General features: G+C 66.6%; 55 protein-coding genes and 4 pseudogenes (2 of these 59 cut by a window edge). 27 read left to right on the top strand and 32 right to left on the bottom strand.

Annotated elements, in window-relative coordinates:
* Window positions 1-675 carry the start of a PPE family protein gene (locus tag A5645_RS26510; protein WP_065131617.1) on the bottom strand. The gene continues 699 nt to the left of window position 1, outside the view, so the window shows 675 of its 1374 coding nt (coding positions 1-675); the start codon lies at window positions 673-675; the stop codon falls past the left edge of the window.
* 108 nt (window positions 676-783) lie between these two features.
* On the opposite strand from A5645_RS26510, the gene A5645_RS26505 reads away from it, so the two are divergent.
* Together A5645_RS26505 and A5645_RS26500 are read left to right on the top strand one after the other, a co-directional pair.
* Window positions 784-1593, top strand: coding sequence for a class I SAM-dependent methyltransferase (locus tag A5645_RS26505; protein ID WP_065131616.1), 810 nt, complete (start codon window positions 784-786; stop codon window positions 1591-1593).
* 54 nt (window positions 1594-1647) lie between these two features.
* On the top strand, window positions 1648-2355 hold the full coding sequence (locus A5645_RS26500) for a zf-HC2 domain-containing protein (RefSeq protein ID WP_065131615.1): 708 nt from the start codon (window positions 1648-1650) through the stop codon (window positions 2353-2355).
* Here A5645_RS26500 and A5645_RS26495 read toward each other — a convergent pair.
* Window positions 2287-4595, bottom strand: a pseudogene (locus A5645_RS26495) (heavy metal translocating P-type ATPase). The gene A5645_RS26500 and the pseudogene A5645_RS26495 overlap by 69 nt on opposite strands.
* A gap of 92 nt (window positions 4596-4687) precedes the next feature.
* Here A5645_RS26495 and sigC point away from each other — a divergent pair.
* Window positions 4688-5236, top strand: coding sequence for an RNA polymerase sigma factor SigC (gene sigC / locus A5645_RS26490; RefSeq protein ID WP_065131613.1), 549 nt, complete (start codon window positions 4688-4690; stop codon window positions 5234-5236).
* Window positions 5237-5242: 6 nt separating this feature from the next.
* On the opposite strand, the gene A5645_RS26485 is transcribed toward sigC, so the two are convergent.
* The 3 genes and pseudogenes from A5645_RS26485 to A5645_RS26480 form a co-directional block, all read right to left on the bottom strand.
* Window positions 5243-6055 carry an SDR family NAD(P)-dependent oxidoreductase gene (locus A5645_RS26485; protein ID WP_065131612.1) on the bottom strand — a complete coding sequence of 271 codons (813 nt, stop codon included), beginning with the start codon at window positions 6053-6055 and terminating at the stop codon, window positions 5243-5245.
* A gap of 32 nt (window positions 6056-6087) precedes the next feature.
* A pseudogene (locus A5645_RS27455) lies at window positions 6088-6222 on the bottom strand (polyketide cyclase); the annotation flags it as partial.
* Between the two features lie 10 nt (window positions 6223-6232).
* On the bottom strand, window positions 6233-6925 hold the full coding sequence (locus tag A5645_RS26480; RefSeq protein WP_065034904.1) for an SDR family oxidoreductase: 693 nt from the start codon (window positions 6923-6925) through the stop codon (window positions 6233-6235).
* 85 nt (window positions 6926-7010) lie between these two features.
* On the opposite strand from A5645_RS26480, the gene A5645_RS26475 reads away from it, so the two are divergent.
* Window positions 7011-7598, top strand: a complete 588-nt coding sequence (locus A5645_RS26475; RefSeq protein ID WP_253867177.1) for a CGNR zinc finger domain-containing protein — start codon at window positions 7011-7013, stop codon at window positions 7596-7598.
* Window positions 7599-7618: 20 nt separating this feature from the next.
* Here A5645_RS26475 and A5645_RS27965 read toward each other — a convergent pair whose 3' ends face one another.
* From A5645_RS27965 to A5645_RS26455, 5 genes are all read right to left on the bottom strand, one after another.
* The gene (locus A5645_RS27965; protein ID WP_155768180.1) at window positions 7619-7783 is read right to left on the bottom strand and encodes a hypothetical protein; all 165 of its coding nucleotides are present in this window, start codon (window positions 7781-7783) and stop codon (window positions 7619-7621) included.
* A gap of 179 nt (window positions 7784-7962) precedes the next feature.
* Complete coding sequence (locus A5645_RS26470) at window positions 7963-8430, bottom strand: winged helix-turn-helix transcriptional regulator (RefSeq protein WP_065034906.1); 468 nt, start codon at window positions 8428-8430, stop codon at window positions 7963-7965.
* 31 nt (window positions 8431-8461) lie between these two features.
* Entirely contained in the window at window positions 8462-8974 is a 513-nt protein-coding gene (locus tag A5645_RS26465) for a PaaI family thioesterase (protein ID WP_065131611.1), read from the bottom strand.
* 98 nt (window positions 8975-9072) lie between these two features.
* A complete protein-coding gene (locus tag A5645_RS26460; RefSeq protein ID WP_065131610.1) occupies window positions 9073-9846 on the bottom strand; it encodes a DUF2127 domain-containing protein in 774 nt (257 codons plus the stop codon).
* A 75-nt stretch (window positions 9847-9921) separates the two neighbouring features.
* Entirely contained in the window at window positions 9922-11328 is a 1407-nt protein-coding gene (locus A5645_RS26455; RefSeq protein ID WP_065131609.1) for an MmgE/PrpD family protein, read from the bottom strand.
* Between the two features lie 169 nt (window positions 11329-11497).
* On the opposite strand from A5645_RS26455, the gene A5645_RS26450 reads away from it, so the two are divergent.
* Window positions 11498-11917, top strand: coding sequence for a DUF302 domain-containing protein (locus A5645_RS26450; RefSeq protein WP_065131608.1), 420 nt, complete (start codon window positions 11498-11500; stop codon window positions 11915-11917).
* Here A5645_RS26450 and A5645_RS26445 read toward each other — a convergent pair.
* Window positions 11914-12774, bottom strand: coding sequence for a helix-turn-helix domain-containing protein (locus A5645_RS26445; RefSeq protein ID WP_065131607.1), 861 nt, complete (start codon window positions 12772-12774; stop codon window positions 11914-11916). The genes A5645_RS26450 and A5645_RS26445 overlap by 4 nt on opposite strands.
* 85 nt (window positions 12775-12859) lie before the next feature.
* Here A5645_RS26445 and A5645_RS26440 point away from each other — a divergent pair, with 85 nt between their 5' ends.
* From A5645_RS26440 to A5645_RS26430, 3 genes are read left to right on the top strand one after another with little or no spacing between them, the layout of a single operon-like run.
* Entirely contained in the window at window positions 12860-13912 is a 1053-nt protein-coding gene (locus A5645_RS26440) for a zinc-binding dehydrogenase (protein WP_065131606.1), read from the top strand.
* Window positions 13909-14328: a nuclear transport factor 2 family protein gene (locus A5645_RS26435; protein WP_065036030.1), complete on the top strand. Its 420-nt coding sequence runs from the start codon at window positions 13909-13911 to the stop codon at window positions 14326-14328. Before A5645_RS26440 ends, A5645_RS26435 begins: the two co-directional genes overlap by 4 nt.
* The gene (locus tag A5645_RS26430) at window positions 14325-15143 is read left to right on the top strand and encodes an SDR family NAD(P)-dependent oxidoreductase (RefSeq protein ID WP_065131605.1); all 819 of its coding nucleotides are present in this window, start codon (window positions 14325-14327) and stop codon (window positions 15141-15143) included. The genes A5645_RS26435 and A5645_RS26430 overlap by 4 nt, the downstream gene beginning before the upstream one ends.
* A gap of 4 nt (window positions 15144-15147) precedes the next feature.
* Here the strand turns inward: A5645_RS26430 and A5645_RS26425 are convergent, their stop codons facing one another.
* Together A5645_RS26425 and A5645_RS26420 are read right to left on the bottom strand one after the other, a co-directional pair.
* Window positions 15148-15546, bottom strand: coding sequence for a hypothetical protein (locus A5645_RS26425; protein ID WP_065036033.1), 399 nt, complete (start codon window positions 15544-15546; stop codon window positions 15148-15150).
* 58 nt (window positions 15547-15604) lie between these two features.
* A complete protein-coding gene (locus tag A5645_RS26420) occupies window positions 15605-16198 on the bottom strand; it encodes a class I SAM-dependent methyltransferase (protein ID WP_065131604.1) in 594 nt (197 codons plus the stop codon).
* Window positions 16199-16236: 38 nt separating this feature from the next.
* Here A5645_RS26420 and A5645_RS26415 point away from each other — a divergent pair, with 38 nt between their 5' ends.
* Entirely contained in the window at window positions 16237-19392 is a 3156-nt protein-coding gene (locus A5645_RS26415) for an adenylate/guanylate cyclase domain-containing protein (RefSeq protein WP_065131603.1), read from the top strand.
* The gene (locus tag A5645_RS26410) at window positions 19389-20210 is read left to right on the top strand and encodes an SDR family oxidoreductase (protein ID WP_301337007.1); all 822 of its coding nucleotides are present in this window, start codon (window positions 19389-19391) and stop codon (window positions 20208-20210) included. Before A5645_RS26415 ends, A5645_RS26410 begins: the two co-directional genes overlap by 4 nt.
* A gap of 37 nt (window positions 20211-20247) precedes the next feature.
* On the opposite strand, the gene A5645_RS26405 is transcribed toward A5645_RS26410, so the two are convergent.
* The 4 genes from A5645_RS26405 to A5645_RS26390 all read right to left on the bottom strand — a co-directional run bounded on the left by A5645_RS26405 (window position 20248) and on the right by A5645_RS26390 (window position 26154).
* The gene (locus A5645_RS26405; protein ID WP_065131638.1) at window positions 20248-22041 is read right to left on the bottom strand and encodes a PE domain-containing protein; all 1794 of its coding nucleotides are present in this window, start codon (window positions 22039-22041) and stop codon (window positions 20248-20250) included.
* 79 nt (window positions 22042-22120) lie between these two features.
* The gene (locus A5645_RS26400) at window positions 22121-23644 is read right to left on the bottom strand and encodes a flavin-containing monooxygenase (protein WP_065131637.1); all 1524 of its coding nucleotides are present in this window, start codon (window positions 23642-23644) and stop codon (window positions 22121-22123) included.
* A gap of 17 nt (window positions 23645-23661) precedes the next feature.
* A complete protein-coding gene (locus A5645_RS26395) occupies window positions 23662-25470 on the bottom strand; it encodes a flavin-containing monooxygenase (protein ID WP_253867176.1) in 1809 nt (602 codons plus the stop codon).
* A 69-nt stretch (window positions 25471-25539) separates the two neighbouring features.
* The gene (locus tag A5645_RS26390) at window positions 25540-26154 is read right to left on the bottom strand and encodes a TetR/AcrR family transcriptional regulator (protein ID WP_065131601.1); all 615 of its coding nucleotides are present in this window, start codon (window positions 26152-26154) and stop codon (window positions 25540-25542) included.
* Window positions 26155-26237: 83 nt separating this feature from the next.
* On the opposite strand from A5645_RS26390, the gene A5645_RS26385 reads away from it, so the two are divergent.
* The 3 genes from A5645_RS26385 to A5645_RS26375 all read left to right on the top strand — a co-directional run bounded on the left by A5645_RS26385 (window position 26238) and on the right by A5645_RS26375 (window position 28724).
* Entirely contained in the window at window positions 26238-26861 is a 624-nt protein-coding gene (locus A5645_RS26385) for a TetR/AcrR family transcriptional regulator (RefSeq protein ID WP_065131600.1), read from the top strand.
* Window positions 26862-26863: 2 nt separating this feature from the next.
* A complete protein-coding gene (locus tag A5645_RS26380; RefSeq protein ID WP_065131636.1) occupies window positions 26864-27868 on the top strand; it encodes an LLM class flavin-dependent oxidoreductase in 1005 nt (334 codons plus the stop codon).
* A 112-nt stretch (window positions 27869-27980) separates the two neighbouring features.
* On the top strand, window positions 27981-28724 hold the full coding sequence (locus tag A5645_RS26375) for a cutinase family protein (RefSeq protein WP_065035838.1): 744 nt from the start codon (window positions 27981-27983) through the stop codon (window positions 28722-28724).
* Between the two features lie 29 nt (window positions 28725-28753).
* On the opposite strand, the gene A5645_RS26370 is transcribed toward A5645_RS26375, so the two are convergent.
* Entirely contained in the window at window positions 28754-29443 is a 690-nt protein-coding gene (locus tag A5645_RS26370; RefSeq protein ID WP_253867174.1) for a TetR/AcrR family transcriptional regulator, read from the bottom strand.
* A gap of 57 nt (window positions 29444-29500) precedes the next feature.
* Here A5645_RS26370 and A5645_RS26365 point away from each other — a divergent pair, with 57 nt between their 5' ends.
* On the top strand, window positions 29501-30055 hold the full coding sequence (locus A5645_RS26365; RefSeq protein WP_065035837.1) for a pyridoxamine 5'-phosphate oxidase family protein: 555 nt from the start codon (window positions 29501-29503) through the stop codon (window positions 30053-30055).
* 2 nt (window positions 30056-30057) lie between these two features.
* Here the strand turns inward: A5645_RS26365 and A5645_RS26360 are convergent, their stop codons facing one another.
* Entirely contained in the window at window positions 30058-30531 is a 474-nt protein-coding gene (locus tag A5645_RS26360; RefSeq protein ID WP_065035836.1) for an SRPBCC family protein, read from the bottom strand.
* Window positions 30532-30742: 211 nt separating this feature from the next.
* Here A5645_RS26360 and A5645_RS26355 point away from each other — a divergent pair, with 211 nt between their 5' ends.
* Window positions 30743-31552 carry a polysaccharide deacetylase family protein gene (locus tag A5645_RS26355; protein WP_065035856.1) on the top strand — a complete coding sequence of 270 codons (810 nt, stop codon included), beginning with the start codon at window positions 30743-30745 and terminating at the stop codon, window positions 31550-31552.
* On the opposite strand, the pseudogene A5645_RS29350 reads toward A5645_RS26355, so the two are convergent.
* Window positions 31524-32739 (bottom strand): annotated as a pseudogene (locus tag A5645_RS29350) (aromatic ring-hydroxylating oxygenase subunit alpha). The gene A5645_RS26355 and the pseudogene A5645_RS29350 overlap by 29 nt on opposite strands.
* Before the next feature lie 74 nt (window positions 32740-32813).
* Between A5645_RS29350 and A5645_RS26345 the strand changes: the two are divergent.
* On the top strand, window positions 32814-33611 hold the full coding sequence (locus A5645_RS26345; protein ID WP_065131599.1) for a PaaX family transcriptional regulator C-terminal domain-containing protein: 798 nt from the start codon (window positions 32814-32816) through the stop codon (window positions 33609-33611).
* Window positions 33612-33618: 7 nt separating this feature from the next.
* Entirely contained in the window at window positions 33619-34155 is a 537-nt protein-coding gene (locus tag A5645_RS26340; protein ID WP_065131598.1) for a DUF3558 domain-containing protein, read from the top strand.
* A 44-nt stretch (window positions 34156-34199) separates the two neighbouring features.
* Here the strand turns inward: A5645_RS26340 and A5645_RS26335 are convergent, their stop codons facing one another.
* A complete protein-coding gene (locus A5645_RS26335) occupies window positions 34200-34811 on the bottom strand; it encodes a TetR/AcrR family transcriptional regulator (protein WP_065035832.1) in 612 nt (203 codons plus the stop codon).
* Between the two features lie 65 nt (window positions 34812-34876).
* On the opposite strand from A5645_RS26335, the gene A5645_RS26330 reads away from it, so the two are divergent.
* Window positions 34877-35707, top strand: coding sequence for an alpha/beta fold hydrolase (locus A5645_RS26330; RefSeq protein ID WP_065131597.1), 831 nt, complete (start codon window positions 34877-34879; stop codon window positions 35705-35707).
* A 9-nt stretch (window positions 35708-35716) separates the two neighbouring features.
* Here the strand turns inward: A5645_RS26330 and A5645_RS26325 are convergent, their stop codons facing one another.
* Window positions 35717-36673 (bottom strand): dipeptidase, encoded by a 957-nt coding sequence (locus tag A5645_RS26325; protein ID WP_065131596.1) that lies wholly within the window; start codon window positions 36671-36673, stop codon window positions 35717-35719.
* A 40-nt stretch (window positions 36674-36713) separates the two neighbouring features.
* Here A5645_RS26325 and A5645_RS26320 point away from each other — a divergent pair, with 40 nt between their 5' ends.
* The gene (locus A5645_RS26320) at window positions 36714-37472 is read left to right on the top strand and encodes an SDR family NAD(P)-dependent oxidoreductase (protein ID WP_065131595.1); all 759 of its coding nucleotides are present in this window, start codon (window positions 36714-36716) and stop codon (window positions 37470-37472) included.
* 7 nt (window positions 37473-37479) lie between these two features.
* On the opposite strand, the gene A5645_RS26315 is transcribed toward A5645_RS26320, so the two are convergent.
* Genes A5645_RS26315 through A5645_RS26290 form a run of 6 tightly spaced genes read right to left on the bottom strand, consistent with a single transcriptional unit; the run spans window position 37480 to window position 43771 of the window.
* Window positions 37480-38124, bottom strand: coding sequence for a MarR family transcriptional regulator (locus A5645_RS26315; RefSeq protein WP_065035828.1), 645 nt, complete (start codon window positions 38122-38124; stop codon window positions 37480-37482).
* Window positions 38121-38546 carry a Zn-ribbon domain-containing OB-fold protein gene (locus A5645_RS26310; RefSeq protein ID WP_081288578.1) on the bottom strand — a complete coding sequence of 142 codons (426 nt, stop codon included), beginning with the start codon at window positions 38544-38546 and terminating at the stop codon, window positions 38121-38123. The genes A5645_RS26315 and A5645_RS26310 overlap by 4 nt, the downstream gene beginning before the upstream one ends.
* Window positions 38543-39706: a thiolase family protein gene (locus A5645_RS26305; protein WP_065131594.1), complete on the bottom strand. Its 1164-nt coding sequence runs from the start codon at window positions 39704-39706 to the stop codon at window positions 38543-38545. Before A5645_RS26305 ends, A5645_RS26310 begins: the two co-directional genes overlap by 4 nt.
* 15 nt (window positions 39707-39721) lie before the next feature.
* Window positions 39722-40051, bottom strand: coding sequence for a hypothetical protein (locus tag A5645_RS26300; RefSeq protein WP_065131593.1), 330 nt, complete (start codon window positions 40049-40051; stop codon window positions 39722-39724).
* 1 nt (window position 40052) lies between these two features.
* Window positions 40053-42395 (bottom strand): CaiB/BaiF CoA-transferase family protein, encoded by a 2343-nt coding sequence (locus A5645_RS26295; RefSeq protein WP_065131592.1) that lies wholly within the window; start codon window positions 42393-42395, stop codon window positions 40053-40055.
* A 26-nt stretch (window positions 42396-42421) separates the two neighbouring features.
* Window positions 42422-43771: an amidohydrolase family protein gene (locus tag A5645_RS26290; protein ID WP_065131634.1), complete on the bottom strand. Its 1350-nt coding sequence runs from the start codon at window positions 43769-43771 to the stop codon at window positions 42422-42424.
* A gap of 224 nt (window positions 43772-43995) precedes the next feature.
* Here A5645_RS26290 and A5645_RS26285 point away from each other — a divergent pair, with 224 nt between their 5' ends.
* Window positions 43996-44973: a LacI family DNA-binding transcriptional regulator gene (locus tag A5645_RS26285; RefSeq protein ID WP_065035853.1), complete on the top strand. Its 978-nt coding sequence runs from the start codon at window positions 43996-43998 to the stop codon at window positions 44971-44973.
* An 84-nt stretch (window positions 44974-45057) separates the two neighbouring features.
* The gene (locus A5645_RS26280) at window positions 45058-46512 is read left to right on the top strand and encodes an aldehyde dehydrogenase family protein (protein WP_065122534.1); all 1455 of its coding nucleotides are present in this window, start codon (window positions 45058-45060) and stop codon (window positions 46510-46512) included.
* Window positions 46513-46588: 76 nt separating this feature from the next.
* Here A5645_RS26280 and A5645_RS26275 read toward each other — a convergent pair whose 3' ends face one another.
* Genes A5645_RS26275 through A5645_RS26265 form a run of 3 tightly spaced genes read right to left on the bottom strand, consistent with a single transcriptional unit; the run spans window position 46589 to window position 50468 of the window.
* Window positions 46589-46996, bottom strand: a complete 408-nt coding sequence (locus tag A5645_RS26275) for a Zn-ribbon domain-containing OB-fold protein (protein ID WP_065035823.1) — start codon at window positions 46994-46996, stop codon at window positions 46589-46591.
* A 13-nt stretch (window positions 46997-47009) separates the two neighbouring features.
* Window positions 47010-48218, bottom strand: a complete 1209-nt coding sequence (locus A5645_RS26270; RefSeq protein WP_065131591.1) for a thiolase family protein — start codon at window positions 48216-48218, stop codon at window positions 47010-47012.
* A gap of 30 nt (window positions 48219-48248) precedes the next feature.
* Complete coding sequence (locus tag A5645_RS26265; protein ID WP_065131590.1) at window positions 48249-50468, bottom strand: acyl-CoA dehydrogenase family protein; 2220 nt, start codon at window positions 50466-50468, stop codon at window positions 48249-48251.
* 143 nt (window positions 50469-50611) lie between these two features.
* On the opposite strand from A5645_RS26265, the gene A5645_RS26260 reads away from it, so the two are divergent.
* Entirely contained in the window at window positions 50612-51199 is a 588-nt protein-coding gene (locus A5645_RS26260) for a TetR/AcrR family transcriptional regulator (protein ID WP_065131589.1), read from the top strand.
* Here A5645_RS26260 and A5645_RS26255 read toward each other — a convergent pair.
* Window positions 51183-51785 carry a TetR family transcriptional regulator gene (locus tag A5645_RS26255; RefSeq protein ID WP_065131588.1) on the bottom strand — a complete coding sequence of 201 codons (603 nt, stop codon included), beginning with the start codon at window positions 51783-51785 and terminating at the stop codon, window positions 51183-51185. The genes A5645_RS26260 and A5645_RS26255 overlap by 17 nt on opposite strands.
* Before the next feature lie 17 nt (window positions 51786-51802).
* On the opposite strand from A5645_RS26255, the gene A5645_RS26250 reads away from it, so the two are divergent.
* The 5 genes and pseudogenes from A5645_RS26250 to A5645_RS26230 all read left to right on the top strand — a co-directional run.
* Window positions 51803-52882, top strand: coding sequence for a DUF1214 domain-containing protein (locus tag A5645_RS26250; protein ID WP_065131587.1), 1080 nt, complete (start codon window positions 51803-51805; stop codon window positions 52880-52882).
* Entirely contained in the window at window positions 52879-54054 is a 1176-nt protein-coding gene (locus tag A5645_RS26245; protein ID WP_065131586.1) for a sulfotransferase family protein, read from the top strand. Before A5645_RS26250 ends, A5645_RS26245 begins: the two co-directional genes overlap by 4 nt.
* Window positions 54055-54129: 75 nt before the next feature.
* A complete protein-coding gene (locus A5645_RS26240) occupies window positions 54130-54504 on the top strand; it encodes a hypothetical protein (RefSeq protein WP_065122552.1) in 375 nt (124 codons plus the stop codon).
* A 41-nt stretch (window positions 54505-54545) separates the two neighbouring features.
* Window positions 54546-55613, top strand: a pseudogene (locus tag A5645_RS29195) (PE family protein); the annotation flags it as partial.
* A gap of 76 nt (window positions 55614-55689) precedes the next feature.
* Window positions 55690-56834: the 5' portion of an acyltransferase family protein gene (locus A5645_RS26230; RefSeq protein WP_065131584.1), read on the top strand. Its footprint extends 202 nt past the window's final position; only the first 1145 of its 1347 coding nucleotides appear in the window; it begins with the start codon at window positions 55690-55692; its stop codon lies off the right edge, out of view.

The following is a 56834-nucleotide window of genomic DNA, read 5'->3' as shown; positions in this document are numbered from 1 at the left end:
GTACCAGAGGATGTCGTAGAGGAGCAGCGCGATCACAGCCAGCGCAACGGTGCTGGCCGGGCTCAGTCCGAACTGCTGGAAGAACTCCAAGAAGTACTTGTACGGGTCGGCCAGGAAATCGGTCAGGTTGTCGACCAGCGGCGTGATCGAGTCGGACGCGAGGATGGGCGGCGCGGGTTGGAGCGCCGGCACCGCCGAGTTCGCCGCCGCCGCGGTGGCTTGGTAGCCGGCCATGGTGTCGGCGGCCTGCACCCACATCCGGGCGTAATCGCCTTCGTTGAGTGCGATCGCCATGGTGTTGAGGCCGAAGAAGTTCGTTGCGACCAGGACACCGTGCACCGCGTGGTTGGTGGCCAGCTCGATCAGCGTGGGCATGGCGGCCAGTGCGCTATCGTAGGCGGCCGCCGCCGCCTCATGCTGTGCTGCTGCAATGGCGCTGTCCAGCGCGGCTTGGTCCAGCCAGGCCAGATACGGGCCGTGTGCGGCAACATATTCCGCGGCACTGGCGCCCTGCCAGACGCCGGCTGCCACCTCGGTCAGCACCCGGCGCAACTCGGCGGCCGCGTGTCCATAGTGCTCGCTGAGTTCACGCCACTGGGCGCCGGCAGCAAGCAGTGACCCCGGCCCGGGCCCGGCGCTCAACAATGACGAATGCACCTCAGGGGGCATCGCCATCCATATCGGGCCGGTCAGGTTGCCACCTCCGGGGAATAGGTTTGCTCGGTCGTCTGAGATAGTCGTCCGGGGCTGGCCGAAAGTTCCCTGATCAGTACAGTCGGATCCATGCCGACCGTCGACGGCCGTCACCTGGACGGTGTTTCGGAGACCGCGTTGCTCACGCTGCATCAGCGGGCAACCGAGGCCGCCCGGCCCGACGGCATCATCGACGACCCGATGGCCATCAAACTTCGCGACAGCATCGACTACGACTACGCGCACTTCGGCCGCACCCATCAGGCAACGGCTCTGCGCGCCTTGGCTTTCGACAACGCCACCCGGGAGTTCCTGGCTGCTCATCCGCGCGCCACGGTGGTTGCCCTGGCCGAGGGCCTGCAAACCAGCTTCTGGCGCGTGGACAACGGGCAGCTGACGTGGTTATCGGTGGACCTCGAGCCGATCGTGCAATTGCGTCGGCAGTTGCTTCCGGCAACCGACCGCCTGCAGTACCGTGCTCAGTCCGCGCTCGACTACTCCTGGATGGAGGCGGTCGACAACAGTTGCGGTGTGTTGATCACGGCCGAGGGCCTCTTCCAGTATCTGCAGCGCGCGGAGGTGTTCGACCTGATCGAGCGGTGCGCCAGACGATTTCCGAACGGGCGGCTCGTGTTCGACAGCGTTCCTCGAATTCTCAGTGTGTATTCGCAGCGACGAGGCTTCAGGCTCAGTGAGCACTACACGGCGCCGCCGATGCCGTTCTGGTTCACCGCCGACCGTTATGCGGAACTGCGTGCCGTTCCCGGCGTCCGGGCGGTGCGCGAGTTGCCGGCTCCGCCGGGGCGTGGATTGCTGCTGCGCAGCGTTATTCCGCTGGCCTACCGAATTTCTGCGCTCAGGAAGTTCCGCGCGCCCACCAACCTCGTCGACTTCGGTTGAGCGGTGTGTCGGGTTGCCGGGAACATCGGGCCCCTTTTGCGCGACTATAGAGATATGGATTGTGAGGTGGCGCGCGAAGCGCTGTCGGCCCGGATCGACGGCGAGCGCGAGCCCGTGCCGTCGGTGCGGGTGGACGAACACCTCGCCGAATGCGGGGCGTGCCGAGACTGGTTCGGCCAGGTGAGTGATCAAGCCGACCTGCTGCGCCGCCTGGTGCGGTCCCGGCCGGTGATCACGCCGGTGGGCCCGTTCGGACCCGAGGCGCCGGCGCCGGGGCGGGCACGAGCTAGTTGGCAGCGCTGGGCGTTGCTGGGGGTTGGACTGGCCCAGTTGGCGCTGGCCGGCGCCCAGGGATTCGGTGTGAGCGTCGGACTGCCCGACCACCACGGTGTCGCACCGGGCGGCCACCTGCTCAACGAGTCGACCTCGTGGTCGATAGCGCTGGCGGTGGTGATGATCGTTGCGGCCGTGTGGCCGCGGGCCGCGGCCGGTCTGGCCGCGGTGTCGGCGGCGTACGTCGGGGTGCTGACGGTGTATGTGGTGCTTGATTCACTGTCCGGCGCCGTCACGGCCGCTCGGGTGCTGACCCATGTGCCGGTCGTGATCGGCGCAATCCTGGCAACCGTGGTGTGGCGAAGCGGCGACTCGCGCGGACCGACACCGTCCAGCGCCGCCTCGGAGCCCGATATTGTTTTACCGCAGAACGCATCTCGCGGGCGGCGGCGCGGTCACCTGTGGCCTACGGACGGTTCGGCCGCGTAGCTGGGCGTTACCGTATCGCTCCGGTCGGCAGCGAAGTTGCGCAGTCGCAGGCTGTTCGACACGACGAAGAACGACGAGAACGCCATCGCCGCGCCGGCAATCAACGGGTTGAGCAGCCCCGCAGCGGCGATCGGGATCGCGGCGATGTTGTAGCCGAACGCCCAGGCCATGTTGACCCTGATCGTGCGCATCGTCGCGGCGGCCAGGTCCAATGCCAGCGACACCACCTCGAGGTCGTCGCGGACCAGGATGACGTCGGCAGCACCGATCGCCACGTCGGTGCCGCGTCCGATGGCCATGCCGAGGTCGGCACAGGCCAGTGCCGGCCCATCGTTGATGCCGTCGCCGATCATGGCGACTACCCGGCCGCGTTCCCGCAGCTGCTCGATGACATCGACCTTGCCCTCGGGCAGGATGTCCGCGATCACCTCGTCGATCCCGACGCTCGCCGCCACCGCCGCCGCCGAGGCCGGGTTGTCACCAGTCAGCAGCACCGTCCGGAATCCCCGCTCGTGCAGTGCCGCAACGGCGCCCGTCGCCGACTCCTTCACCGCGTCACCGACCGCAATGACGCCACCCGGTTGCCCGTCCACCTCAACGAAAACAGCTGTCTCACCGCGGTATTCGGCGTCACGCCGGGCGGCCGCCAACGCCGCATCCTGGGGGGCGATCCAGGACGGCTTGCCTACTCGCACGGGTCGGCCGGCCACGGTGCCGGCGACGCCGCGACCCGGAACGGCACGGAAGTCGGCGAGCGGCCGTCGGGACGCGGTGGCCGCTGCGATCGCGAGCCCGACGGCATGCTCGGAGGCGGCTTCCACCGTCGCGGCCAGCTCGAGCACCTCGTCGGCGTCCCAGCCGGGCGCGGCGGTGACGGCGCTGATGGTGAGTTGACCCGTCGTCAGGGTCCCGGTCTTGTCGAACACGACGGTGTCGACCGCGCGGGTGGCCTCCAGCGAGTGATGACCCTTGAGGAAGATGCCGAGTTGTGCGCCACGACCCGACGCCACCATCATCGCCGTCGGGGTCGCCAGACCCAGCGCACAGGGGCAAGCGATGACCAGAACGGCCAGGGCGGCCGAGAAGGCCCGGTCAGGCCCGCCGCCGGCGGTCAGCCAGCCCAGGGCGGTCAGCCCCGCGATGGCGAAGACACACGGGACGAACACCGCCGCAATCCGGTCCGCGAGGCGCTGGGCGTCGGCGCGTTGCGCCTGCGCCTGCTCCACCAGCCGGACCATCCCCGCGAACTGGGTGTCGGCACCGACCGCCGCCGCCTCCACGATCAGCCTGCCGTCGAGAACGGCGGTGCCGCCGATCACGCTCGACCCGGGGTCCACCCGAACCGGTTTGGCCTCGCCGGTCATCGCGCTCATGTCGACCGCGGCCGACCCTTCCACGACCAGGCCGTCCGCGGCGATCGTCTGGCCCGGGCGCACCACGAAGCGCTGCTGCTCCTTGAGTTCATCGGCTGGGATCACCGTCTCGGAGCCGTCCGGCTCCAGGATGGCGACGCTTTTCGCACTCAACGCGGCCAGGGCGCGCAACGCGCTGCCCGCCTTGGACTTCGCCCGGGCCTCGAAATACCGCCCCACCAGGACGAAGACCGTGACCCCCGCGGCCACCTCGAAGTAAATGGCGTCGCTGCCCAGCAGCGCCTGCCAGACGCCCCGGCGCTCGGTCGACGGGGGAGAGCCGAAGGCGGTGCGCAGCGACCAGATGGTCGCCGCGGTGATTCCAACCGAGATCAGCGTCTCCATCGACGCGCCGCCATGCATGGCGTTGCGCAGCGCAACCCGGTGGAACGGCCACGCCGCCCACCCCACCACCGGCAGGGCGAGCAGGGTCAGCAGCCAGGCCCAACCGGTGAAACGCGACCCGGGCATAACCGCGAACAGCACCGAGAAGTGGGCGAGCGGCACGAAGAACACGGCGGCGACGGCAAGCCGGGTAAACAGGTACCGGGCATGATCGGCGTCGGGATCGTCGTCGTATGCGAGACCGGCGCGGCGCGGTTCGGCCTGGTAACCGGCCCGCCGGACCGCTTCGCACAGCTCGTCGACGGTAGTTCCCTCACCGGCTTCGATGGTCGCCGTCCGGGTAGCGAAGTTGACCGAGGCTCGGACCCCTGGCAGCTTGTTCAGCGTCGATTTCACCTTGTACGCACAGGCCGCGCAGGACATGCCGCCGATTTCGAGCTGAACGAGCTGGGGACGCTGCGCGTCGGTTACCGCGGTCAACATCCTGACTCCTCATCTCCCCTGACCATGTCTAGAGAACAGTCGTCGGAGCTCGCTCATTAGTTCCGACCGGATATGGCCTAGTCTCTACAAACGTGGGTGCCGACGAGGATCAAATTACCCACCTCGCCAAGTGCGCCGGACGAGGTGACCGGGCCGCGCTCACTCAATTCATCCAAGCCACCCAACGCGACGTGTGGCGGATGGTTGCCTATCTGGCCGACCCGGCAAGTGCCGACGACCTGACCCAGGAGACATTCCTGCGGGCAATCGGCGCGCTGCCCCGCTTCGCCGGACGCTCCAGTGCTCGCACCTGGCTGCTGTCCATAGCCCGACGGGTGGTTGTCGACCAGATCCGGCACAATTCCAGCCGGCCCCGAACCACGCATGTCACAGATTTCGATGCCGCGGCCGGGTCCGCCCGTCGTGGCAGCCGGATCGAGAACATGGTGGAGGTCCGCCTGCTGATCGACGGCTTGGACGCGCAGCGCCGCGAGGCGCTGATCTTGACGCAGATACTGGGCCTGTCCTACGCCGAGGCGGCCGAGATCAGCGGCTGCCCCATCGGCACCGTGCGATCACGGGTGGCGCGGGCCCGCGACGACCTGCTGCGGGCGGCCAACGAAGGCAACCAGGCAGGTTAAACCCGATTACGCCAGGGCGCGCTTGACGCCCGGATGGTTTTTCGCCAGGAACGGCAGCATCAGTTCCGGCGGCGCCACCCGGAACAGTCCCGCGGATATGCGGTTGGCCAGGCCGGGGACGACGACGGCCTTGCCGGCCGCGAGTCCGTCTATTCCGGCCTTCGCCACCCGATCGGCCGGAATCCACATCACCTTGGGCAACGCGGATTCGGCTTCCTCCTTGGTGAAACCGGCTGCCTCGCCGAACCCGGTGTCCACCGGCCCCGGGCACAATGCCGTCACGGACACGCCGGTGCCGCGCAGTTCCCCACGCAAGCTGTGCGAGTAGGACAGCACGAATGCCTTGGCCGCACCGTAGGCCGCCTGCCCGGGCAGCGGGCCGAATGCCGCCACGGATGCCACGTTGAGGATGGCGCCCCGGCGTCGGTCGACCATGCCCGGGAGGAATCTGCTACACAGATCGACCACGGCGGCCACATCTACCTCGACGAGGTTGAGTTCGTCCTCCGGAACGGATTTGGCGACGACGCCCAGCGTGGACAGCCCCGCATTGTTGATCAGGATCTCGGGAGTCAGGCCGAGATCAGCGATCCGGTCCAGCAGGCCGGCCCGGGCCGCCCGGTCCGAGAGATCCGCGGGCAGCGGCCGGGCTTTGGGACCCAACCGTTCGGCGATCTCGGCCAGCCGGCTGGCGCTGCGCGCCACCAGCACCACCTGATGGCCGCGCTCGGTCAGGATCCGGGCGAATTGTTCGCCGATGCCCGACGAGGCACCGGTGACGACGGCAACGCGATCATTTCCTGCTGGTGGGAGAGCCATGGCAGTGAACGTACTCGCACCTAACCCGCCTCCGCGATGGTTGCGAGGTTGTCGTTACCGTCCCAGGTCGGCTGACGGGCGGGATCGGCGATGAGCTCGAAGATCCGGTCCGCGCCGGCGGCGATCTGACGGGTAGCGGTCACGATCCGCTCGGCGCGTTGCGGCATGCAGCGAATGCTAGCGGGCTTGCAGGGCCTCGACCGGTCCGGACAGGGACGCTTTGACCCGGCGGGTGAGCTCGTCGGCCAGCACCTCGGCGTCGCCGCGCTCCACCGCATCGAGGATGTCGCGGGCGACCTGACCCGGGTCGTTCTTCGGCGCACGGACGTCGGCGATCATGTCGGTGTCGGTGAAGCCGAGGTGGACACCGGTGACCAGCGTCCCCTGCTTGTCCAGTTCCACGCGCAACGAATTGGTGACGGACCAGAAAGCGGCTTTGGAGGCGCCATAGGCGCCGTAGCCGCCCAACCAGGACAGCACCGAATGAATGTCCACCAGCGCACCGCCGCCGTTGTCGGCCAGGATCGGCGCGAAGGCCCGGGCAACCCGAAGCGCACCGAACAGGTTGGTCTCGAAGATCGCGCGGATCTCGTCGAAATCGTCGTCGAGCAGGCTGTGCCCGCCGGCGATGCCGGCATTGTTGATCACGATCTGTGCGTCCAGCGCCGAGTTCGCCAATGCCGCAACGGAATCCGCATCGGTGACGTCAAGGGGCACGCTTACCACCCGAGGATCGGTGCTGTCCTGCGGCACCCGGGCGGTGGCGTACACCTTCGCCGCACCTCGCTCCAGTAGTTCGTTCACGATCGCCTTGCCGAGTCCGCGCTGTCCGCCGGTCACCACTGCCGTCGAACCCTTGATGCTGAGCATGACCACTTCTTCCTGACGTAGGCATTAAGCTTTTACCTCTGTCAGGTTAGTTGACCCCTGCGACATAGGCAAGTAGGCTTTACATATGTCTCGGTGGTATGCGTCACAGCGCTATGGACTCGAGCCGGCCCCAGGCGGGCTGGGATTGGTGCAGGACTTTCTCAACACCACGGGCATCGGTGACTACGGCAAGGACTTGCTGGCCGATACCGCCCTGGCCAATCGTTGGACCACGAAGGCCATCAAGACCTGGTCGGCTTTGAGCGGCGTGGACGCCGGACCGCCCGAGTTGGGGGAAGCTGACCTGGCCAGGCTCAGGGCTTTGCGCACCAAGATCGCCGGAATGGTCGCAGGTGAGCCGGTCGCCCCGGGCGGCCCGCCGGCCTCGGCGTCGTTCGCTGTGTCCGAGGGCGGCGAGGTACGGCTGGAACCGGTCGGCAACGGCTGGCGCTGGCTTGCCTCCGTGCTGTGGTCAGAGGTGCTGCGCAGCCAAGTACTCGGCGAGTGGCGCCGCGTCAAGCGCTGCCGCAATCCCCATTGCCCGTCGACTTTCTACGACCGGTCGAAGAACAATAGCGGCGTGTGGCATGACGTGAAGATATGCGGAAACGCCGCAAACCTGCGGGCGTCCCGCGCGCGGCGTCGCGCCGCGGAAACGACTTCCTCGTCTTAGGTCAGCAGCTTCGTCTTAGCTCAGCAGCGCTCGAGGCCGCGCTGCATCAGGCGCGGGGTTCCGGCCGGCCGGCCGGATCCACATGTGCTGCGGTGGTGCACGTGCAGCACATGGCAGGTGCGCGGCCTGATGATGGGCACGGTGACTTCAGCGCCACCGTCTATCGAATCGGGTAAAACTGTCACGTCTGGTCCTTTGTCTATGCGACTCTCGGCCACTGTTCAGTGCACAGTCCGGTCGCTCGGCCCATATCTACCCAAGCCATGTGCGAGCCAACCGCACGCACGGTGAACAACAGCGAAACGACGTTGTGTATTCCGACACATCGCCGGGGGCGGGGCCGGACAGCTCACAGCTGGGGCAGTCAGCGCTTCGCGATCCGTATGGCGGTGTCCGCGAGCGAAACCTCGTGGCCGGCGGCGCACCGGATTTCCGCGACGACAGGAGCGCCGCAGCCGTCGTGAATCAGCTCGCTCGCGGTGGACTCGCCCTGCAGCAGCCTGCCGAATTCGATAAGGCTGATCAGGACGGGAAACAGGCCGCGCCCTCGCTGGGTGAGCACGTACTCGTACCGGGTGCGCTGCCCGGCCTGTTGGTACGGCTGTTTCTCCAGCAAACCGGCGTCCACGAGCTGCCGCAGGCGCTTGGCTGCGATCTGTTCGGTCACCCCCGCGCGGCGGGCCAGGTCGTCGAAACGACGTCCACCGAAGAAGGCTTCGCGCAGCAGCACCATCGCCGAATGCGTGCCGATCAGCTGCAGCGCCCGTTCCATCGGGCACCAGTCGGCCGCCGTCCAGCGGTCTCGGTCGGCGAGGCCGCCCGCCAGTTTCATCGCGTCCACCGAATCCACCTCCCGCAGCGGATCAGGTAATGATCAGACAGTTGCTGGTCGCCGACGCCAATAGCTTGCCGGTGCTGCTGGTCAATACCGCTTCGGCGAGCGCGGTCCGCCGACCCAGATGGGTGACGGTGCCGGTGCACCGGACCGGGCCGGTATCGACACTGATTGCGCCGATGAATCGCACCGCCAGGTCGAGGCTGGTGTATCCGACCCCCGCCGGCAGCTTGCTGTGGACCGCACAGGCCGCTGCCGAATCCAGCAGAGTGCAGTACATGCCACCGTGTACGGAGCCGATCGGGTTGTAGTGGAACTCGGCGGGCGTCATGGTGAACACCGCGGTTCCTGGCGAGACGGATTCCAGGCGGGCGCCGATGGTGTTCATGACGGGTGGGGGCGGTATCTCGCCGTCGACCATGGCCTGGAGAAACTCCAGACCGCTTCGGTTGCGGGCCGCCTCGGCTGCGCCCAGCGGGTCTGCCCACTCGATAGTTCGGGTACGCGTGACTTGCCTTGTGCCGCAGATCGTTTCACTCATGAGCAAATGCCTTTCGCGGGACGCCGGTACCCCAGTATTCGTTGCTGACTAAACTATAGTCAAGCCAGCTGTGGTATCGCCTGCGTCACAAGGTACGGTCAGGCGGTCGTCATGGCGGCGCGTTCGAGGTCGAGCAACTGCTCACCGTGCAGTTCCTCGTCGTAGGCTTTGCGGCCACCGCGCGCTCCGAAGAGGCGCTTGGAGATCACCAGGTACAGCACCGCGGCGATGTTGATGGTCAGGGTGACGACCCGGGTCGTGGTGACGCCCTTGAGCAGGTCGTGGATTTCCAGTGGCAGGAACACCGAGGTAGCCACCACCGCGAAGTACTCGCCCCACCGCTTCAACAGCCATAGGCCGACGCCCTCGACCACCTGAAGCACCGCGTAGGCGGCCAGCAGGCAGGTGATCAACGCCAGGGTGGAAGGCTTTGCGGCCAACGCCTTTTCCAGCTCGTGGATCGCCGACATCTGGTCGACCTTGAATCCGGCGGCGCGGAATATCGGCAGGTCGCGGTCCAGCGTGGCCTGGATGGCGCCGCGGGAACCACGGAACGTCCAGACGGCCCAGGCGGCGAGCCCGAGTACCACGGCTCGCCCAAGTCGTTCGACCGCCAGCGCCCGGATGATGATGGCCTGCCGTAACGCCTTGCCACGCATGATCAGCGGCGCATCCTCCGGCCGCCCGCGGCCATGCGGTTCGCCCAGGGCAAAGTCGCCGCACCGCAGGCAGCGCCATACCTCCCCGAGTTTCGTGTCCGCCCTGAGCCGGTCGGCCAGCGCCTCGTCGTCGGGTGCGTAGGTGGCGTGGCCGGCGACGGCGCAGGTGACCAATTCCCACCGGTTGACGGCGCGGTTCTTGTTCTTCGCCACGTGCGCTCCTTCAGGCGGATTTGACGCCGATCATCAACGCCAGCAGCAAACCATACAAGGGGACGCGCGCGGACATCAGAATCTGACCGCGCTACGCGCCCGTACGGCCACGGGGCTGACCCTGCCCAGCAATCCGGTCAGATCGGTGACGTGGATCTCGTCCAGGCGCTCGACGGCCTCGATGATTTCGCCGCGCAACCCGCCCTCACTGCACGGTTCGGCGAGCCAGTGAAACTTCTCCACGACCCGCTCCCACGACAGGGGCTGAGTCGGCGAACCCTCGTAGTCGGCCTGCCGATGATGGAGTTCTCGCCCGTCCTGCGTCCTCACCGACACACGGACACCGGTGCGCTCCGGATAGTCGGCGGTGAGGTCGGCGGCCGGCACGACGGTGATCCGGGTCAGCAGGGCCTGGACGTCGTCGCGCCGGACTCGTTCGGTCTCAAGCTGTTCGGGTCCCACGCCGCCGTCGAGCAAGGCGACCGCGCTGAGGTACTTCAGGTTGTAGTCGGCCTGTTCCTTGGTCCACGGACGGTTCTTGTCGCCAAATGCACCACCCCCAGCGATGTCGTAGGCGCTCTGAATCACTTCCAGTGTCACCGCCGCGACGTCATCACCGCGTAGCTGGTGGGCGGTGCGAATCGACAGCAGCGCGTCGATGATCACCTGGCCATGGATCAGGGCGCAGTACTGCTTCAGGTAGGTCTGCTCGGCGACGGCGAGTCGTCGGTTACCGGGTTCGAATTCGATTGTCTGGCCGAAGAGTTGGGCCAATCCGTGCGGTCCGTCGATCAGCGTGCGCGGGCCGGTGACGCCCCGGCCGGCCAGGATGGTCGCGTAGACGGCACGCATGCCGGTCAGCGCAGGAGAGATGCCCTTCCAATGGGAGACCGGTTCGGCATGTACGGCCGCCAGTGAGACATTGTCGGCCGCCGAGGCGGCGATGGCGTCGGCCGTCTGGCTCTCATCGAGTCCGAGCAACTTGGCCGATCCCGCCGCGACCGACATCGCCAGTTGCAGTGCATGATTCAGGCCGCGCGCCATCACCGGCACCTGGGCACTGAAGCGGCACTGCACCTCATAGGCCACCGCCAGAGCCAGCAGGAAGTCGTTTCCGGTGGCGTGAACGTGTTCGGCCACAGCAAGAATCGCGCCGAAATTGTCCGCGGGGTGACACAGCCCGCCCACGGTGAGGTAGGTATCCAGCAGGTCGGGGTAGCGCACCAGCACCGCATTGAAGAATGCGGCTTGGTCAACCGACGCCCGGCCGCCGCCGACCAGCGTGGTAGTGGGCCGGCCGCTGAATTCCTCCGCCTGAGCGCGAATCGCGGGGATGAGTTCGCCGTCCAGCGCGCCGACCGCACAGGCGATGCTGTCGAGCACGTTGCGCTTGAGCGCCCCTCTGGCTTGACCCGCCAAGTCCGGATGGTCGGCGCCGGTGACAAAGGCGGCAAGATCCTCGACGGCATACGTTTGCGCCATAGTTACTCGCCCTTCGATCGTCGCTACCAAAGCGGCAACGATGGGGGGTGCCGAACTATTTCTCCCGCTCGATGGATCCGGGTGCGGGGCGGTGATTGGCCACCTGGGCGTAAACTCGGCATCAGAACATAGGCGCAGTGCTGTTAGCGCCCGAAGGGATTGGTAGACAATGACTTTGCAAAGTGAAGGTCTCGCCACCACACTGCATGCCGCGTTCGACGATGCGGTTGACCAGACCACCGCGGCGCTTGCCGAGCAAGGTTTCGGGGTGCTCACCCGCATCGATGTGAAGGCGACGCTGAAGCAGAAGATCGGCGAAGACATGGAGGACTATCTGATCCTGGGCGCTTGCAACCCGTCGCTCGCGCACCGCGCGCTCGGTGTGGACCGCCAGATCGGGCAGTTGCTGCCCTGCAATGTCGTCCTGCGTTCCGACCCGTCGGCAGGGGGCGGTGCGGTGATCGTCGAGGCGATGGATCCACAACTCATGGTCAAGGTCATGGACGACCCGGGCCTGCAGGACGTCGCCGACGAAGCGGGTGCGAAATTACGCGCCGCCATCGCCGAACTGAGCCGGGCAGCGGGCTAGCCACTCGACACGAGCGTCGCCTCCTTGACCAAACGCTGACCGATCGACCGGATCTGGCGGGTGGTGAGAGAGCAAAGCGGGTGCACCCCAAGGATCAGCGCGATTTCGCCGCGGTGATTGAACACGGGAGCTGAGATGGTGACCACGGGTCGCTTGGCCCGACCGGTTTCGTCGTCGAAAAGGGCCCCACTGGAGATGAATTCGACCATCAGCTGATCCAGGATCTGCCGGACCGTGGCGGGGATTTCGTCGCTTTCCAGCGCACCCATCACCGCCTGCGCCAGCGCCGGCGTGGTGCAGTCGACATCGAAACCCCGCTCGCGGGTTCTGGCCAGCACTCCTTCCAACCGCCGGAAGCGGTCCGCATCGGTACCCGCGCCACGCCGAATCCACTCCCGTTGCCCATCGGCCGTATCCCATGCGGCGTAGGCGACACCGAACGGTGGCGCATACGGGATGCGGTCCCCGGGCAGCCCGGACGGCTCGGTGGCGTCCTTTCCCTCGAACGCGGTGATGACCAGGGAGTCCTCGAACCGCTCGACCACCGAACCGGCGTGGCCGACCGCTTCGGATATCCGAAGAGCCGCGGCGCGGGCGGCGTGGGCGAGTGGCCGCGCGGTGTCGGTCCGCGCTGCCACCAGCGAGAGCGCCGGGCCGAGGGTGAATGTTTTGGCGACGGGATCGCGACTGGCCCAGCCGCGGTCACACAGCGTCTTGAGGATCGCGTGCGCGGTCGCCTGGGTCAGTCCCAGTTCACGCACGACATCCGAGAAGCGCAACCGGGTGCCGTCACAGCGGGCAAGCAGCTCGATGACGTCGAGGACCCGGGCAGTCGGTGCCGATGTCGCTCCGCGAATGGGTTGACTCCTTCATGCCGACATTTCTACAGTGATTCCGAGGATTAGAGATCCTATCTCAATTATTCGAGAAACTGGGGCGAGGGTGCGCGCGGTCATATTGCGGGACGGCAAGCTGCAAGTTGGGGAAACACCCGATCCCGAACCCGGGCACGGCGAACTGTTGTTGCGAACGCTTAGCACCGCGATCTGCGCATCGGACGTGCATTTCATGGATCACCCGGAGCTCGCAGTCGACGACCCGACGGGCCGCTCACTGTACGACCCGAACCGGGACATCGTGCTCGGTCACGAATTCGTCGGCGAGGTCGTGGGTTTCGGCCCCGGTTGCTCGGATCAGTTCAACGTCGGTTCACGCGTGACCGCAATGCCGGTGCGTCTGGTGGACGGCGGCGCCGGCGGGATGCGGATCATCGGCCAGCACCCCGAGGCGCAGGGCAGCTTCGCCGAGTTGCTGGTGGTTTCCGAAGCCGCCGCCAACGCGGTCACCGGCGACGTCTCCTCCGATGCCATCTCGCTGACCGACGCGTTCGCCGTCGGGGAGTTCTATGTGCGCTCGGCCCAGCTTGCGCCCGGCGAGGTTCCGATCGTCATCGGCGCGGGCGCCATCGGGCTGTCCGCGGTCGCCGCCCTGGCCAGCCGGGGCATCGAACCGATCGTCGTCGCGGACTTCAAGGCTGAGCGTCGCGCACTGGCCCGGGACTTCTTCGGCGCCCACATCGAGGTGGACCCAGCGGAATCGTCGGCGTTCGATGCATTCCGGCAGGTCCGCGTCCAGCGCGGGTTACCCGGTCCCGCAGTGGTTTTCGAATGCGTAGGCGCTGCCGGGCTGATCCAGGAGATCGTCGAGTCCGCCGAATTTGGCACCCGCATCTATTGCGCCGGCGGCTGGTACAGCGGCGACACGCTCGACATCACGACAGCGACCCGCCAGGGCGTCACCATCCAATTCGGCGGCGGGCCACACCCACAAGACTGGTACGGCACGCTCGAGGCGATCGCGTCGGGACGACTGGATCCATTGCCCAGCGTGGGCAAGATCATCACCCTCGCCGAGGTGCCGGACGCGCTCGAACTCGCGCGCCGATCCGACGGTCCCCCGCGAATCATCGTCCACCCCAACGGAGAATCGACGTGACCGACCGCGAAGACCGGCAAGACATCTCCGACCTGCTGGTGCGCTATGCCACCGGAATCGACCGGCGTGACTGGCCGTTGTTCCGCACCGTTTTCACCGACGACTGCGAACTCGATTATGGCGAGATCGGTGCGTGGCACGGCATCGACGCTGTCACGGAGTTCATGCAATTGGCCCACGCGATGGCGGGCCACACGCTGCACCGGCTGAGCAATATCGCCATCACTCTGGACGGGGACCGCGCGGTGGCTCGCACCTACATCGACGGGCTCATCATGGCCGCCGACAACAGCGGCGGGGTGAACGCCGCCGGGTTCTACGATGACGACATCGTCCGCACCAGCGCAGGATGGCGAATCGCCAAGCGCCGCTTCACCTCGGTGCGCGTCGTCGCGGTCGGGCAGGAGGGCAAATGACCTTCGCCTCGAAGTACGGCCCTTGGGCGCTGGTTGCCGGCGCCTCCGATGGTGTGGGCGCGGGCTTCGCGCACGGACTCGCCGAGCGCGGGGTCAATGTCGTACTGCTCGCACGCCGGCAATCCGTGCTCGATCAGGTCGCCGCCGAGATAAGGTCAACGACGTCAGTCGAAACACTAACTCTGGCAATAGATCTCGCGGGTCCGAGAGCTGTCGAGAGTATCATTGCGGCCACCGATGATCTCGAAATCGGCTTCCTCGTCTACTGCGCCGGGGCCGATCCCAATTTCCAGCCATTCCTGGCCACTCCGGTCGAGGCCGCGGAGGCCATGGTGCAACGCAATTGCATGGTGCCGATGCAACTGTGCCACCACTTCGCGCCCGCGATGGTCGAGCGGCGGCGGGGCGGCATCGTGATCTTCGGATCGGGCGCCGGCTTCGCCGGCGGCCCCAACATGGTTGCGTACGCTGCCTCGAAGGCATTCGACATGGTGTTCGCCGAGGCACTGTGGGCCGAGCTGCACGGCGAGGGTGTCGACGTCCTTGGACTGATCCTGGGCAAGACCAACACCCCGGCCTTGCGTGAACTCGAGTACCGCCGCGGGCAGATCGCGTCGCCCGACGATGTTCCCCCCGGCGCGGTGTCCGTCGACGACGTCATCGCCGAGGCATTCGAAAACCTGGCCAACGGGCCGACCTGGATTGTCGGCGAAGACATGCGGGCCGCGATGCAAATGCTCGGCTCGCTGACCCGCAACCAGGCCGTCGAACTGATCAGTCAGGCCAGCGCCGCGGCGATGGGTTCCGCCGGCTGACCGGTTACGACGGTCGGCTCTCGTGGCCGGGTCGGCCGGCCGTCCGGCGCTTTTCCTTCATCCTGGCTTCGAGTACGTGTCGGGTGCCGCCCTGCAGTTCCTCTCGTACGCTGCGCTCGTGCTCGCGGAACGGCGTCCAGTAGTTGTCGTCGAACTCCTCGACGACCTGAAATGTCCACCGGCCTTTGAGCACATTGCGACCAACCATTTCGGTCTCCAAGCGGTCTGCGATGCCGTCGTGTCCCGCGTCGCGCAGCTTGTCGCACGCCTGGCCGAGCAGCAAGTCGGCGTGGCCCATCAGTTGATGAAACGAGTACAACTCGCCGCGGGCGCGTTCGACATACTCCAACGCCTCGGAGAGTTGACCGACCGCCTCGACAGTTGCGTCGTCCAGGTCCGGCATCTCCTTTGATTCGGTCACGAGGTCTCTATGCCCCGCTTTGCGGCGCTTCACGCCTGGCTCACGCCGGAGTCCGCCAGGTGATCAGCACCCGGCCGTACAGCAGACGACGGATACGTGCGTCGGGCAGGATCGCGCGCACGTGAGAGCGCAACTCCGCAAACGTGTCCGGCGGCGGCCATTTGATCGGGGCGGTGTGCTCCCACTTCCCTTTGACCCGATTGACGACGACACACGCCATTGCGGTGGCCAGGTGCCACCAGGCCGTCCGCATCGAAAATCTGACGAAGGTCACCACTGTCAGCGTGCCGCCGGGTGTCACCAGGCCGGCGAGCCGCGCCAGCGCGGCCCGGGTGTCGTCGATATGGTGCAGGGCGGCGTTGGAGACGACGGCATCGAAGCGGGGCAATTCGGCGGTCATGACGTCGCCGTGGGTCCATCGAATCCCGGCGTCCGGGAAGCGGGCCCCCGCTCGTTGCAGCACCGGCTCGTCCACATCCAGGGCGGTGACCCGCGGTATCCGCCGCGCGAGCCGGGCCGCCAGGAAGCCGTCGCCGCATCCGACGTCGAGCACACTTTGCGCACCGGTCGGGACCAGCGAGTCGACCAGGGCGTTGTAGTGGATGTTGATGTTCCAGGGTTGATCGGCCGGCACTTGATCCAAAGTAGCGGCAGAGCCCCTATTCTTCGATTGTGGTAACGCCAGGATTCGCCTGCGTGACCTGCGGTACGGTCCTGCGGCCGACCGCCAAATTCTGCGACGAATGCGGATCGCCCTGCGCCACCGCCGCACCGTCAGCGGAATACAAACAGGTGACGGTGCTTTTCGCCGACGTCGTGCATTCGATGGACATCGCCGCCGCGGTAGGAGCGGAACGGCTGCGCGAGATCATGGCCGATCTCGTGGCGGCCGCGGCAGCAGTGGTGCAGCGGTACGGCGGGACGGTGGACAAATTCACCGGCGACGGCATCATGGCGGTGTTCGGGGCACCGGTCACGATGGAGGACCACGCATTTCGCGGATGCCTTGCGGCGCTGGGGATCCAAGATGAAGCGCGCGGGTTGGCGCGTGAAGCGGCGAACCGGGACGGTATCGATCTGCGGTTGCGGGTGGGTCTGAACTCCGGTGAGGTCATCGCCGGCGAAATAGGCACCGCCGCACCGGGCTACACGGCAATCGGCGAGCAGGTCGGCATGGCCCAGCGGATGGAATCGGTCGCACCGGCTGGTGGAGTGCTGCTCAGCGAATCGACGGCGCGACTGGTCGAAGACATCACTACGCTCAGTGAGCCGGAACTGGTGTCCATCAAGGGTGCCGACGCTCCGGTGCCCGCTCGCCGTTTGATCGCGACCACTCGCCCTCACCGCCGGCGCAGTGACCTACCGCTGGTCGGGCGCACCTGGGAATTGAACACCCTCAGTGGAATTCTCGACGAGGCCATCGCCGGCGCCGGTTGCGTCATCGGTGTGCTGGGAGCTCCGGGGCTCGGCAAGAGCCGCATCGTGCGCGAAGCCGCCTCGCTGGCATCCCTGCGTGACGTGTCGGTGTTCACCACCTACTGCGAATCCCACACGAGTGACATCGCCTTCCACGCGGTCACGGGTCTGCTGCGTTCCGCACTCGGAGTCGACGGTCTCGATGACGCCACCGCACGTGCGCAAGTCCGGGTCCGCTTTGAGCAGGCTGATCCTGAGGACCTGTTGCTGCTGAATGATCTGCTTGGCATCGCCGATCCCGGTAGCGAATTGCCCAGCATCGAGGCCGATGCGCGACGTAGGCGATTAACCGCCTTGGTCAACTCTGCCTCGTTGGCGCGGCGTGAACCGGCGCTGTATGTGATCGAGGACGCGCACTGGATCGACGAAGTGAGCGAGTCGATGCTCGCCACCTTCCTGACCGTCATCCCGCAGACCCCGTCGATGGTGCTGATCACCTATCGACCTGAATACCGGGGCGCGCTGTCGACAATTCCAGGCACTCAGACCATTGCACTGCGCCCGCTCAACGCAGCGCAGGCGTCGTCATTGATCGGCGCGGTGCTGGGCACGGACTCCTCCGTGCGCCGATTGACGGGGGTCATCGCCGAACGCGCTTCGGGCAACCCGTTTTTCGCCGAGGAGATCGTGCGCGACCTGTCCGAACGCGGGATTATCCGGGGCGAACCTGGTTCGTACCTGCTCCAGGCGGAGGTGGCTGACATCACCGTGCCCGCAACGCTGCAGACGGTCATCGCGGCACGCGTGGACCGGCTCAGCCCGGCGGCCAAGCAGACGCTGTGCGCCGCGGCGGTGATCGGCTCGCGATTCGACCTACAGCTGCTGTCCGCTTTGGGAACCGATCCCGTCTTCGACGAACTGGTCGCCGCCGAGCTGATCGACCGGGTCGCGTTCACCCCCGACGCCGAATACGCGTTTCGCCATCCCCTGATTCGCGCGGTGGCCTACGAATCGCAGTTGAAGTCAATTCGCTCCGAATTGCATCGGCGGCTTGCCGACGCGATCCAACAAAGCGGCTCGCCCGACGAAAATGCTGCTCTTATCGCCGAGCATCTCAAGGCGGCTGGAGATTTGCCCGCCGCGTTCGCCTGGCACATGCGCGCGGGCACCTGGCTGACCCACCGCGACCTCGTCGCGGCGCGGGCAAGTTGGCAGAATGCGCGAAACGTCGCCGACCGATTGCCGGAGGGCCACCCACAACGCGTCTCCATGCGTATTGCACCACGAACGCTGTTGTGCGCCACCGCCTGGCTCATCGGCGGCAGCCCGGCCGAGACCGGGTTTGGCGAACTGCGCGATCTGGCCGGGGCCGCGGGCGACAAGGTGTCGCTGGCCATGGGCACGGCCGGGTGGATATCCAGCCTGACGGTGCACGCCGACTATCGCGAAGCCTCCCGCTGGGCATCCGAACTCGTCGACCTGCTGGACTCGATCGGGGATCCGAAATTGACGGTCGGGCTTCTTTACGCCGCTTACACCGCCAAGCTTCAGTGCAACGAGGCAGCCGAATGCCTGCGGCTGTGCCAACTGGTGATCGACCTGGCTGAAGACAACCCCACCATGGGCGATCTGGTCCTGGGGTCCCCGCTGGCCGGCGCCATCATGCTGCGCGGGTGCGCCCGCTGCAGCCTCGGTGACCGCCGCTGGCGAGACGACGTTGTGCAGTCCACTGCGATGGCCCGCGCGTTCGACGTGACATTGCTTGCGGTACTGCTGGTATTCAAATACTCCCTCGCTCTCAATGGGACGTGGCTGCCCGGCGATGAGGCCTTGCAGGAGACCGCCACTGTGCTGGAGTTGGCGGAGCGAGCCGGCGACGATTTCACGCTCAGTTGTGCCCGATACGTGCGCGGCATGACGTTGCTGACGCATGGCGGCCCGCACCGTGACGAAGGCATCGGATTGCTGTCGCAGGCTCGCGAAGCTGCTGTGTGTGAGCGCTTCACCATGGCGCTGATCGGGTTCATCGATATCCATCTCGTCAACGAAAAGATCCGCATGGGCGAACTCGACGAGGCAGTCGAGCTGGCTCGTCCCGCCGTAGCGGCGGATTACGACGCTGGCGGAACGATCATGCGCGCGGCAGCGGTCGCCGCTCTGGTGGAGGCGCTGCTGAACAGGCGGGCCCCCAACGACGTCGATGAAGCGCAGGCTGCCGTCGAACGCCTGGAGGCAGTGCCCACTGAGCCTGGATTCGTCTTCAATAAGATTTGGCTGCTCCGGATGCGGGCGCTGCTCGCAGGCGCGCTTGATGACACAGCCGCATATCGCGACTACCGGGATAGCTATCGTGCTATGGCGAATGCACTGGGTTTCGACGGGCATGTGGCGTGGGCGAGGGAGATGGAGTGACGGCGCATCGGGACGTGCTGACCGTGATCGGCGTGGGCGGCATGGGCCAGGCGATCGCGCGGCGACTGGGCTCCTCCAAGACCGTGCTGCTGGCCGACAACAACGACGCAGCACTCGCCTCGGTGGCCGGATCGCTTGCCGCCGACGGCTATGCCGTCGAGAGCCAACAGGTTGACGTCGCGTCGCGGGATTCGGTGCATGCGCTCGCCGAATTCGCCGCCTCCCTCGGCAACGTGACGCAATTGGCGCACACCGCCGGACTGTCCCCGGCGCAAGCATCCGCCGAGGCAATCCTGGCGGTCGACCTGCTCGGCGTCGCGCTGGTGCTGCAGGAGTTCGGCGAGGTCATCGCAACCGGCGGCGCGGGCGTGGTGATCGCCAGCATGGCCGGCCACCTGGTGCCGCCATTGACCGCCGAGCAGGAGAAGGCTTTTGCCCATGATCCGCCCGAAGCGCTGCTGACGCTGGACTTTGTGAGCAAGCTGGTTGACCCCCACTTCGCATATCCAGTCGCCAAGCAGGCCAACCACGTTCGGGTGCGGGCAGCCAGCACACACTGGGGCGCCCGGGGCGCCCGAATCAACTCCATCAGCCCCGGCATCATCTCGACGCCGATGGGACAACAGGAACTCGACTCCCCGGTCGGGGACGGGATGCGGGCGATGATCGCGATGTCCGGCACCGGTCGCATCGGCACTCCCGACGACATCGCCGCCGCGACCGCCTTTCTGCTCGGTCCGGACGCAACGTTCATCACCGGCACCGACCTGCTGGTCGACGGCGGAGTGACCGCCGCGCTGAAGGCCGGCAGCCGGTGAGTCAGACCAGTCGGTTCCGGCCACTTATTTACGCTGATTACATGTCGCCGCCGACGAACTCGTGCAACGTCTGGTCCGCCCCCTCACTGACCGTGACATAGCCCCGCCCGTCGGGGTGGAACGCGATCGCCTCGCCCTGGCTTTCGCTGGTCTCCAAGCCTTCCACCCATTGTTGGGTGAACGGCGACCAGGAGCTGCTGCCCGGCGCCCGGTCCCATAGCAGGACATCGTCGTAGGTGCGCACGGCCAACTGCGAGCCATCGGCCGAGAAGTCCGCGCTGGTGACGAGTTGCTCACTGGCATCCGAGAGATCGAGCGTGGCGACCTGGGTCAGCGTTCGGCTGGAGCTGCCGCTTCCGGCGCTGCTCCACCCACTGTCCGGCGTCGAGTACACCCTCGATACATCGTCACTGGTCTTCTCGACGAGCAGCATGTTGTGGTTCACCGGGTCGACCGCCAGCGCCTCCGAATTGAGCTTCTCCCCATTGGGATACGTGAGCCGGACCTGCTCGACGCCGGTCAATGTCCCGTTCGTCGGACTGCTCGCCGTGCCGGTGACGGTCGGCTCGGGAACGCGGTAGATGGTGATGTTGCTGCGTGAGTGGCCGTTGTCGCCGATGTCGCCGACATAGATGTAGGACTTGCCGTCGGCACCCCTGGCGACCTCGATGTCCTCCCAATCGTTGGCGGTCGCACCACTGAGTTTGTAAGTGGCCAGCGTCTGGCCGGTCTTCGCATCGACCGCGAAGATGCGTGCCGAATCGCCCGAATCGTTGTGCACCCAGTACACATTCGGGTTGTTGATGCCGGCGTCGATGCCGGAGATCTCGTTGAGATTGCCGTCGGTGATCTTGCCGCCGCTTGATGCGGTCAGTTCGCCCTCACGCGCTGCGTCAACGGCGTTCGGCCCGGACGGGTCGGTCGGGTCACCTGGGTCGGGGTTACCCGGGTCAGGGTCTCCCGGGTCCGTGGGATTGCCTGGGTCCGTGGGATTGCCTGGGCCGGTCGGGTTACCCGGGTTGCCCGGTTCGCTGAGTTTTGTCCCTGTCGCGCCGGCGGCGCCATCACTGCCGGCCAACTGGCCGCCCGTGCCACCGGCGCCGCCCTTGCCCGGGTTCAGGCCCGAACCGCCGGTGCCGCCGTTGCCGCCGTCGCCCACCAGGCCCGCACTGCCCCCCGCGCCGCCGACACCGCCGTCTCCCACCAGCCCGCCGCTGCCCCCCGCGCCGCCGTCGCCGCCGTTGCCATACAGCGCGCCACCGTTGCCGCCGCGCCCGCCAGCCGGTGCGGGCGCGGCGGCCGCACCGGCACCACCTTCTCCACCCGCGCCGCCGTTACCGATCAGGCCGGCGCTGCCGCCGCTGCCGCCGGCTCGGCCCGCAGCTCCGGATCCACCCCTCCCACCGTTGCCGTACAACAGGCCGCCGGCGCCGCCGTTCTGCCCGGTACCGGCAGCTCCGTCGGCGCCGTCGCCGATCAGGGGGCGACCCAACAGCGAGCGAGTGGGCGCATTGATCAGATCGAGCGCCGCCCGCTGCAATGGGTTTACATTCGCCGCCTCCGCCTCGGCGTAGCGGCCCGCTCCAGCGGCCACCAGCTGCGCAAACTGCTGGTGGAACGCCTGCATCCGCCCGCTCAATGCCTGATATTCGCGGGCGTGGCCGGCGAATAGTGCGGCGAGCGCCACCGAAATCTCATCATGCGCGGCGGCCGCGATTGCGGTCGTCGGAGCCGACGCCATGGTCCCGGCCGCCTGTAGCGCGCTGCCGATACCTTCCAACTGCGTCGCTGCGGACGACAACAAATCCGGACCGGTCATCAGATACGACACCGCGAACCTCCACTTCATATAATCAATCAATTGATCGTATGCACAGGACAACGACATATGGGCCGTTTCGGCCGAATAATCAATCGATTGATAGTTTTGTGGGGCTCGACGTGTGGTTGTGGAAATGCCCGGTGTGATGCACCCAGTCCCGGGGTCGAACGCGCCAGGTGCGCCTTGCGTAGTCCAATTCGGTGTAGGGCCACTGCGTCACGACCCGCCCGCTGGGTGAGCGGAAATAGCTGTCGCATTGGGTCCAGATGCTGCGTTCCAGATCCGCCGAGAGCCGCTCGTTGAAGTTGCGCTCGGCTTCCGGACGTACCGTCAGGTACCCCCCGCGCCGGGCGATACGCGAGACCGCGCTGGCGACCAGTCGCGCGCCCGCCTCGAGGATGTACACGATCGAGTTGCCGCCCTGGTTGGTGTTGGGGCCATAGAGCATGAAGAAGTTCGGGAACCCGGCGACGGCTACACCCAGGTAGGCGCTGGGGTCCACGCCCCAATGCTCGTGTAGCCGACGTCCCTCGGCACCGATCACCTCGATGCCGGACAAATACTGGGACGTCTCGAATCCCGTTGCCAGCACCACGGCGTCGACGTCCACGGCGCCGCCGGACGAGGTGACGACCGACGTCGTCGTGACGCGCGCGATGGGATCGGTGACCAGCGTGACGTTCTCGCGCTGCAACGCCCGGTAGAAATCGTCCCCCAGGAGCACCCGTTTGCACCGGAACGGATAGTCGGGCGTCAGAGCACGCCGCAATTCTTCGTCGGCCACACTGCGCTGCAGGAACGCGGTGGCGAATTGCGACCGCGCCGCGACCACCGGGTCGTCGGCCATCGTGGCGGTGTTGTCATGCTGGAACTTCCAGATCTTCCAGCGGGTGCGGCGCACCACCAGGGGGTTGCGCCGAAATTGCGCTAATTCTGTTGCGGTGTAAGGCCGGTCGTCCTTGGGCACCATCCAGGGTGGGGTCCGCTGGAAGACCGTCAGGTGGGTGGCGGTCCGGGCGAGTTCGGGCACGACCTGCACCCCGCTGGCCCCGGTTCCGACCACCGCCACCCGTGCGCCGGTGAGGTCCACGCCGTGGTCCCACTGCGCGGTATGCATCAGGGTGCCGTTGAAGTCCTTGAGCCCGGGAATGTCCGGAAGCCGTTGCGCGCCGAATAATCCGACGGCGCAGACCACGACATCGACAATGCGCGTCTCGCTGGTCGCCCCACGATCCAGCCGCAGCTCCCACTGGCAGGTATCGGCACACCAGCGGGCGGACCGCACCGCGGTACCCAGCATCAGGTGGCGGCCGAGGTCGAATTCGTCGGCCACTGATTCCAGGTAGGCAAGTATCTCGGGCTGCCGGGCGTAGGTGCGGCTCCAGGACTTGTTGGGCGCGAATGAGAATGAGTACAGGTGGCTCTGGATGTCGCACGCCGCCCCCGGGTACGTGTTCCGGCGCCAGGTGCCTCCCACGCCGTCGCCGGCTTCGATGATCAACAGGTCGTCGATGCCGGCACGGCGCAATGCGACAGCGGCGCCCAGGCCGCCGAAACCCGCACCGACGATCGCCACCTTGGGCGAGGGCCGGCCGCGGACCGCCGCCCGCATCCGGCCGAGCAGGTATTTCACGGACCGTTCCCGCGGTGGCGCACCTCGAGCCCGGCGAAGTCGCCGGCGGCCCGCCACGACTGCAGGATGTCGGCGTACTCGGTGGGGCCGCCGAAGAAAAAGCTGCCTTGCCGGGTTCTGCTGTCCGCCTTGCCTTCTCGGTTGTAATAGCCCGGAGTGCAGGTCATTGCCCGCTCCACGGTCGCCGCCGAGCGCTGCAAGACCGTCTCGACCCATGCGGCTTCGGCGGCCGCCGACGCCTCGAGTTCCTCGACACCGTGCTGCAGCGCCCAGGAGATGATCCACGCCGCATGGGTGGCCTGGACGTCTAGCAGATAGGGAAAATTCACCGTCAGTCCGGCTTGGGCGATGCTCTCGATGAAACAGTTCGGAAACCCGTTGGCGCACAGGCCCTGGAAGGTGCGCACGCCGTCGCGCCAGCGCTCTGTCAGCGTTACCCCGTCGCGCCCGATCAAGTCAAAACCGGTGCGCCGGCAATAGTCGGTGCCCACCTCGAAACCGGTTGCGAAGATCAGGCAATCCAGCTCGTAAGTCTGCCCGTCCACCACCACACCCGCCTCGGTGATCCGCTGCACCCCAAGTCCGCGGGTGTCCACCAGCGTCACGTTGTCGCGGTTGAAGGTTTGCAGATAGTCGTCGTGGAAGCAGGGCCGCTTGCAGAAATAGCCATACCAGGGCTTGAGCGCTTCGGCGGTCGCGCTATCCACCACGATGGCGTCCACGCGGGCGCGAATCTCTTCCATCTTCGCGAAGTCCGCCATCTCGACGTCCCGGGGCCCGTGACTGACGGAAGCGCCGGCGTCGTGGCGCATCACCGGGAGCTTGCGGGTGATGCTCGTCCACGCGTCGGCGACGAGGTCTTCTTCGGCCTGTCCGCCGGCCGTGAGGATCTGGAAGTTCTGGATGCGTTCCCGCTGCCAACCGGGCTGTAATGCGCTGGCCCACTGTGGATCTGTCGGACCGTTGGCGCGAATGTCCACCGAGGACGGGGTGCGCTGAAACACGAAGAGATGTTGCGCGGCCACGCCGAGATGTGGCACGCACTGCACCGCGGTGGCCCCGGTACCGATGATGCCGACCGGCTTGTCGGCCAGGTGCTCCAGCCGCTGCCCGGTATAGCCGTAGTCCCACCGGCTGGTGTGGAAGGTGTGTCCGCGAAACTCGGTGATACCCGGTATGCCGGGCAACTTCGGCTTGGCCTGATACCCGTTGGCCATGGTGACGAACTTCGCCCGCATCTCGTCGCCTCGGTTCGTCTTCAGAACCCAGCGGGAATCGCCTGCATCCCAACGAATTTCGTGCACGTCGGTGTGCAGGCATGCGTCGCGGTACAGGTCGTAGCGTTCGGCGATGTTACGGCAGTGCGCAAAGATCTCTGCCCCAGTGGCGTATTTGCGGCTGGGGATGTAGCCGAGTTCTTCGAGCAGCGGGATGTATACGTAGGATTCGACGTCGCAGGCAATGCCCGGGTATCGGTTCCAGTACCAGGTCCCGCCGACATCGGCCGCACGGTCGATCAGCCGAATGCTCTGCACGCCGAGTTCGCGGAGTCGCACACCGGTGAGCAATCCACCGAACCCGGCGCCGACAATCGCGACGTCCACCTCGTCGGTAAGCGGCGCCCGGGTGAATTCCTCGTCAGCCCAGGGGTCCTCGGCGAACCGGGCGAACTCCCCGGCGATCTCCACGTACTGCCCGATGCCGTCGGGACGCAGCCGCCGCGCTCGTTCCTCGGCATACCTGCGCCGCAACGCGTCCACGTCGAACGCGCGCTCGACGGTCTCGGTCCCCACAGCATCGGTCAAGTCTCGGCCCCACTCTCCGTGCGGCCGACTCTATAATCAATCGCTTGATCGTATCAAGGTGTGCGGTGTCTATCCGTTGCCGAACAGCGCGCCTCGTACCAGTACCTTCGACGCGCTCAACGCCGCCTGAAAGTCCTCCGGCGGCAGGGTGGCTGCCAGTTCGGTCAACCCGTAGATGAGGGCATAGATCGCCTCGGCTACGGCCCGCGCGTCCACCTCGGCGCCGAGATCGCCCGCCCGGCAGCCGTCGTCGACGATGCCGTCGATGATTTCGCGCATCGTCTCAAACGTGCTGTTGTCGTCGCCGCCGAAAGCGACGAGGTTCTCCGCCCGGATTGCCCATTCGAATGCGGCCAGGTCCGGATACTCCCGCAGCAATCGTCCGCATTCGTCGAGTACCGCTTCGATTCGGTCGACGATGTCGCCGGGGCCCTGGGCGGCCCGGCGCAACCGGGGCATGGCGGCTTCGTCCCGCGTCGCGATCGTGGCCTTGATCAGCTCGGCCTTGTTCGGAAAGTAGTTATAGAGGCTGGCGCTGGTGACATCGGCCGTGCGGGCGATTTCACGGATGGTGGCCCGGGAGTAGCCGGCATGTGCGACGCATCTCATGGTCGCGGCGATGATCCGTTCTCGAGTTTCGCCGCCGACGGCGCCGACGGGACGGCCCAACTGGCTACGCGTCATAAGGGTCCTGTCCTGTCCTGCCGCTCGACCATGGTCGAATATATTCGACCGATCAATTAGTTCCGCCGTTCGGAGGTACCCCGGTGACCGTCGGCTCCCAGCTCGGCCGGCCGGTCGGCGCCAGCGGTGAGCAGACCCGGCAACGCATCATCGCCGCAGCCATGCGCTGTGTGGCCGAGATGGGATATTCGCAGGCCTCGATCCGCGAGATCGCCAGGACGGCCGGCATGACCAGCGGCAGCCTGTACCACTACTTTCCGAACAAGGCCGAGCTGTTCAAGGCCACCGGCGACGAGATCGAGGCGATCGTCCTGCCCCGACTGCGGGCGGCCGCCGCCCGGTCCGACGACACCGCCACCCGTCTCGACGCGGTGCTGGACGAGTCCAAGCAGTTGATGCGCGACTTCCCTCATCTGGCCGCCTTCCTGCAGGCCACCCGGGTGCAGAGTACGGGACAGTCAGGACGCACCGGCCCGACCTACCCGGGCTCCAAGGCGCTACGCGACGTCGTCACCGAAATCGTCGAGGACGCTCGCCGCCGGGGCACGCTGTCCTGCGACACCACACCCGCCGTCGAATCGATCTGTGCTCTCACCCGAGGGCTCTCCGAACAGGCGGCCCGATTGCCGCGCGAGGGCTACGACGCCACGCTGAATTCGGTCAAACAGATGATCCGGGGCACGCTGTTCGCGCGGACCGGTGGGTGACGGTGGGCCTGCTCACCGCACTGCGGCTGAACATGACCAATGTCGTCGATCCGTCGGCGCGTCAAGGAGACCGGTATCACGCCGCGCTGGAGATGGCGGAATATGCGGACCGGAACGGATTCACTGCGGTCAGCGCTGAAGAGCACCACTTGTCCGACACCGGTTGGCTACCCGCACCCCTGCTGATGGCCGCCGCTGTGGCGGGACGGACCCGCACGGTGCGCATCAGCGTCAACGCCTTGATCGTGCCGCTCTACGACCCGGTCCGGCTCGCCGAGGACATCGCCGTCCTCGACAACCTCGCGCAGGGCCGGTTCAGCTTTGTGGCCGGAATGGGTTACCGCCCCGAGGAATACCGCGCGGCCGGCAAGGACTGGGCGCGACGTGGCGCCCTGATGGACCACTGCCTGTCGGTGCTCCTCAAGGCATGGGGCGACGACCCGTTCGAGTACAACGGCACCCTGATCAACGTCACGCCGAAGCCCCATACCCGGCCGCACCCCGTCTTCTTCGTCGGCGGAATGACGCCGGCGGCGGCCCGGCGTGCGGCACGCTTCGGGTTGCCGTTCTCACCACCGATGGCGATGCCGGAGCTGGCCGCGATCTACGCAGCGGAGGTGCGCAACCACGGCACCACGGGATTCGTCTACCACCCGGAGAACGGCAGTACTGTCACGTTACTTCACGCCGATCCGGACGAAGCCTGGTCGCGTTACGGCCCGTTCATCATGAACGAGGCGCGCGAGTACAGCGGCTGGAAGCGGCGCGGCGTACCGCGGCCCAATGAGGCGCCCGCCGCTTCAATCGAGGAACTCCGGCAACTCAACCACGTCGAGATCCTCACCCCCGAGCAGTTGATCGCGCAGATCCGCGCCGGGCGCCAGGACATCGTGATGAACCCGCTGGTCGGCGGGCTTCCCATCGACGACGGCTGGGCCAGCCTGCGGCTGCTGGTGGAGCGGGTGTTACCCGGCGTGGAATCTCCCAACATCCTTACAGCCGAATGACAGCCCGAACTCAGCACTGCAGCGGTGCTCACAAGGGGCGTCTAAGCTGGTCAAGGTCCTCTGTCAATGATTTCGCCCCACCGTCGAAAATGTTGTTTTAGGAGGTTGTTCCGTGGGCACATACTGCGGCATGAATGCACGTCGCCTTGCTCGTATCCTCGCCCCTGCGGCAGTCGCAGCATCGGGTCTCTGCGCTTCCGTGATTTCCGGCTCCCCGGTTCCCATCGCATCCGCTGCATGTCCGGATGTCGAGGTGGTCTTCGCGCGCGGCACCGGCGAGGAGCCCGGTGTCGGCCCGACGGGGCAGGCGTTCGTCGACAACCTGCGGCCCCGCCTCGGCGCGCAGTCGATGGACGTGTACCCCGTCAACTACCCGGCCAGCGACGAATGGGCGACCGGTGTCGACGGTGTCCGCGACGCGGGTGCGCACGTCAATGCCATGGCCGCCAGCTGCCCCAAGACCAAGATGGTTCTTGGTGGCTTCTCGCAGGGCGCAGCCGTGATGGGCTTCGTGACATCGGCCGCCGTGCCGGACGGCATCGACCCGACGACAGTTCCCAAGCCGCTCGATCCCGCAGTGGCCGACCACGTTTCCTCGGTCGTCCTGTTCGGCCTGCCAAACGTGCGCGCGATGGAATTCCTCGGCCAGCCGCCGGTGGCAATCGGGCCGCTGTACCAGGCGAAGACGATGAAGGTCTGCGCTACTGACGACCCGGTGTGCTCGGAGGGGCTCAACTTCGCCGCGCACAACACCTATGCGGATAACGGGGCGATGATCGACCAGGGCGCGGCGTTCGCGGCCAGTCGCCTCGGCGGGGGCTCGCCGGCGCCGGTGCCCTCCGGCTTCGGGGAATGAGCGGCTGCCGCTGAGTCCTGAGCGCTGACTCAGGCGTGCACCCGTTCCAGCCCCGCAACAATTAGCCGTAGTCCGAAGGTGAATTCCTCGGCCAACTCGACCGGAAGGCTGTCGGCGACCGCGTGCGTCGCCGGGTAGCGTTCCGGCTCGAGTTGCCGAAAGGCGGCCGAGGCGGTGAGGTCGCGCTCGTCGTCTTCGGGTTTGGCTGCCGGCTCGCGGACCTGCATCGCGAACCCCAGGATGTAGTGCCAAAGCGTGGCATAGCTGCGTGCGGCAACCTCGGGCGCGAAACCGTTGCGCAGCAGCAACGACAGGATGTACTCCCGGTGGGCCAGCGCGTTGGGCCCCATCGGGATGTGCCCGATCAACAACGGGGCAAGACTGCCGTGGCGGGCGAGCGCGTCAAACGCACGCTGCGCGAACGAGATACACGCCTGTTGCCAGGCCACACCCGAGGCCCCCGATTCCTCGAAGTCGATTTCGCCGAACATGCTGTCAACTACCGTCGCAATCAGTTCGGCCCGATTGGCGAAATGCCGGTACAGCGTGGCGGTGCCGGATCCCAGGCGCTGAGCGAGCGACCGCATCGACAGCGCATCGGCTCCCCGCTCGTCGACAAGTTCCAGGGCCGCCTCCACAATCCGGTCGAGCGGGAGCGCCGGCCGGCCCCGGGGACGGCCGCGTGCGGGCGGCTTGACATGGTCCTTATTTATGAGCACACTGTATCCATAAATACTCTTGAGGGTCAACACCCCTGCCATTGAGGACGATTCGCCATGCTGCTACCCCTGGCCACAGAGCCATTCGTGGCTCCCACCGACCGCGACATGCTGCCCTCCGAACGCCGCGAATTCGTCCGTAGCCACCGCACGGCGGTGTTCGGCTACCGGCGCCGCAATGACGGCCCGGCCATGTCGATCGTCTACTACATCCCCACCGACGATGACGAACTGCTGGTGTCCACGATGGCGGGGCGCGGTAAGGCAAGGATCATCGAACGCGATCGAAAGATCAGTCTGTGCGTGCTCGACGAGCGGTGGCCGTTCAGCTACTTGCAGGTCTATGCGGACGCGGTGCTGGACGACGACCGCGACCTGGCGGTCGACGTGATGATGGCGGTGGCGGGCCGGATGTCGGGGCAGCCACTCGGCGAGGAGGCCCGCCCGTCGGTCCGGGCGATGTGCGACCGGGAACACCGGGTGGTGATTCGCTGCCGTCCTTATTCCACGTTCGCCACCCCACCACGGCACCTGCACCGCAACGACGAGGTGGAACAGTTGTCACACTGGGTTTCCGGCGTGGTGCCCTGGGACGCCGCCGACCCGGCTTGAGGTCAACCGCCCGGGTAGCGGTCGCGCAGCTTGGCCAGTGTCGACTCGATGCCGCTGGCGTTGCCCTTAGCGAAACCCATTCGCTCGTAGTACTTCAGCTTGTTCTTGAGCGCGCCGGCGTCCGAATAGTCGAATGTCTCGGTGACTCGGGTCCGTGTCGGTGACAGCGACTCGAACTCCCAGCGCCAGCGGTGGCCGAGCGGATGCCGCCATTCGATCACCTCGTCCGGCTTGAATTCGGTCACCGTACTGGTGATGCGATACGGCACCCCGAACATGCGCATGTTGGTCGAGAACTTCGAACCTTCGGCCAGCTGGGACGGCGCCTTGACGTTGTCCCGGACCGTGCCCGAGCCGTCCAGCTCACTGTGGCGCCGCGGATCGGCGGCCATCGCGAACAGTTCGGCCGCCGGTGCGGCCACCTCAACTGACCGGCTCACCCTGCGGGGCCCGGCGTCGACAACGGTGACAGTCATTGACCACTCCTTTCCCTATTCAGCGTCGCAGCTTTGTGATCGCCGCAACAGGTGGGTAGCCCCGCGGCGTTCCGCACCGGAAAACGACGGAGCGCATGGTACGGTTCGCTGCTGTGGTGTCGTCGCAGGTCAACCGGGGTCGATGCGTGATTGTGGGCACGCCTGGTTCACGGTGCGCCGGGCTATTAATGGTGGCTGACGCATGTCCGAGCTGAGCCGACGCCGCTTCCTTGGTTCTCTCGCTGTCTCCACCGTTGCCAGCGTGGGTCTCGCGCGGTGCATGGTCGATCCGCAGCCGCGGACGTTCGCTCAGACACCGGCCGCCGAACTGGCACCCCCGGCTGGGCCCACCGTGGCGGGCCTGCTGCCGCCGCCGCCTCCGTCCGCACGGGTGCGACTGCCCGGCGGTGGCGTGCTGAGCCAGCTTCCGGGTAACGGCGACCTGCTGGCGCTTACGGTTGACGACGGCACCAACAGTGAGGTGGTGCGGGCCTACACGCAGTTCGCCAAGGACACCGGCATCCGGCTGACGTTCTTCGTCAACGGCACCTACGACTCCTGGACCGACAACCTGGCCATGCTCCGGCCATTGGTCGAATCCGGCCAGATCGAACTCGGCAACCACACCTGGTCGCATCCCGACCTCACCACGTTGCCCAAGGGCGAGATCGCCAAGCAGCTGATGCGCAACGACGAATTCCTCAAGAAGACGTACGGCGTTGGCGCCAGGCCTTATTGGCGGCCGCCCTATGCGAAGCACAACGCGGTGGTGGACTCGGTGGCCGCCGACCTTGGATACAGCGTCCCGGTGCTCTGGTCGGGGTCGCTGTCGGATTCGACACTTATCACCGAGGAATACATCGTCAAGATGGCCGACCAGTACTTCACGCCGCAGGCCATCGTGATCGGACACCTCAACCATCTGCCGGTCACCCACGTCTACCCGCAGCTCGTCGAGATCATCCGGGACCGGAAGCTGCGTACCGTCACATTCAACGATGTATTCCTGAAGACCCCGTAGGCGCCGACAACTGGCTTAGCCGCTCATCGAGCACCGCATGAAAGTGGCCTATCGCGCTCTCGTGGCGCCCGAACTCGACGAATTCATTTGCCCCCGAATGCAAACCACGCTGCACACCCTCGGACATCTCATTGTCTTCGACCGCACCGCGGGCAACGAGCGTGCCCGCGCCATCGCGGCTGTCGCCGGAGACCCGCTCGGCAATCTCGGATCTGGCGAGTGAGTAGATCACCACGGTGCTGTGACCGACGTCGACCGGGTCGATCACGACCACCAGCATCAGGTCCGGGAACGTCGCCAGCATCACGTTGGGGAACAGCTGATACAGATAGGTGACTCGGGCGTCCGTCGTCCAGCTGCTCTGCGGACGATCGCGCTGGCGCTCGATGTTGCGGTACGGGAACGTGATTCGGGAGTTCGGGCCGAACTGCTCCACCACGTTCAGGTCGTCGTACTGCAGCGGGAAGAAGGTGTTCTGGTGGGTCCAGCGGATGTGGTAACCCTCCAGGAACTGCTCGACGAGTACCTTCCAATTCATCGCCCGCAGCGTCGAATCCACCTGAACCAACTGCCGGGGCACCAGCTTGTCGCGCCAAGCCCTGCCGTCGGTCAGCCACGCCAGCGCCGCATCGCCGGCTGACTGCGGGAAGCCACCCGAGAGTCCGTCGATGACGATGAGCCCCGTCCGCCTCACGGCTGGGCACCTCGACCAGGCCGCGCGCCGCCATGTCGAGGTCGGGAAATGCGTCCTGGTGCGGCACATGCGCGAGCGAACCGTCCAGCCGGTAGGTCCAGCCGTGGTACCGGCACACCAGCGCCTTGGCGCATCCAGCACCTTCGACCAGTGTGAAACCGCGGTGGCGGCAGGCATTGCGGAACACCCGCGCCCGACGATCGCGACCCCGTACCGCGAACAGCGGCACACCGAATGCGGTTCGTTCGACGTGATCGCCTGGATCGGGAATAGCCGCCGAGGGAGCGAATACGCTTGGCGTCGCTCGCAACAGCCGCATTTCAGCAGCGAATCGTGTTGGATCCAAATAGTTTTCGACGGGTTCGCGCCAGGCGACACCCTCGTCGGTGGTGCCGGCATCGATGTGCGCCAAGACCCGGCGGACGATCTCGACGTCATCTGCAACCAAGCCGGCAACCGAGCCGGCATCCAACGGCTTCGTCGGCGTGGCCATGGCCAAGTATCACACTTTGCTAGTCACGTGTCAATTATTCAGTGATATGACGGTTCATCAGCGAAGATATAGGGATGGCGGCAGCAACTGCGGCTCGCGTCCGCGAGCTGATCGGTAATCGACCGCTCAGCGCGCGTTCCGTCCTCGCATCAGCACTGCTGGGTTCCGACGAGGGCCGCCTCACCGTGGCGGAGCTGGTCGCGATCGCCTCGCTGTTCGATATCAGCGATGGTGCGGCCCGAACGTGTTTGTGGCGAATGGTTTCCAACGGCGAACTGACTGGCGACGACGGCAGCTACGCCCTTGCCGGACGGTTGCTGGATCGGCGGCAGCGCGTCGACGAAGCGGCCCGGATCGCAGACGGAGGTGCATGGGACGGAACGTGGGAACTGGCGGTTGTCGCGCTGGAGCGCCGGTCGGCCGCCGACCGCCTCGAATTGCGCAAGGCCGCGACGGCACTGCATCTGGCCGAGCTTCGAGAGGGCGTTTGGATTCGGCCGGATAACCTTGACCCGCAGCGCCTTCCGGCATATCGCTCAGTGCTGGACCGGCAGTGCACCCACTTCCACCGCGCGGTGACCGCCATCGGTGCGGACAAGATGCGCGCACTCTTCGCCCTCGACGACTGGGCCAGCGACGCCAAGGCGCTCATCCAGGCAATGGATACCGCGCTCGACAACACCAACGGGTCGGCGCACAGCATCGCCGACAAGTTCGCGTTGTCGGTCGCGGCGATCCGGCATCTGCAGCGCGATCCCCAACTGCCCGCCGAATTCGTCGCGGATCACTGGCCAGGAGATGCCCTGCGGCACACCTACCGTCGCTTCGACGACGCCTTGAAACGGCGGATGAACAATGCCTTCAGTCGGTGAGCGCTGAATGTTCGGATGCCGCCGCTACCTGGTGCTGGCCCTGCTGCCGCTGCTGACCGCGTGCCCGAGCGGAGCGCACCCACCCACCAGCCCAACGTCATCGTCGTCGACCACCAGCAAGCAGGCCAGGCACGGCCCCTTCTTCCCCGAATGCGGCGGCGTGACCGACCAGACCATCGCCGAACTCACCGGTGTGGCCGGCCTTGTCTTGACCGCCCGCAATCCGCTGGGCTGTCAATGGCTGGTCAATGGCAGCATCGACGGACCCTGGTTCTCGTTCAGTTGGTTTCGCGGCAGCCCGATCGGGCGTGAACGCAAGAACGAGGACCTCAGTCGCTCGTCGGTCAGCGACATCATCGTCGACGGGCACAGCGGTTACATCGCGGTGGCCACTGATCGGCTCGGCACCCGCCTTTGCGACGTCGGCATTCAGTATCAGGACGACTTCTTCGAGTGGTCGATCCAGTTCGTCAGGAAGCCATTCCCCAACCCGTGCGACATCGCCACCGAGCTGTCCCGCAGGACGATCGCAACGGTGAAGTGACCGCAGCGATCGGGGCCGGGGCTTGGCGTTGTTGGCTGCCGCGCCTACTGGCGGTCCTCGAGCATCCCGTCGATCAACCGGTGCAGCACCTGTCCGACCTCCTTGCGGGCGCGCTTCTGGTCGTCGGCGGTCGCAATGGCCATGGCCGCCTCGTCGAGCGCGCCGATCAGCACGGTGGCCAGCGGGCGCACCGGCAACTTCCCGAGTTGGCCGGCCTTGATGGCTTCGGTGATCAGTTGTTCGGTCATCCCTAGGCTGTAGCGCTGGGCGACGTCCCGGAAGGCGGCCCAGCCCAGCACGGCGGGCGCGTCCAGCAGGATCAATTGCCGCACTTCGGGATCACCGGATACCTCCAGCCAGGCATCGACCGCCGCTCGGATCATGTCGGCCGGTGTCGCCGCACCGGACGCGGCCACCAAACCCGCCATCCGGGCCATCACGTCCTGCTCGACCGCCTCCACTACATCGCGGAAAAGCGTTGCCTTGTCGGTGAATTGGTGATACATCGCGCCGCGAGTGACGCCGGCCTCCTTCGCGATCTCCGGGGTCCCCACGTCCGCGTAGCCGCGCTGGCCGAAAAGTTTGCGCGCAGCCGTTATCAGCGCCTCGCGGGTTGCCGCGGAACGCTCCTCCTGCGTGCGCCTCTTGATTTCCATACACCCTGTTGGTAACTTACGGACAGACAGACTGTTTGTAAGTATATCTCTAGTGGGAGTGATCCATGCCAACGATCGACATTAGCGCCGGAACGATACATTTCGAAGCAACGGGACCCGATAACGGAAGGCCCGTCGTGTTCGTACACGGATACATGATGGGCGGGCAGTTGTGGCGTCCGGTCAGCGAACGGTTGGCCGCAGGCGGACTGCGCTGTATCGCCCCCACCTGGCCGCTCGGCGCACACCCGACACCGCTGCGCAGTGGCGCGGACCGAACCATCACCGGCGTGGCGGGCATCGTGGCCGAGGTACTCGCCGCTCTCGACCTCGAGGACGTCGTCCTGGTCGGCAACGATACCGGTGGGGTGGTGACCCAACTCGTCGCCGCACATCACCCGGACCGCCTCGGGGCGCTGGTGCTCACCAGTTGCGACGCGTTCGAACACTTCCCGCCGCCGATCCTCAAGCCGGTGATCCTGGCGGCCAAGTCGAAGTCGTTGTTCAAGACGGCGATTCAAGCGATGCGCCCGCCGGTCGCGCGCCGGCGCGCCTACGAAGGTCTGGCGTACACCGATATCGACGACCTGACCCAGATCTGGGTGCGTCCGGCTTTGTCGGACCCGGATGTGGCCGAAGACCTTCGCCAGCTGTCGCTTTCGCTGCGCACCGAGGTCACGCTGGACGTCGCGCGCCGACTGCCCGGGTTCGGCAAGCCCGCGCTGATCGCCTGGTCCTCGGATGACGCGTTCTTCGAACTCGAAGACGGACGTCGACTCGCCGCGACCATCCCGAATGCCCGGCTCGAGGTCATCGATGGCGCTCGGACCTTCTCGATGGTCGACCAACCGGACCGGCTCGCCGAACTTCTGTCGTCGGTCGCGGTGCGCACCTAGCTCTCGCGGTCAGTTGCGCCAAGCGCGCTCGGCCACGCGAAAGAAGTTCCCGCCGAGCACCGCCGCGATGTCCTCGGTGCGCCAGCCACGCCGGCCGAGATGCTCCGCGAGCATCAGCAGCGTCTCGGGCGGCATCCACTGGATGGTGCCCCAGCGGGTGTAGCTGTCGTCGAACAGGTGCGGATTTCGGGTGAATTCCTCGACGAAATCGGCATAGTCGAAGGAATAGTCACTGCTGATGCCGACGTGGTCGATGCCGACCAGGTTCACCGCATACTCCAGATGCCGCGTCATGGCCTCCAGGGTGGGGGTGTTGGGACCGAGGAAGATGCCGACACCCGTGATGCCGATGACGCCGCCGGTTGCCGCGCATGCCCGTGCCTGTTCATCGGTGATGTTGCGCGGGTGGTCCCAGACCGCCCGCATGCAGGAGTGGCTGTAAATGACCGGGCCAGCGGACACTTCGGACATATCGAGTCCGGTCCGGGCGCTGCAGTGCGAACCGTCCGGGACGATGCCCACGTTGTTCATCTCCGCGACGATGGAACGGCCCCACGCCGTCAGGCCGCCGTCCTCGGTATCCAGACAGCCGCTGCCGGCACGGTTGGCGTGGTTGTATGTGGGCAACAATGTCCGCACGCCGAGCGCGGCCAATACCGCAAGGTTGTCCAGGTCGTCGTCGACGGGGTGTGAGTCTTCCAGGTCGAAGACCACCGCGGTACGGTCCTCGCCCGCAATGGTTTTGACGTTTTCAGCCGTGGCCGCCAGCTCCAGGCCGGGATGAGCGTCCACCGCACCGCGGAAGTGGTTCAGCAGCGCCACTGTGTCTTCGAAACCGTGCGGGGAATATCCGGCATTGACCGAGAGTAATGCGCCGCCGCGCCGCCGATACCGGGCAAGCGGGTCGACTTCGGCATCGGCCCGCAGGGGCAGGCAAGTGTGCTGATCCCAGAGCAGTAACGCCATAACTACCGATATTGCCCGATCCCCGGTTAGCGTTCTCCACATGTCAGAGGCGACGACGTTGCGAGGCCGACGAATTCTGGTTACCGGTGGCGCCACCGGCATCGGCGCGGCCGCGGTCGCGGCGCTGACCGAGGCGGGCGCTGAGGTCGTGGCGACGTATCACCAGACACCCCCGCCGGACGGACTCGAAGCGACCTGGCTGCAGTGCGACGTGCGCGACGCCGGTGCGGTCGCGTCGATGGTGCAGGCCGCCGCCGAACACCTGGGCGCACTGGATGTGCTGGTGAACGCCGCCGGGCTGTGGCAGCCGGGCATTCCCGGTTACATCGGCCCCGACGAGATCTCGTTCCTGTTGGACACCAATGTGAAAGCCACCATCCTCACCAACCAGGCCGCCTACGGCGTCATGAAGGGTAAGGGCGGTCGGATCATCAATTTCGGGTCGTCCGAGGCGGTGCTGGGCAGCCCGATCTCAGCCGTCTACGCCGCGACCAAGGGCGCGGTACAAGCCTGGACACGATCGGCGGCTCAAGCCTGGGCGTCCGACAAGATCACCGTGAACGCGCTGGCGCCAGCCGTGCAGACGCCGGGGGCCGACCGGTTGCGGGATTTTCTCGGTCCGGAGGCGGGTCCCATGATCGACCAGCAACTCAAGACCAGGATTCCGCTCGGCGGCGCACTCGGCGACCCGCGGCGAGACCTGGCACCGGTGCTGGTATTCCTGGCCGGGTCCGGGTCGGGATTCATCACCGGCCAGTTGCTGGCCGTGGACGGCGGTCTGATCATGGTGGGCGGCTGACGTTGGGTCAACCGGTCCCGCGGCGGCGGATCTGCCCCTTGGGTCGTTTGACCCGCCGGACCGGGTCTCGCGTTGTACCCGTGGCGATCTCGTCCCGCAGCTGGGCGATGTTGGAAATCTCCGCATAGAGACCACGGATGGCGTAGTCGAGTACTGCCAGAGAGTAGCGATGATCGGGATTGTCCGGTATGCCGAGCTCGCGGGACCGCTGCCGGGACCACAGCGCTTCGTCCAACCGGGCTCGCGTCGCCTCGAGATGCCGATCCAGGGTGTCGACCACGCGTTCTGGGTCCTCACCGCGGGCCAGCCAGGTCCGCAGGATGACGGGATGCTTGATCACCACCTGGTCCTCACCAGGGAAGTGCTGCACCCAGCGGCGCAGCCCGTCGACGCCCGACTCGGTCGTCTCGTACAGCGTGATCGCCCGCTTGCCGGCCTGGGCTTGAATCTCGCTGACCATGCCACGCTCCAGCAAGCGGATCAGTTCGCGCCGCACGTGACTCACCGAGGGCGACCAGTAGAAGTGGCCCACCGACAGTTCGGCGCGCATCTTGATTTCGCCGGCGGTGAGCTGTTCGTCGTTGGCTGCCAGCACGCCCAGCACCAGGTAGGCCGTCACCGGCAGACCGTTCGACGTGTGCCGGGGACTCACGGCGACTTGGTGAAGTAGGGCAGCGTGAGATCGTCTGTCACGCCGTGAAATTGGACACGGACGCGCATGCCGACCGCTACCTCGTCGGGTGCGACACCAACCAGGTTGGTGAGCATCTGATAACCCTCGTCCAGGGTCACGATCGCCGGCGCGTAGGGGGGTTCGAATTCCGCCGTGACCGGTCGGTAAACGATTGTCCAGCTGTAGATTTCGCCGACCCCCGCACTGGACAGCCACGCCAGCTCGTCAGACAGGCAATGCCGGCAGTGCTCGGTCGGCGGAAAGTTCGCCGCACCGCAGCCCTGGCAGCGTTGATATTTCAGCTCCTCGGATCGGCAGCCGTCCCAGAACGGGGTGCTGAGGTGGCTCGCGGCGTGCGGAACGGCACCTGCCTGTGGCCGCAGTGGCCTTCCGCCGTTCACCGCGGCTCGTCTCCGAGGAGCAGGACCGTGGTGAACAGGGCACCCGCTCCCCCATTGCTGCACAGGGCGACATGGGCGTTGGGGACCTGCAATTCGCCGGCGTCGCCGCGCAGTTGCGTGACGGCGCGTACGGCCCGCTGCATCATCTGCGGGTTGGCGCCGGCGTGGCTGAACGACATGGTTCCTCCGTCCGTGGTGATCGGATGACTGCCCACGATGTCGATGTGGCCGTCGGCGACGAAGGGTCCGCCTTCGCCCTCGCCGCAGAAGCCGAAAGCCTCCAACTGGCGGATGATCTCGAACGAGAACGGATCGTAGAGTTCCAGCACGTCCACGTCATCGCGGCGCAGGCCCGCGTGCGCGAATGCCCGGTCGGCGGCGCGCCGGCCGACCACACCGTTGACGTGCTCACCGCGGCGGCCAACCAGATCCCAGGCGGGCGGGTGCTGATACGACGGCCCGTGAAAATCCGCGCCGCTGCCCAGGATGTAGATGGGTTTCGCCGAGCTTTGGACCTTCGCCAGGTTGGCCACCACCAGTGCGCAGCCACCTTCGGATGTGGTTGCGCAGTCGAGAAGATGAAACGGGTCGGCAATGAGGCGCGACGCGGTGATGTCGTCCGGCTGGAACGGACCGCGTTGGTGGTAAACGGCTTCCGGGTTGCGCGAGCCGTTGTTGCGGATGGTGGCGGCCACGATCGACAGTTGTTCCCGCGTGGTCCCGTAGACGTGCATGTGCCGACGGGCGATCAGTGCGAACTCCGCGGTGGTGAACATGCCCCACGGCGCGACGAATTCGTTCTCCGGTCTGGTCCATGGCGCCGTGGCTTCGTGGTCGCGGTACTCGCCGGCCTGCGCTGCGACCAGCACCACCACATCGGCCATGCCGTGTTCGATCGCTGTGGCGGCCTCGGTGATCATGCCGACCCCGAACCCCAGTCCCTGCCAGGCCGGGCCGATGCGCAGGTCGTAGATCAGCGCGGTGGACATCGGGCCGGCGCTGATCCCGTCGACGTCGTCAAGGGTCAGGCCGGCGTCGTCGAGGGCGCCGCGAATGGCCTGAATCGCCAGGCTGCGCGAGGTCTCGCCGTCCAACCGGCGACCCTGCCGGGTGTTGTACACACCGACGATCGCCGCGGTGGGCTTGATTGTGCCGCTCACTTCGCTCCTGTGCCTTCAGTTTTCGTCTGCAACGACGCCGAGGTAGGTGCCTACGACGTCATACTCACGGCCGTCTCGGGCAACGCGCCCGATCGTCCGGGACCGGCCGTCGGCGGGTGGCGCTCCAGCCTCGACGATGTCGATCCGCACGTCCACCGGCCGCGCGGTCTGCGGGTCGGTGATCTCGACGAGCATCGCTACGGCTTGTTCACCCTCGTCCCATTCGACACCGGTGATGCGGTGCCGCGCGGTCAGTTCCACCACCACCGAATCCTGACGCAGCAGGAAGCGCACGGGGGCGCACAGTTCTCCCGGGCGGGGCGGCACGCACAGCGTGACGGCCATGTCACAATCCCGCCGGCCGCGATGCGGTGCCGCCCGAGGCCGTCAACGCGGCCAGTTGCGCTGCGCTGTAACCCAACAGGCTGGTCAGCACCTCGGCGGTGTGCTGGCTGTACATAGGCGCGACCCGGCGGATCCAACGCCGCGGTTTCCCGACGAACGCAAAGGGCATGCCGGTACACAAAAACGAACCCGCGGCCGGGTGATCGACCCGTTCCCAAAAGCCCCGGAACATCAGCTGTGGGTCGGTCAGCAGGTCGGCCGGTGGTTTCACCGGTGCGGCGGCCACGCCACAGGCGCGCAGGGCGCTCACCGCGTCCGCCACACTGCGGCGCGCGGCCCAGTATGCGATCAACTTGTCGCGTTCGTCGGCATGATCTCGCCAGGTGGCCTCGTCGGGGTCCAAGTCCGGCCGGCCGATCAGTTCGGCCAACGCACGACGGCCGGCGTCGTCCGTGGCGGCCAGAGCAACCCACCGGTCCTCGCCCTGGCAAGCGTAGATGCCCTGTGGTGCCGCCCCGGGTCCACGATTCCCATTGCGACGCAATTCGATCCCGTTGCGCGAGTACTCCACCAGCATCTCGGCGGCGACGTTGAGGGCCGCTTCCGCCATGGTCGACTCGACATGCACACCGATCTCATCCCGATCGCGTACGACCAGCGCCGCAACGGCGGCGAAGGCGGCGTGCAGTCCGGCGATCGGGTCGCACACCCCCCGCGGGATCAGGGGCGGCCCGTCGGCATGTCCGGTCATCCAGGCCATTCCGGTGGCCTGCTCCATCGTTTGTGCGAACCCCACCCGGTCCCGCCACGGCCCGTCGAGCCCGAACGCCGGCATCCGGACCATGACCGCGCGCGGATTGGCCGCGTGCACCGCCGCCCACTCCAGACCGAAATTCTCCATCACCCGCGGCGAGAAGTTCTCGATGACGAGATCGCATGCGGCAATCAGATCGAGCGCCACGGCACGGCCGGCATCGGTGCTCAGTTCCACACTGGCCCCGCGCTTGTTGTTGTTGCTGCACAAAAACACCGGGCCCCATTCCCACCACTGCTCCCAGCTGGTCGGGCGGGCCGCAGAGAACCGCATGCCGTCGGGGCGGCGCACGCCCTCGACCTTGATGACGTCGGCACCCAGGGCACCGAGGAATTGGGTGGCGAAGGGCCCGGCCCAGAACGCGGTGAAATCGGCTACCCGGGTGTCGGACAACGGAAGTGCATCGGCAGCACCGGGGTCGGCGCGGTCGGGTCGCAAGGGCCACCGCACGGTATCGGTGTCGGCACCAAGCTCGGGCGCGCGGCCGGGGGGTTTAGTGGCGATCGCCTCGCCGCGGTAGGGCACCCGCGGTTGCAGAACGCCGAGTGGGGACTTGACGAATACCCCGCGTTGCACGAAATGGTCGATGGTGGGCAAAGTGGCGGGAGTGGCAATGGGCGCCACCGGGATTCGGAAGGCGACCGCCAGATCAACGATTTCCTGGGTGGTGCGCCGTTGCGTCCATTCGGTGACCATACCGAGGAACTCGTCGCGGCGCCCGATGCGACCGTCGACGGCCGCCAGCTCCTGGTCGTCGATGAGGTCGGGGCGCTCTATCAGCACCAGGAAGTCCTGGAACTGCTGAGCGGTGATGGTGCAGAAGCCGACCAGCCCGTCGGCCGTCGGAACGATCGACGGCAGTTCCAGGCTGCGAGAGTTCATCAGGGAGTCGGAGCCCATCACGCTGGCCGACATGGCGGGCAGCCCCCCCATGGCGATCGCCATCGCCTCATACGTTGACACGTCGATGATTTCGCCCCGCCCACATCGTCGGGCATGGCGCGCCGTCGCCGCGGCGGCGGCCGCCGCGAAGGAGCCGGCCAGCCAGTCGCCGAGGCGGCCGCCCGCTTGGACGGGCTCGTCGCCGGGCCACCCGCGGCTGGCGATCGAACCGGACAGAGCCTGCAGGATGAACTCGTTGGCGACTACCTGATCGTCGACATAGGGTCCCGTCGTCCCGAACGGCGTCACGGCCACCACCACGGTCGCGGGACCGGTATGGGCCGTGATGCGGTCCAGCGTCCACCCGTCGGTCAAGTCGGTGAGCACCACGTCGGCGCCGGCAAGCAGCGTCGCGGCCAGTTCTCCGCGCGGGCCGGCCACCGACTTCTTGTCGGCGGCAAGGTAACCGAACAACGCACCGGGCGGCCCGCCGCCTGCCGACCACTCTCGTAGTGAATCACCTCGTGCTGACTCGAGTTTGACGACTTCGGCGCCCGCGTCGGTGAACATCTTCCCCGCGTACGCCGCCGCGATTCCGTTGGACAGTTCGAGCACGCGCCAGCCGTCGAAAGCCGCCCGAGGTGTCACGTGCAGTCGTCCGTTCAGTTGCCGGTTCAATTGCCCAAGGTGGTCGCGCGTCCGGCTATCCCCGGCGCCTCCACCGTCACCGGTTTGGCGCCCTGCGCCTGCAGAGCGAACTGAGTCATCCGGGTCCAGGCGTCCCGGTCGCGCTGGCTGGCCTGGTGGCCGACATGTGTCACCACATCCACATCGGTGGCCTGGCTGCGCAGCCGGCCGGCTCGGGCCTGCTCCTTCGGGATATACCGGAAGGGGTCGAAAGAATAAGCCGCCATGGCGTTTTCGTGGGTGATCTTGTCAATCACGGCGTCATCCAGATGGCCCATCGTCTCGATCACATCTTCCGGCGCGAACGGCCAGTTGCTGTCGGAATGCGGGAAGTCGGACTCCCAGCACAGCATGTCCTCGTTGAACCAGTCCATGTTCTGCACGCCGACCTTGTCGCTGATGAAGCAGGTGTAGAAGTGCCGCCGGAACACGTCGGCGGGGCCACGGTAGCCCCGGGGGAATTTGGCCAGGGTCCAGCCCGAATGCCGGTTGTAGACATGCTCGGCCCGCCACAGGAAGTACGGCATCCAGCCGACATCACCTTCGGTGAGGGAGAATTTCAGCGCCGGGAAGTCGGCCCAGAATTCCGCCCAGATGAGCTCGGTGAAGGTGAACATGCTCATCATCGACGAGGCGGTCATCATCACGCTGGCCGGTGCGTCCATGGACACCATCGGCGAACGCGAGGCCGAGCCGACGTGGGTGCACAGCACGGTGTTGTTGTCGCAGACGGCCTCGAACAACGGGTACCAGTACTTGGTGTGAATGCTGGGCATCTGCAACGCTTCCGGATTCTCCGAGAACGTCACTGCGTGACAGCCCTTGTCCGCCAGTCGTTTCACCTCTTTGGCGGCTTCCTCCACGTCATACAGCGGCAGGATGCCGCACGGGATGAACCGTCCCGGGTAGGCCGCACACCACTCGTCGACGTGCCAGTCGTTGTAGGCCTTGATCATCACCAGGTTGACGTCGCGGTCCGCGCCCTGGTTGAGCACCTGGCCGGAGAAGCCGGTGAAGTTCGGAAAGTTCAAACCGGCCAACTGCCCACCGGCGTTCATGTCGCGGACCCGCTCGTCGACGTTGAAGCAGCCCGGGCGCATCTCGTCGTAGCGTGAGGCGTCGACGTTGTACATCTCCCGGGGTTTGCCCGCGACGGCGTTGAGGCCCATGTTCCGACCGCGGATCTCCCCGTAGTACCACTGCTGGATGCCGTCGGGCTCGATGACCACCCGTGGGGCGAGGTGTTTGTACTTCGCGGGCACGTGCGCCTCGAACATGTCCGCCGGTTCGGCGATGTGGTCGTCGACGCTGATCAGGATCAGATTGTCTTTGTCCATCGCCTGCACCCCTTTTCCGCTGACTAGTAGACAATGGCTTCGATTGCGGTGTCAACGGTGTTACGAGGCGGAACGCATGTTCTGGATGCGGCGGACAGCGTGCATTTACAGACTATTAGTCAACTTTCTCTGATCCCCAGCGAGGCCCGGGGATGGGGTATTGCGCGCTGCGACGCGACGGTGCATGCCACCATGAGGCATCACGGCGCCCGGAAGGTGACGAGTTGAGCGGGGACAAAGGTGTGCGGCCCACCACCGCCGATGTTGCTCGCCTGGCGGACGTCTCGACGGCCACCGTCAGCTATGTGCTCAACAACGCCGAGGGCCGTCGGATCTCCGCGCAGACCCGGGATGCCGTCAACCGTGCCGCGAAACTGCTCGGTTACCGCCCGAACATGGCGGCCCGCAATCTCGCCCGCGGCAAGAGCGGCGTCGTTCTTTTCGTGGTTCCGCACATCGCGGTGGGTGACATGCCGATTCAAGCCGGCTCCCGGATGACCACGGAACTGGCACGACTGGGTTTGTTGCAAGTGCAGATCTTCGAGACCGAGGACAACCACCACGTCGTCGACGCGATCGAAAATCTCGACCCGGTGGCGGTGACCAGTCTCTTTCCGCTGAGCGAAGCCGCCGCGCGCGCGGTGAAAGCCGCGGACATCCCCTACGTCGAGATCGGGACACTGCCCGCCCTCGGCGACCCGCACCTCGCCGTCGGCGAAATGCGGGTGGCACACCTCGTGTCGCGCGGGCACCGGCAGATCGCCTTCGCCTATGGCGGCAGCCCCAAGTGGCGTGCGCTGGGTGACTACTGGCTCGACGGCGTCTCTCGTGCGGTCGAATCACGCGGCCTGCCACCGGTATGCGTCGCCGAGATCGCGGTGGACAACGCCGCCGACGTGGTCCGGGGCTGGGTCCGCGACGGCGTCACCGCGGTGTGCGCGCAGAGTGACGACATCGCCTGCGTCGTCCTGTATGGCATCCATGCCGCGCGACTGCAGTGCCCCGGGGACCTGGCCGTGATCGGTGTCGACGCCAGCCCCATGGGTGTGGTCAGCACGCCGCCGCTGACCTCGGTCGAATTCAATCCCCGCGCACTGGCCGACGCGGCGATCGCCGAGCTGTACGAGAAGCTGGGATATCCGTCCCCGCCATCGCCCGACATCACCGATATCGCTCGGGTCGTGGTGCGCTCGTCGACGTGACACCGCGCGATCCGGGCTCTGGACATTGTTTGGTTAAGCGCATAACCTCGCCATGACGAGGTAGCTACTCAAGGAGGAGTACGAATGGCGGTCCAGGCTGTTTTGGACGAGATCCGCGAACGACCCGGTACCGGTGAAACGATTGCGGTAGTCGATCCCGCCACCGAAGAGCAGGTCACCGAGTTCAAGGACTGTGGTCCCGAAGCCGTCGAGGACGCCGTCAAGCGCGCGCGGGAATCCTTCGAGTCAGGCGTTTGGCGCGACAAGCCACCGAGTGAGCGGGCCAAAATCCTGTGGCGGGTCGGCGAGTTGATCGATCAGAACGCCGAACTGCTCGCCGAGCTCGAGTCGCTGAACGCCGGCATGACCCCGCTGCAGGCCCAGGGCACCGTGACGGTGGGTTCGGAGTTCTTCCGGTACTACGCCGGCTGGTGCACCAAGATCGAAGGCATCGCGGCCGACGTCCACACCGGCGGCCTCACCGGCATCGACTCCCACCAGCACGCCTACACCCTCAAAGAGCCGTACGGCGTTGTGGGCCTGATCTTCCCGTGGAACGGACCGGTCTTCAACTTCTGCGCCAAGCTTGCGCCGTCCCTGGCGGCGGGCTGCAGCAGCGTGGTCAAGCCCGCCGAGGAGACTCCACTATCGGCCCTGGTGCTGGACAACATCCTGCACGAGGCGGGCGTGCCCGAGGGGGTGGCGAATCTGCTGCTGGGCTACGGCCACACCGCCGGTGCGGCCATCACCGCGCACCCCGATGTCGAGAAGGTCGCCTTCACCGGATCCACCGAGGTCGGTCGCGCGATCGTCCATGCCGCGGGTGACAGCAACCTGAAGAAGGTCACCCTGGAACTGGGCGGCAAGTCGCCGGTGGTGGTGTTCGACGACGCCGATCTGTCCAAGGCCGTCCCGATGGCGGCGTTCGGCACCTTCATCCACTCCGGTCAGGCGTGTGTGTGCGGTTCGCGAATCTTTGTGCAGCGCGGGATTTTCGACCAGTTCGTCGAACAGCTGGCCAAGGTTGCCGACGCCCTGCCCCAAGGCGGCCCCAAGGACGAGGGCAGCCTGATCGGTCCGCTGATCAGTCAGAAGCAGCTGACCCGGGTGCTGGGCTACCTCGACCAAGGCCGCAGCGACGGCGTCGAGGTCGTCACCGGCGGGAACCGGGTGGACCGCAAGGGCTACTTCATCCGTCCCACCGTGCTCACCAACGTCGCCACCACCAGCCGGCTGTTCCAGGAGGAGATCTTCGGCCCGGTGGTCGCGGTCATACCGTTCGACGACGAGGACGAGGCGGTGGCGCTGGCCAACGACAGCACCTACGGGCTGGCCGCGACCGCCTGGACCAACGACCTGGGGCGTGCGCACCGAATCGCCAAGCGGCTCAAGGCCGGAACGGTGGGGTTGAACTGCCAGATGCAGTTCGACCACTCCATGCCGTTCGGCGGGTACAAGCAGTCCGGCTGGGGGTACGAGTCCGGCAAGGCCGGCCTCGACACCTACCTGCAGACCAAGATCGTCTGGGCGCAAATGTAACGCTCCCTTGCGCGAGCAGACGCTAAAGCCCCTTTTTCGTGGCCGAAAAAGGGGCTTTAGCGTCTGCTCACCACCCTTAGGCGGGCTCGTAGCGCAGCATCGTGACGTCGTGGTCGGGGTAGTCGAAGAACACCGGGCGCACCCGCATACCCACACTTAGCCCGTCCGGTTCGACGTTCACCATCTCGGTGGAAAACCTTGGTCCCTCATCCCATTCGACAATGGCCAGCAGTTGCGGCACCGCGTCGACGAAATGCGGGCTGACCGGTCGGCGCGCCACGGTGTAGGAGTACAGCGTCCCCATGCCGGAGATCTCGCGCCATTCCAGGTCGTCGGCCAGCGTCCGCGGTGCCCGCACCCGGGGGTAGAAGACGTACGCCTGCGACGACGGTGAGTACTGGATGAGGATGCGGTGCTCGGCCAGCGCGTCCCAGAACGGCGCGGTGGTGGGCGTTTTGACGGGCATCGGGCGTTCGAAGTTCATCGTCGTGGTTCCCTCAGTCGCCTTCCAGGACGAGTGCCGTTTGCTCGGAAAGGATTCCGCCGTTGCCGGATACGAACGCCCGGTCGCAGTCGGCGACCTGCGCCGCACCGGCGCGGCCCATGATCTGGCGGGTGGCGTCGCAGACGTGGTGCATGCCGCCGGCCAATCCGGCCTGACCGAAACCCAATTGGCCCCCGGCGGTGTTGAGCGGGAAGTCCCCGCGGAAGGTGAGGTCGTGGCTGGCGATGAAGTCCAGACCCGTGCCCTTCTCACAGAAGCCCGCATCCTCGAGCGACAGCATCACGGTGATCGTGTAGCAGTCGTAGATGGAGACCATGTCCATCTGTTCGCGGGTCAGGTCGGTCATGCCGAACGCGGTATCGGCCGCGGCCGCCATCGGAGTGTTCAGCAGATCCTCGGCATAGGTCGGGGTCTTGAACGGCACATGCTCGCCGAATCCCTTGATCCACACCGGCCGATGCCGCGCCCGCCGGGCCAGGTCGGCGTTGGCGACCACGACGGCGGCACCGCCCACGCACGGCATCACGATCTCGAGCATGTGCAGCGGGTCCGCTATCACCGGACTGGCCAACACGTCTTCGACGGTGAGCGGCTTGTCCTTCCAAATTGCACCCTCGGTGTGATTGGCGTTGACCCGCTGATCGACAACGAGTTTCGCCATGGCCCGCTCGTCGTACCCGTATACCGCCGCATAGCGCCGTGCCACCTGGCCATAAGGCCCGTTCTGGCCGAGATTGCCGTAGGGAATCTCGAATTCGGCCTGCGGAGAGCCGTACTGGTTGCTGGACGATCCGAAGAACATCGCGTCCACGATCGGCCGGGGCTTCTGCTTGGACGACGGCGTGATGTATCGGGCCGGCAATGCGCATAACACCGCCTCACAGATGCCGAGCTCGATCGCCGCGGCGGCCCGCCACACCATCGCGGCCGCGCTGGCGCCGCCTAGGTCCACCAGTTCCGCGAATCTGGCCGGCACACCCAGGTATTCGGCGATGGTGGAGGGAACGAAGATCTGCGACTCGGCCAGATGCGATGTGGCGATGCCGTTCACGACGTCACCGGGCAGGCCGGCGTCCTCGAGCGCGGCCGCGGCCAGTTCGGCCCACTGTTCAAGGACGAACGGCGCGGGCGAGGCCTTGTTCAAGCGCTCCGGTGGCAGTTCGACATACCCGACGATGGCGGCTTCTCCGCGTAATCCCATGTCGTGTCCTCGTTGTCGGCTATGTTTCGGTCATTTTCGGGGCAGGCCGAGGATCATCTGGGCAATGATGTTCAGTTGAATCTCCCGGGTCCCACCGCCGATCAGCTCGGCGGGCAGGTGCAGATACGGTTCGACGATGGCCGGATCCGAGTGCGCGACCATGGCCAGCCGGCCGGTCAGTTGCAGGGTGGCCTCGAAGGTGCGCCGCAGCAACACATTCATCGCCACCTTGGCGATGCTGGACGCCGGCCCGGAGGCCTGACCGTCCAGCAGGCGGATGGTTTCCCGCACCCCCAGTGCCCGGATCGCGTTGGTGTAGGCGTCGAGTTCGCCGAGCGCGCGCAGCGCGTCGTCGCGGTCCGGGCCGGCTTCCGACGCCAGGCGACGCAGGGCGGCGGCACGATCGAACTTGACGTAACCGCTGATCGCCGAACGCTCTTCGGCCATGGTGGCGATCGCCAGATTCCAACCACCGACCGGGTCACCGAGCAACATCTCGTCGGGCACGAAGACATCGGTGAGAAACACTTCGTTGAAGTGCGCCTCTCCCGTCGCGGTCTTGATCGGCTGAATCTCTATCCCTGGGGTGCGCATGTCGAGGATGAAATAGCCGATGCCGCGGTGCTTGCTGGCCGCAGGGTCGGTGCGGGCCAGCAGCGCGCCGTAGTCCGCCCGCTGCGCCACCGAGGTCCAGATCTTGTGCCCGTTGATCTTCCAGCCACCGTCGACCTTGGTGGCGCGGGTGGTCAGCGCGGCGAGGTCGGAACCCGCCGCCGGTTCGCTGAACAGCTGGCACCACGCGATCTCGCCGCGTTGGGTCGGTGGAATCAGCTTGTCCTGCAGTTCTTTTGATGCCGCCCGCAGCACCGACGGCAGAATCCACTCGGCGATGCCCAGCGAAGGGCGGACCAGTTCGGGGCGCTTGGCGAACTCGTCGTCGATGATGAGTTGCCGCAACGGACCGGCGTCCACCCCCCACGGCGGCGGCCAGTGCGGCGCGATCAGGCCGGCCTCGGCGATCAGGGTGCGTTGCGGTCCGGTCTTGAAATCTTCGTAGTCGCCCTGGCGCCCGGGTTTGTCGTTACTCAATTGCGTTGCCGCATGCAAGGTTTCGGCCACCCAAGCCCGGAACTCTGCCTCCGAGTCGCCCAGGTTCACCGACATGTCCCGCTGCTGAGTGCGGGTGAGCTGCCCCAGCCGCCGGGCCCAGCGGTTCGCCTGGCCGATCGAGGCGGCCAGGCTGATCGCCCGCCGCCAGTACAGATGCACATCGTGTTCCCAGGTGAAGCCGATGGCGCCGAACATCGTCAGGGCATCCAGCACCAGGTCGGGCACCGGCGAGATGGCGATCACCGCCGCGCCGGCGGCCGCTATGCGGTGCTGTTCCAGCGATTCGTCCTGGGCGCGCACCGCGTCCCAGGCCGCCGCGGTGGCCAGTTCGCTATTGATCAGCAGCATTGCGGCGCTGTGCTGCAGCGCCTGGAAGGTGCCGATCACCTTGCCGAACTGTTCGCGGATGCGCAGGTGCGCCGTGACGGCTTCCACACACCATTGGGTGATGCCGGCCGTGGTGGCCGCCACCAGGCCGACCACGATGCATTCGGCCCGGTCCGGGTCGATACCGACCAGGACTCCCTCGGCACGGTGGTCGGTCAGCCGCAGTCGGCCGACATCGGTCACGATATCGGTGCCGTCAACGGCTTCCACTGCAGCCGTAGGGCTGTCGGGGTTCGCCAACGCCCACACCAGGTCTCCGTCCGGGCCCGCGGCGGCCACCAGGATCACCTTCGCCGAGCACACGCCCGCCGTGAGGTCCGAGGCACCCGAAATCACCCAGCCGTCACCGGCGGGCCGGGCATGAAATTCTCCGTTGCCGGGCAACACGGCCAGCGCGGGCCGACCGGAGGCCAGTTCGCGCAACAACGCCTCCCTGGTCGGCGTCGGATCCGCTTGCAGCGCAACCGCGCCCGCGGCCACCGCTGGGAGCAGCGGGCCCGGCAGCAGTGCCTTGGCCGCCGCTTCCAGCACACACGCGCTGTCGATCAGTCCACCACCCTGCCCGCCGACGCTCTCCGGCAGATGGACCGCGTGAAATCCGGTTGCCACCAAGGCATCCCACCAAGCCGGCAGCTCCCCCCGGGCCAGCGCATCGAAGCTCTCCCGCGTCTCGGCAACCGGAGCATGCCGGGCGGCGAACTGCCCTACGGCGTCGGTGAGCTCCTGTTGCTCGGCCGTCAATCCCAGGGTCATCGGCGTGCCCACTCAGAAGGCCGCCCAAGAGTGCTGTGCTTCGCCCCCACGGGCTGCTATCCTTTCGGCCTTACAAGACGAACCGTCTCGTCTTGTGGCAGAGTAACAAGCCTGCCGCGTCGAGTCGAACGGGACCACCCCAGATGCCACCGGACCAAAGCCAGGCGAACTCGCCGCGCCGCCGCAGCGAGAAGTCCCGCACGGCCATCGTGACCGCAACCCGCGAGTTGCTGCTCGAGCGGGGTTTCGACGGCCTCACCATCGAGGCGGTCGCGGCGCGCGCCGGCGTGGGGAAACAGACCATCTACCGGTGGTGGCGCAGCCGGCCGGCGCTGGTCGCCGACGTCTTGCTCGAGGACGCCGACCGGATCCTGGCGACGATGAACCACACCGGCGATCTGGCCGCCGACATCGTCGAATGGGTGGGCAAGCTCGCCGCGACACTGACAACCGCCCGCGGCGCCGCGATGCTGCGCACCCTGACCGTCGCCGGCATGGAGCACGAGGACACGGCGGTCAAACTCCGGGCTGGGTTCAGCAAGCCGTTGCACGACAGCGTTCGCACCAGGTTGGTCGCCGACGATATCGACGACGAGACCGCCGAGTCCGCCGCGGACGCGATCGTCGGCGGCGTGGTCTATCCGATCCTGTCGGACGCCAAACGGTATTCACGCCGGCGGGCCGAATTGACCACCCGGATCATCATCGATGCACTCACCCGATCGAGATGACCGCCAGCCCGGCACGCACCCGCTCCGGTAACGAGCCGCCATGGCTCAGCCAGTCGTCCAGCGCGATCCGGACGGTGGCCATCGCCAGGGCACCGATCAGCCGAGGCCGCGGATCCTGCGGCGCCAATTCGGGTATGCGCGGCGCGACCAGGTCCGCGATCGCCGCCTCGTAGCGCACATAGATGTGCAGCGTCCAGGCGTCAAGGGTCTCCGATGACCTGGTGAGCGTGGCCAGTTCGCGTATCTGGTCCTCGATCTCGGCGAAGCCATCACCCAATTCGCCGAAGGCCGCCGCCACGGCCTCGCCGGCGGACAGGCCTTCCGGTTGGTGGGCCAGCGCCGTGGTGATCCGCTCCAGCCACTCGACGTTCACCCCCTCGGCGACGGCGTCCTCCTTGGAGTTGAAGTAGCGGAAGAAGGTCGCGCGGCCGATCGCCGCGGTCTCCGCGATCCGGTCCACCGTCGCGCCGGTCAGGCCCACACTTCCCACCAGCTGCGCCGCGGCGGCGGCGATGCGCTGGCGGGTCGCCGCCCGCCGCCGCTCGACGAGAGATTCCCGCGAAGTGCTGGCTATTGGATGAGACATAGTCTAAGTATGAGACTATGACTCAAGCCGAGGCGCCGCAGGCCCTGGCCGCGTGGCGGTTCTTCCAGGAAATGTTGGGCAACGTCACCAACGTCGTGACAGAGGACGCGGAGTCGGACCGGGAACTCGCCGAAGGGTTGCGCGTGATCGCGCGGGTGAGCTCGCTGTGTGCGCAGCTGTCCGTGGAAGCCGATCCGGATCAGCCTTGGTTCTTCGACATGTGCTCGCCCACGCGAATGATCGGCGGCCCGAATCCGGACGGCAATTACTACCTCGCCATGATCCGCGGTGACCGCCGGTACCGCATCACCGGAACCCGCGGAACCAGCGCCTACCTCGGTATCCAGATTTTGGCCGGCACCGGGCTGACGCCGCGGCGTATGGCCGGATATCTCAGCGACGCCGACTTGGTCTTGCACTCGGGCGAATTCGAGCTGGTGCTGGCCGCCGAAGAACCGGCCGACACCGGTGGCGCGCAGTGGCTACAGATTCCCGAGGACGCGTCTTCGGTGGTCGTCCGGGAGTACATCGGCGATCGCGCGGCAGAACAGTTGGCCAGCCTGCACATCGAGGCACTCGACCCCGACCCACTGGCGCCACTGACCGACGCGGCGCTCGCCGAGCAGTTCACCGCGATGGCGTGGTCGCTGATGAAGCTGGCGACACTGCACCGCACGATCAAGCCCGAGCTGCTCGGCAACCCCAATACTTTGCTCACCGCGGAGGCCGCTGACCTGGGCGCGGCCGACACCACTCCGGACAACCTGTACATGATCGGCACCTTCCGGCTCGAACCGGACCAAGCCCTGGTGCTCGACATCGCTCCGCCGGACACCCGGTATTGGAACGTCACCCTGGAAAGCATCTGGCATGAGTGTCTGGAGCCGCCCCGCCGGCACAGTTCGGTGACCAACCGTGGCGTCACGCCGGACCCGGACGGCCGGGTTCGCATCGCGATCGCCGCCGAGGACCTGGGATTCGGTCACTGGCTCGATACCGGCGGCCGGCATCGCGGGTTTGTGGTGCTGCGGTGGCTGGACAATCCGGCCGCGCCCGACGTCAAGGTGTCCGTGCGCCGACGGACGGCACAGCAATGACCGCGCTGCAGGACCGGTTCGCCCCGGAACGTCTGATCGCAACCGCGTGCGAGGAAGCCGGTTCTGACGACTTCGGCGACGACGGCTGGCAGCCCGGACTGGAGTTGCTCGTCGACGGACTGCTCAACGAGGCCAGGTTGTCGGCCATCGGGGTGGAAATCGCGCACCTGGATCTCATGCGCGCCCTGAAGAACCGCCTCGACGTGATCGCCTGGCGCAAGCAGCATCCGGGGGTCGCCGCCAAGGGCATCGACGCGCCGATCTTCATCGTCGGCCAGCCCCGCACCGGGACCACGATCCTCTTTGATCTCCTCGCCCAGGATCCCGACCTGCGCGCGCCCCTGACCTGGGAGGTCGACGCGCCCTGTCCGGTACCGCAGCCGGCGACCTACCACGACGACCCGCGCATCGCCGCCACGCAAGCCAGCATCGACATGTCCGAGCAGATCATCCCGGGTTTCCTGGCCTTCCACCCGATGGGCGCGCTGGTCGGCCAGGAGTGCGTCCGCATCACCGCCAGCGAGTTCACCAGCATGATCTTCTCGGTGCAGTACCGCCTGCCGACGTACTACCGCTGGCTGCTGTACGACGCCGACCACACCGGCGCATACCGGTACCACCGAATCTTCCTGCAGCATCTGCAATCTGGCGTGCCGGGGCAATGGCTGCTGAAATCACCGGCGCATCTGTGGCAGCTCGCTGCGTTGTTCACCGAGTATCCCGACGCGTTGATCGTGCAGACGCACCGCGACCCGCTGAATGTCATCTCGTCGATCGCCGCGCTGACCCACCACCTGCGGCGGATGGGTAGCGACGAGTCCGAGATCGCCGGATGCGCGGCACAGTCCTACGAGGAGATCGTCGTCGGCCTCGAGCGCGAGATGGCGCTGCGGGACGGCGGCAGGATCCCGGCCGATCGCGTGATCGACGTCCACTACGCGGATTTCATCAATGACCCCTGGACCACCATCGGCGGCATCTACCGCAAGTTGGGCCGCGAGCTGCTGCCCGACACCGAGGCGCGGATGCGTGATTTCCTGGCCGCCCACCCCGGCGACGGCGGTCGGGGCCGATACACCTGGTCGGACACCGGCCTGGACGCCGGCGATGTCCGCGACCGGGTGCGCGCCTACCAGGAGCGGTACGCGGTGCCCACCGAGCAGCTGCGCTGACCGCCGGAAGATAGGCGAAAATTCGGGCTGCGTTCTCTCCCACAAAACGTGACGAACGACATAGACTTCCCGCTTGTGACGACCCCGTCGAACCCTTGGGGCGACGAACGACGGAGACTCTCGCAACAGCTGCAGATGCGAGGTCAGATTCTTGGCCGCAGGCAGGCGCGCCGGCTCAGTAGGCGCTTCGCGCTGGTCGGCGTTGACATCCCGCCGAGGCGCCTTCAGCAATTGGTCACCGGTTCACCCGCGGCGGACAGAGAAATGACCGACGTCAATTTCGCGCTGATCGCCACTCAATACAACCGAGAGAAGAAGAGCGCGAAAGTCGCGCACGCACAACGGCGTTGCAAACATGCGGCGATATGCGCGGGTCTGGTTCTGGTGGCGCTCAATTTTCTGTTCTGCATTGCGTATCTCTTTTTCACACTGACGCAGCAGGCTATGTAACCCGCCGTGTAATAGGCGCCAATGGCACGGGAGCCAATTGAATGTCTTATTTGGTGGCGGCGCCGGACTTTCTCACCGTCGCGGCGGCCGATATCGCCGGAATCGGCGCGGCAATCAAGGCGGCCACCGCCGCGGGCCCGGCCACCGAAATGCTGGCGGCCGGTGCTGATGAGGTGTCGATTGCGGTAGCGGAGCTGTTCGCCCGCAATGCGCAGTCGTATCGGGCGGTCAGCGCGCAAGTGGCCGCTCTTCATGAGCATTTCGTGCAGGCACTGCACGCCGCGGGCAACTCCTATGCCGCCGCAGAAACGGCCAACCTCGGGAGCCTGCTGCAGCGCGCGCCGCAAGCCCTACTCGACGCCGTCAACGCGCCTGCCCAGGCCGCAACCGGCCGCCCGCTGATCGGGAACGGCGTCGACGGACGTCCGTTCACGGGTGAGGCGGGCGGCCCCGGCGGGTGGCTGCTCGGCAACGGCGGCAACGGCGGCTCCGGGGGTCCCGGCCGATTCGGCGGTCGCGGCGGCGATGCCGGGTTGATCGGCAACGGCGGCAACGGCGGGCAAGGCGGGGTCAGCACCGCGATCAACAAGATCGCGCCGCTCGGCGGTGACGGCGGCAACGGCGGCTGGCTGATGGGCAATGGCGGCGCCGGCGGTCAGGGCGGACAGGGCGGCGCGAACATGGTCGGCGGATGGGGCGGTTTCGGCGGCAACGCCGGCTGGTTCGGCAACGGCGGCGCCGGCGGCCCGGGCGGCAGCGGCCCGTTGGGTGGCGGCGACGGCGGCAACGGCGGTAACGGCGGCCAGTACTTCGGGAACGGCGGCGTGGGCGGCGACGGACTCGGGTCCAGCACCTCCGCGCGCGGCGGGATCGGCGGCGACGGTGGCGATGGTGGCCAGATCGGCAACGGCGGACGCGGCGGTCGCGGTGGCGACGCCTCGCCGGTCGACGGGACGGCCGGCCCGGGCGGCAGCGGTGGCGGCGCGCAACTGATCGGCGACGGCGGCGACGGTGGCGCCGGTGGTTCGGGGTTCATCCCGGCGCACGGCGGCACCGGCGGCAGTCGCGGTGAACTACTTGGTCGGCCCGGCCTGCCCGGACCGGACGGACTCGGGTAGCGATACCCGGGCAGGACGAGTAGAACTACGCAGGCGTGGGCTGCCGTCGAACGGCGATGCTGCTTGAATGACCTTTTTGATGGGCTTTCCGAGCCCTGCTGAGCTGGCTGCGCGCACACCACTTGACCGCGACCGCGCCATCGACGTCATCCGTATTACCGCTTTGATCGGCGTGGTGATCGGCCACACCGTGATGGCGGTCAGCATCATCCGCGGCGGCGTGCTCATCTGGGACAACCTGCTCACCACGTCGGTGGTATTTCAGGCGCTGACGTGGATCTTCCAGATCATGCCGCTGTTCTTCTTCGCCGGTACCGCGGCGTGCCTCACGTCGTGGCAGCCCGGCACCAATTGGGGCGGCTGGTTGATGAAGCGCAGCACCCGGCTGTTCCGCCCCGTGTTCTACTACCTGGGCTTCTGGGCGCTCGCCCTTGCCCTGCTGTATCCGGTGCTGCCGCAACATGTTTACGAGCCGGTCGCCGGCATCAGCATTCAGCTGCTGTGGTTCCTCGGTGTCTACGTCATGGTGCTGGCGGTGATGCCAATGCTGCACCGGATCACCACCCCCACCCGATTGGTAGCCGGCGTCATCGGCGTCTACGCGCTGGTCGGCCTCATCGACGCGGTCCGGTTGCACTGGTCCGCCGCGGCGCCGATCGGCTACCTCAACCTCGTTGCCTGGCTCATCCCCGGCATGTTCGGCGTCGCCTACCGGCGCGGGTTGATCACCCGGCGGGCGGCACTGGTGACGGCGCTGGTGTTGTTCGCCGTCGACGTGGCGCTGGTCCACTGGGGGCCCTACGAGTTGAGCCTGGTCGGCATCGAGGGCCAACGCCTGACCAACATGAGCCCGCCGTCGCTGTTGCTCGCCGGACACGCAATCGTGCTGAGCGCGTTGGCAATCGCCGCGGCACCCGCGATCAATCGGTGGGCACGGCGACCACGCGTGTGGTGGCTCACCGCAATCGGCAACTCCGGGGCGATGACCCTGTACCTGTGGCACATGCCCGCGCTGCTGGGGGTGCACGTGCTCTTCGACACCTTTGGTAAGCCACGCTTCTCGGGACAACCGGACTTTCTGCTGGTCACTTTCGCGCAGCTGTTCATCATGATTGCTGTGGTGGCGGTGCTGTTCGTCGCGCTGCGGCCGCTGGAGAACAACCCGCTGCCGGGTTGGGACGGTGTCCCGCCGATCACCTCGGCCGGGCGGGG

It is taken from the genome of Mycobacterium asiaticum (assembly GCF_001673635.1).
Classification (GTDB): Bacteria; Actinomycetota; Actinomycetes; order Mycobacteriales; family Mycobacteriaceae; genus Mycobacterium; species Mycobacterium asiaticum_C.
This window is presented reverse-complemented; position numbering and strand designations above follow the sequence as displayed.

Bases quoted from the DNA above. Each gene is read 5' to 3' on its own strand.
- A5645_RS26455 (WP_065131609.1), bottom strand. From the start codon at position 11,328: ATGGCGCAAACGTATGCCGTCGAGGATCTTGCCGCCTTTGTCACCGGC.
- A5645_RS26500 (WP_065131615.1), top strand. From the start codon at position 1,648: ATGGATTGTGAGGTGGCGCGCGAAGCGCTGTCGGCCCGGATCGACGGC.
- A5645_RS26275 (WP_065035823.1), bottom strand. From the start codon at position 46,996: ATGAACTTCGAACGCCCGATGCCCGTCAAAACGCCCACCACCGCGCCG.
- A5645_RS26245 (WP_065131586.1), top strand. From the start codon at position 52,879: ATGACCGCGCTGCAGGACCGGTTCGCCCCGGAACGTCTGATCGCAACC.
- A5645_RS26360 (WP_065035836.1), bottom strand. From the start codon at position 30,531: ATGACTGTCACCGTTGTCGACGCCGGGCCCCGCAGGGTGAGCCGGTCA.
- A5645_RS26390 (WP_065131601.1), bottom strand. From the start codon at position 26,154: ATGACGCGTAGCCAGTTGGGCCGTCCCGTCGGCGCCGTCGGCGGCGAA.
- A5645_RS26475 (WP_253867177.1), top strand. From the start codon at position 7,011: ATGTCTCGGTGGTATGCGTCACAGCGCTATGGACTCGAGCCGGCCCCA.
- A5645_RS26485 (WP_065131612.1), bottom strand. From the start codon at position 6,055: ATGGCTCTCCCACCAGCAGGAAATGATCGCGTTGCCGTCGTCACCGGT.
- A5645_RS26255 (WP_065131588.1), bottom strand. From the start codon at position 51,785: ATGTCTCATCCAATAGCCAGCACTTCGCGGGAATCTCTCGTCGAGCGG.
- A5645_RS26430 (WP_065131605.1), top strand. From the start codon at position 14,325: ATGACCTTCGCCTCGAAGTACGGCCCTTGGGCGCTGGTTGCCGGCGCC.
- A5645_RS26270 (WP_065131591.1), bottom strand. From the start codon at position 48,218: ATGGGATTACGCGGAGAAGCCGCCATCGTCGGGTATGTCGAACTGCCA.
- A5645_RS26425 (WP_065036033.1), bottom strand. From the start codon at position 15,546: ATGCCGGACCTGGACGACGCAACTGTCGAGGCGGTCGGTCAACTCTCC.
- A5645_RS26290 (WP_065131634.1), bottom strand. From the start codon at position 43,771: ATGGACAAAGACAATCTGATCCTGATCAGCGTCGACGACCACATCGCC.
- A5645_RS26465 (WP_065131611.1), bottom strand. From the start codon at position 8,974: ATGAGTGAAACGATCTGCGGCACAAGGCAAGTCACGCGTACCCGAACT.
- A5645_RS26480 (WP_065034904.1), bottom strand. From the start codon at position 6,925: ATGCTCAGCATCAAGGGTTCGACGGCAGTGGTGACCGGCGGACAGCGC.
- A5645_RS26325 (WP_065131596.1), bottom strand. From the start codon at position 36,673: ATGGCGTTACTGCTCTGGGATCAGCACACTTGCCTGCCCCTGCGGGCC.
- A5645_RS26330 (WP_065131597.1), top strand. From the start codon at position 34,877: ATGCCAACGATCGACATTAGCGCCGGAACGATACATTTCGAAGCAACG.
- A5645_RS26300 (WP_065131593.1), bottom strand. From the start codon at position 40,051: ATGGCCGTCACGCTGTGCGTGCCGCCCCGCCCGGGAGAACTGTGCGCC.
- A5645_RS26470 (WP_065034906.1), bottom strand. From the start codon at position 8,430: ATGAAACTGGCGGGCGGCCTCGCCGACCGAGACCGCTGGACGGCGGCC.
- A5645_RS26340 (WP_065131598.1), top strand. From the start codon at position 33,619: ATGTTCGGATGCCGCCGCTACCTGGTGCTGGCCCTGCTGCCGCTGCTG.
- A5645_RS26320 (WP_065131595.1), top strand. From the start codon at position 36,714: ATGTCAGAGGCGACGACGTTGCGAGGCCGACGAATTCTGGTTACCGGT.
- A5645_RS26400 (WP_065131637.1), bottom strand. From the start codon at position 23,644: ATGCGGGCGGCGGTCCGCGGCCGGCCCTCGCCCAAGGTGGCGATCGTC.
- A5645_RS26260 (WP_065131589.1), top strand. From the start codon at position 50,612: ATGCCACCGGACCAAAGCCAGGCGAACTCGCCGCGCCGCCGCAGCGAG.
- A5645_RS26280 (WP_065122534.1), top strand. From the start codon at position 45,058: ATGGCGGTCCAGGCTGTTTTGGACGAGATCCGCGAACGACCCGGTACC.
- A5645_RS26335 (WP_065035832.1), bottom strand. From the start codon at position 34,811: ATGGAAATCAAGAGGCGCACGCAGGAGGAGCGTTCCGCGGCAACCCGC.
- A5645_RS26505 (WP_065131616.1), top strand. From the start codon at position 784: ATGCCGACCGTCGACGGCCGTCACCTGGACGGTGTTTCGGAGACCGCG.
- A5645_RS26265 (WP_065131590.1), bottom strand. From the start codon at position 50,468: ATGACCCTGGGATTGACGGCCGAGCAACAGGAGCTCACCGACGCCGTA.
- A5645_RS26365 (WP_065035837.1), top strand. From the start codon at position 29,501: ATGCTGCTACCCCTGGCCACAGAGCCATTCGTGGCTCCCACCGACCGC.
- A5645_RS26450 (WP_065131608.1), top strand. From the start codon at position 11,498: ATGACTTTGCAAAGTGAAGGTCTCGCCACCACACTGCATGCCGCGTTC.
- A5645_RS26345 (WP_065131599.1), top strand. From the start codon at position 32,814: ATGGCGGCAGCAACTGCGGCTCGCGTCCGCGAGCTGATCGGTAATCGA.
- A5645_RS26250 (WP_065131587.1), top strand. From the start codon at position 51,803: ATGACTCAAGCCGAGGCGCCGCAGGCCCTGGCCGCGTGGCGGTTCTTC.